Below are 45,063 nucleotides of genomic sequence, written 5' to 3' on the forward strand. Positions count from 1 at the left end.
TTGATATGTAACTAAAAATGCACCCAGAAAGATTTATTATCTTTCAAAGGTGCGTATAGAGCATAGATACAATTCACGGAACTTTTATTTTCTAAATTAAGTTCCGTTATATGCATACGTTTTGATAACAATATCTACATTTTTCGATAAAAAAATGATTTATGAGTGATAAACTGTAAGTTTTGAGGTTGAATAATTTGCTCTGTACTACCCACAAATAATATGCCATCTTTTTTCAAGGATTGATTAAACTTCTTGTAAATATTATCCTTTGCTTCTTCCGTAAAATAGATTAATACATTTCTGCAAACAATCAAATCACAATGGCTTGGATATTCATCTTTTAACAAATTATGCTGCTTAAATTCCACACATTGCTTTATACTATCAGAAATCTGATAAGTCTTATCATTAATTTCACGAAAATACTTTGATAAAAATTCATCAGGAAGGCCTTTTAAGCTCTTTATATTATAAAGACCTAGCTTGGCTTTTGACAGAACCTGTTTATCAATGTCAGTTGCAATGATTTTAATGCGGGAAAGAGGTAAGAATTTAGATAACAGCATGACTAAGGAATATGGTTCATCTCCTGTAGAACATGCCGCGCTCCATATCTTTAGCTGATTACCAAACTTACTGAAAAGGTAAGGCAAGATATCTCTTTCCAATAGGTTCCATTGTTCCGGATTACGGTAAAATTCTGATACATTAATGGTCAAATAATTAATAAACTCTTCAAACATCACCGGATTCTTCTTAATAGTTTCCACGTATACGTTGTAAGAATCAATCTTATGTTTGGCTATTAATGCATCAATTCTCCGTTTCATTTGACGTTCTTTATATGCATGTAAATCAATTTTAGTTAAACTTAAAATCTGCGCTTTAAAGGCCTCATAATTATCTATCACAGAGAACCTCCATATTCTCAATACATGTATTTACATGTAACACATCCTTATGAATGTGTTTACATAGTCTTTTGTATTAATATTCTTTATTCTTCTGTAGTTTCAACATTCTCTTCTTTTTGCTCTGCTGCTTCATCATCTGCATGTAGAGCTTTTATGCTTAAGCTGATCTTCTTTTCCTCCAGATTAAAGTCAACTACTTGTGCAGTCACTTCTTCTCCAATGGATAAAACATCAGATGGCTTTTCTACATGTTCTTTAGAAATCTGGGATACATGAAGTAAAGCATCTACACCTGGCTCTAATTCCACAAAAGCACCAAAGTCAGTCATTCTTGCAACTTTTCCTGTTACAACTGTACCAACAGCGTAATTTTCAGCAGCTTTTAACCATGGATTGGTATTCTCAAATTTAAGACTTAAAGCAATTTTTTCTCCAGAGATTTCTTTAATAAGAACTTTTACAGAATCTCCTACTTTAAATAATTTCTTAGGATTGTCTACTCTGCCCCAAGACATTTCTGAAATATGAAGAAGACCATCAGCACCGCCTAAATCGATAAACACACCGAAATCGGTAACATTCTTAACAATGCCTTCTACTGTCATTCCTACGCTGATTCTTTCAAATAACTCTTTTTGCATAGCTTTCTTCTTCTCAACGATTAGCTGCTTACGATCGCCAATAATTCTTCTTCTCTTAGGGTTAAATTCGCTGATTACGAATTCAATTTCTTGTCCTGCATATTTTGCTAAATTCTTTTCATAAGTATCGGAAACTAAGCTTGCAGGAATAAAGATTCTTGCTTCATCAATAATTACACTTAAGCCGCCTTCTAATACTGCAGCAACTTTTGCTTTTAACACTTCCTTATTGTTAAAGGCTTCTTCTAATCTCTTGTTTCCTTTTTCAGCGGCCAATCTTTTATAAGTTAAAAGAACTTGTCCTTCACCATCATTTACTTTCAATACTTTGGCTTGCATAACATCGCCTTCGTGAACAAGTGTAGTCAAATCTACGTTAGGGGTATTAGTATATTCACTTCTAGTAATAATACCATCTGCTTTGTAGCCTATATTTAAGACGATCTCGTCTTCTTTTACACGTATTACAGTGCCCTCTACTACCTCTCCATTGTGTATTGTTTTAAATGATTCCTCTAATAATTGTTCAAAACTCATTTCTGACATGCGGTATGAACCTCCTTGATAATATTGTTTGGGGTGGATGCCCCTGCTGTAATACCTACGCTACGAAAAGATTGGAGTTTCTCCAAATCCAGGTCTCTAAGTGTCTGTATATAGTAAGTATTTTCACATTCTAATTTAGATATTTCGTAAAGCTTTTGGGTATTGGAACTATGCTTGCCACCTATGATAATCATGGCATCTGACTCTTTTGCAAGCTGTCTGACTTCTGTCTGACGTTCTTCAGTAGCATTACATATCGTATTTAAAACAATTATATCATAACCCTTTTTTGAGATAATTTCAACTAAATCTTGAAATTTCTTGTAATTATATGTCGTCTGGGATACAATACATATTGTTTTCTCCTCCGGTATTTTTAAATGCTCAATTTCGTCAGCATTTTTTATTACCGAATGATTCTTATTTTCACACCATCCTTTGATTCCTTCTACCTCCGGATGGCTGTCATTACCAACGATTATGATATAATGCCCTAATTCACTGTGTTCTTTTACAACCCTATGGATTTTTAATACATAAGGGCAAGTAGCATCAACTAATTTCAGCCCTTGTTCTTTAATGATATCATAGATTTCCTTTGATACACCGTGGGAACGTATAATTATTGTACCCTCAGTAATTCCTTTTAATTCTTCTATTGTATGAATCAATCCTACACCTTTTGACGCCAGATCATCCACCACTTCTTCGTTGTGTATAATTGGTCCAAAAGTATAGACTTTACTGCCCTTTTCAGCTTCTTTATAAACCATATCTACAGCTCGTTTTACACCAAAACAAAATCCTGCTGTTTTTGCTAAAGTAACTTTCATTTTTATAACCATGCTCCTTTCAAAGCCCGGAGACTTAATGGGTAGCACAAATTACGGTTGAAGGAATTTCAACCTCCCCCACATAATGCCTCTTTACAGCACTTCACAATTAACCTCTTTCTAATCTTTCAAGGTATAAAGCAATGATCCTATCAATCACTTCCTCTATACTCATTTGCGAGGAATCAACTAGTACCGCATCCTCCGCCTGGCAAAGAGGAGATATTTCCCGATTCATGTCTTGTTTGTCTCTGGCTTTAATATCCTGTTCAATTTCATCTATGTTACAAGGGATACCTTTTAAACTTAATTCATTCCAGCGCCTTTTGGCTCTTTCTCTGGAACTGGCAGTTAAATATATTTTTAATCCTGCATCGGGAAGAACAACTGTTCCAATGTCTCTTCCATCCATAATAACCGTTCTGATTTTGGCTAAGTTTTGTTGCAACTCCACCATTTTTTTTCTTACTTCATAATGTTTTGCCACAGCAGAGGCCATATTACCCACTTCTTCTTTACGAAGAAGATTTGTTACATTTTCATTATTCAAAATAACCTGTTGCTCTCCATTCTTATAATCAATGGTTATTTCAAGAGAATCACAAGCTTTCTGTATTTCTTCCCTGCTTTCGGTATCTATGTTCTGTCTTATAAAATATAATGCTACCGCACGATACATCGCACCTGTGTCAACATATACAATCTGAAGTTTCTTTGCTATGCTTTTTGCTATGGTACTCTTTCCTGCGCCGGCAGGTCCGTCTATGGCTATATTCTTATTTTTCATTTTGCTTATCCTATCTGCCTTTATTTTGTATCAAAATTATATTTAAAATTGATCCATTGATTTAATAATGACTCAATCCCAGTTACACTGCACTTCCAGCAATATATCCCGTTGACCAGGCAATTTGAAGATTAAAGCCACCGGTTAATGCATCTAAGTCAAGTACTTCTCCCGCAAAAAACACATTGGAGACCAATTTGGATTCCATGGTGGACGGATTGACTTCTTTTACTTGAATACCGCCTTTTGTTATAACTGCTTCGTTGTATTCACGGAAGCTGGTTATATGGAAAGTAAGACCTTTTAACAAGTTGACTAGTCTGATTCTTTCCTCTTTTGTAATCAAATTTACTTTTTTTTCTGGATCAATAAAACTTAATGCTATTATAACTGGAATCAGTTTATGTGGCAATAGCTTATCTAATGCATTCTTAAATTGTCTGTTACTAAATTCTCCAAAATCTCTTAAAACTCTATCATCTAATTGTTCTAAGGTCAGCGCCGGTTTTAAATCTATAGAAAGGGCTAAGTCTTTATTCTCCATATAAGGAATACAATAACTGCTGGCACTTAATATAACAGGACCGCTGACTCCAAAATGAGTAAATAATAGTTCTCCAAAGTCTCTGTATATTTCTTTCTTTTTAGAAGTTATTTTAATCTCAATATTTTTTAATGATAAACCTTGAAGTTCTTTTATTTTTTCTATTTCTTTTATATTCATAGGAACTAAAGACGGATTACATTTAGTAATAGTGTGTCCCATAGCCTTTGCAAATTCATATCCGTCTCCGGTTGAACCGGTTGCTTTATAGGAAAGGCCTCCTGTAGCAATTATGATTTTATCACCATATAATATTTCGGAATTATTCTTTATAACTACACCTTTAAAGGTATTGCTTTCTATCAGTATCCGGTCTACTTCTTGCTCAAAGCGTACATCTACATGTAAACGGTTTAATTCTCTGGATAATGCAGAAATTACATCGGAAGATTTATCAGACTCTGGAAAAACGCGATTACCTCTTTCGATTTTAGTCTTTAATCCCAGCTCTTCAAAGAATGTAATAAGATCATAATTGCTGAAAGTATAAAAAGCACCGTAGAGAAATTTGGAATTTGTAACTACATTATGAAATAACTCTTCCATTTCACAAGCATTTGTAATATTACATCTGCCTTTTCCGGTAATGTATAATTTTTTACCTAATTTATTGTTTTTCTCTAATAAGATTACTTCATGATTATTTCGGGCAGCAATAATTGCCGCCATCATTCCGGCAGCTCCTCCACCTGCTACAATTACTTTTTTTCTTGAAAAATCCTCTGTCATATATCCTCTTTTCTCATATGGTTTTTCCATATATTTTATCTGGTAGATTGTTTATATAAATTTTATCCTTCTATTTATGATACAATAAAAATTGGATAAAGAAAATCAGAAGATACAGCACTTTTACCAAGCCTACCTGCAAAACCAAAAGGGTAATCCTAAACATGGTTTTGGTTCATGATACAAGAAAGAATTTTGACTTCAATAATAAGCTTATAAGTCAAAATTCTTATTGTTTTTATTCATAATCTAAATTACAGAAATACTATAATATATTAATGATGTTAAATCATACTATTTTGAGGTATTTCCATCCAGATATACTTCGTTTATTTCAAATTTATAATGACCAGATTCATAATTTTTCCCTTCTACCCTGTAAATTACTTTTGGATATTGAGGAAAATTTTCAATAATACTTTGGGCGATAGCATCTAAAATAGTGGTTTCTAAAGAGGATCCCACATTTACCAACGGAGCCTGATCGGAAAGAAAACTTACAATAACCGTATCCTTTTCTATGGCAATCTCATGAATTCCTACGGTAACAGAACGATCTGCAAAGGAATCCACTACCATATCCACTACTAATTCAGGTGTTAATTCGGTTTCTTCCGGTACCAATGCAATTGCAGGTTCAATTTCCAAGCTTATATCATTAAAAGTATAAATAGGAATTTCTTTATTGGCAACCGGTGCAACGATTTCCTTTTCCCCGAGAACTTCTGCTTTTTTGTCTTTATCAGGAACATCACTTAAAATTTTGTTTTCTGTATTGGCTGTGTCTTCACCTGTCTTTTTCTCTTCTGTTGTATCAATTTGTGTATTTGGTGTACCCTCATTAGATTTGTTTGTATTGGAAGTACAACCGGTTATAAATAACATACAAGATATAGATAAAATCATACCTACTTTCATAATTGAATTCTTTTTCATAAACTTCGCTCCTTACTTAAGTTCATTTAGCTTAAGAGCACTAAATATAATTCTTCTTTCAAAAAGAAGAATATATTTCAGTATCATCATTAGCATATCAATATATTGAAACATGATTATTATTAATATTTATACTTTTTAAAGGTTAAGAACAATTATTAATACAATTTATTTAACCTATACCTCTACAATAAAATATTATGCTTTAACTTTGTCATTTCTATGTTAAAACCTTGATATTTTATGGTCAAACATCATATCTTAATTATTTGATATTCTAAAAATACTTATTGAGCTTATTCGAATTCTTCAATTATGGAAGTCCTTAATAAATCCAGTCCGTTTATAACTGCATATTCTCTGACTTTTTGTCTGTTCCCTTTGAATTGATATTTTTTCACTCTAACATGTCCATTTACCATGCAGCCAATATACACAGTTCCAACCGGTTTTTCCTCCGAGCCGCCTCCCGGTCCTGCAATACCTGTAATTGCTAACGATGTTTTTCTGCTGTGGCTATTATTAATCCCAGTATCACAAGCAACGGAGTTATCGTTAATTTTATTGTCTTCTATATTTTCACAAGCACCACGTGCCATTTCAACAGCAGTCTCTCTGCTTACTGCACCATAACTTTCTAAAGTTTTGTGACTTACATTTAGATATTTTTCTTTTGCTTCATTAGAATACGTAATAAAACCTTCATCAAGAACTTCCGATGCACCTGGCACATTAACCAGTCTTCCGGTTAAAAGTCCCCCTGTACAGGATTCTGCTGTAGTTATGGTCAACTTATGTTTTGCCAATAAATTTACTACCACATCTTCTAAATTCTCTTCTTCCTTATTGGTGTAAATGTGTGTGGAAAAACGCTTTTCTAATTCTTCCACAACCGGTTTTACCAACGCTTTTCCTTCTGTCATATCAGAAGCACTTGCCGTAATTCTTAAATGCACTTCTCCGGTTTTTGCATAAGGAGCAATGGTAGGATTGGTTTGATGAGTAATTAAATCCTGTATCATAGTCTCTGCTTTGCTTTCTCCGATACCACATATTTTTATCATTTCTGAATATAGAACTCCTGGTTGAAGTTTATTTAAATATGGGAATATAGCTTCCTGAAACATTGGTTCCAATTCATTAGGCGGTCCCGGTAACAGAATAATAATTTTACCATCCTCTGTCTCTACAATAAGGCCCGGTGCTGTTCCATTGGGATTGTCTACAACAGTAGAACCCTCTATTATTAAAGCTTGCTTCCAATTGTTTTCCGTAATCTCCAGGCCTTTTTTTCTGGTAAAGTATTCTTTGATTCTATCCTTTGTATGAGAATCTTCTATTATTTTTTTGTTTAAAACTTTCGCTGTTACTTCTTTTGTTAAATCATCTTTTGTGGGCCCCAGTCCTCCTGTAAGAATCAGAAGGTCGGAACGGGTTAATGCTGCATTTATAGCAGCTGCTAATCGTTCTTCATTATCCCCGACGGATACCTGGTAATAATTTGTAATGCCTAACTCTGCACATTTTCTTGCTAAATAGTTGGCATTGGTATTAACTATATTGCCAAGTAAAATTTCGGTGCCTACACTTATTAGTTCTGCAATCATAATTAAATCACCTTCGTTTTATATTTACTTATTCTCTGAAAGCACTGTCCTGTTCTTATATAAATAATCCACTAATGAAATAACTGTAAGAGCCAATGCTAAATAAGTAAATACCAGCTCTAACACATTAAAGAACGGATAATCCAGATTAATGATTAAAAGAATGCACATAATCATCTGAGAGGTTGTTTTAAATTTACCCCAATAACTTGCTGCAATAACAACGCCGTTATCGGAAGCTACCAAACGGAATCCGCTAATGATAAATTCTCTGGATATAATAACAATAATAATCCATGCGGGTACTAATTGTAATTGTACAAAGCAAATCAAAGCTGCACTTACTAAAAGCTTATCTGCCAACGGATCTGCAAATTTACCAAAGTTAGTGACTAAATGATATTTCCTTGCAATATACCCATCAATAAAGTCGGTAAAACTAGCTGTAATAAATATAATTGCAGCGATCAGATTTCCATAAGGTATATTAGGTACCAGAAAAAATATTAAAAATAATGGAATCATAAAAACTCGTAATATGGTTATTTTATTTGGTAAATTCATGACAAACCTTCCTTTCAAAGATTAACTATTTTATTTTCTTTTGTGTATTCTTCATTGTCATTAATTACAGTTTTCCCTCACTGGTCAAAGGGGATATTCCACTTGCCAATAGGCAAGTTTATCCGCTTACACTACCAGCTCTACCTCATTGCCACTACGTGGCATTTCGCCAGGAGCTTGAACTCCTTCTGAAACAGGCAAATCCTCACTTCCCTGATGAGGTTAAATTAGTTCTCCTATTAAATCATAACCATTTGCATCGGTAACCAGAACTTCAACAAATTCTCCTGACATTAATTCCGCACGAGTTGGTACAAAAATATAACCGTCCACATTTGGTGCGTCTTTATACGTTCTTCCAATATAAACATTACCCATGGACATTACTTCTTCTTCGGACAGTTGTGTCTTGTCTGCGTATTCTTCAGCAGGTAATTTACCTTCAATCATAACCTTTAGTTTTTGACTTATCATATCTTTTGCTTTTGCAAAGGCGATTCCTTGTTGTAATTCCATAATTTCAGCCTGACGGCGTTTTTTAATATGTCTTCGAATCTGGTGTTTCATTTTAGCTGCCGGTGTTTCTTCTTCTTTGGAATAAGTAAATACACCTAAACGTTCAAACTTCATATCATTTACAAAGTCCATTAATTCATTATGTTCTTCATCTGTTTCTCCCGGGAAACCTGTAATCAACGTAGTTCTAAGTGCAATATCCGGTATTTCTTTTCTTAACTTACCAATAATATTAACCAGTTCTTCTTTGTTTGTTCTTCTTCCCATTCTTTTTAAGATATTATCTGAAGCATGCTGTATTGGCATATCTAAATAACTACAGACTTTGTCTTCTTCCTTTATTACCTGAATCAAATCATCAGTAATTTCTTCCGGATAGCAATACAGAATTCGAATCCACTCAATTCCTTCAATCTTACATAATTCTCTTAAAAGCTTTGGAAGTGATTTTTCTCCATACAGATCTTTGCCATATAGAGTGGTTTCTTGTGCTACCAGTATCAGTTCCTTTACTCCATTTTCAGCAAGGGTTGCAGCCTCTTCTAACAGGATTTCCATAGGTACACTTCTATAGTTTCCACGAATCTTAGGAATAATACAGTAAGTACAGTGTTTATCACAACCTTCTGCAATCTTTAGGTAGGAAAAATAGCCTCCGGTGGTATTCACTCTGTTGGTCTTTACCTGTAAAGAACTGTTGTTGTCTTTGACAGCTACGGTTTTCTTACCTTCTAACACAGAGTCAATAATAGCTCCGATTTCATCATAACTGGTAGTACCAACAATAGCATCTACTTCCGGTATTTCATTTTGTATATCTTCTTTGTATCTTTGTGCCATACATCCGGTAACAATAAGGCCTTTTAATCTTCCGGTTTTCTTATATTCTGCCATTTCAAGTATGGTATTGATACTCTCTTCCTTTGCATCATTTATAAAACAACAGGTATTAACTATAATTATATCTGCCTGATTCTCGTCATTAGTTATTGTAATGCCTTTATCACGAATAATCCCAAGCATTACTTCACTATCAACTAAATTTTTATCACAACCCAGTGATATAAATAATATATTCATATAATCCTCCAAAAATAAATAACTTAACAATTTATCAAAAATTAACATGCTTCCTCATGTCCAAAGACATTTTAACAGTTTTCTTTTTAAAATGGAACCTTAATTTCATTCTTTTATAAAATTTAAATAATTCTAATCGGTTTCTAATTGACTTTACCACTTATTTTGTTATGATATATTTTATAAACATGTAAAAATGGACATTTATACCAAATTCCATCCTTTGGTAAATAAGGCTGTCCCTTCATTACTTAATCAATAGGAGGTTACGTTTTTCTACCGGTAATTGCCGGAGAACAAAATTGCTATTAAATGGCGTTAATGCGCCGGAATCGAGGTTTCTATGAAAAAATTTATACAAAGACTTATTACAGTTTTAGTTTTATTATTTATAGCATTTATTTATTACTATATTGCACTGCCGCCAATTAACATCCACTCACCGGGCTTTTGGTTCTTTATTATCGGAGGACTGCTGATAATTTCCATTGTTATCGGCCTTGCCACTGCCAACATTGATAAAAATGGCCATCGAATTCCCGGTCCTGTTTTTAAGAATAAATTCTTTAAAATATCTTTGAGTATAACCGGTGTTATTATTGCTTTATTTGTTATTGGAAGTCTTTTATCTTCTACTATTATAAATGCAAATAAATATCAAAGTTTACTTACCATTACGGAAAGAGACTTTAATGAAGATATTAAAGAAATCTCTTATGATGAAATTCCTATTCTTGATAAAGATTCTGCTTCCTTGCTTGGTTCCAGAAAAATGGGAAGTATGGTGGAATATGTATCTCAGTTTGAAGTTGCCAGCAACTATACCCAGATTAATTATCAGGGTAAACCAGTTCGTGTAACTCCGTTAAAATACGGAGGCGCAATAAAATGGTTGACTAATCGTAATAAGGGTATTCCGGCTTATTTGAGAATAGATATGACAACCCAAGAAGTTGAACCGGTTAAATTACAGAAAGGTATCAAATATTCAGAATCCGAACATTTTGGAAGAAATATATACCGACACTTAAGATTTAATTATCCTACTTATATCTTTGATACCATTAATTTTGAAATTGATGATGAAGGAACTCCTTATTGGATTTGCCCTACAAAAGATTACACTATCGGTTTATTTGGGGGCCAAATGGTTGGCCATGTTGTAGTTGTTAATGCAATAACCGGGGAACATGTTTCTTATAGAGTTGAAGATACACCAAAATGGATTGACCGCGTGTACTCAGCAGAACTTTTAATCCAGTTATATGATTATTACGGTACATTAAGACATGGTTTCTTTAATTCGGTGTTTGGTCAAAAGGACGCATTACAGACTACCGACGGCTATAATTATCTTGCCCTTGAAGACGATGTATGGGTATATACCGGTGTAACCTCTGTTGGACGGGACGAATCCAATGTAGGTTTTGTATTAATGAACCAAAGAACAGCAGAAACCCGCTATTATTCCATAGCTGGTGCGGAAGAATATTCTGCAATGGCTTCTGCAGAAGGTCAAGTACAACATTTGGGATATAGGGCAACTTTTCCTCTGCTTCTTAATATCAGCGGAGAACCCACCTATTTTATCGCTTTAAAGGATGCAGCCGGTTTAGTTAAGAAATATGCTATGGTAAATATTGAGCAGTATAATATCGTTGCTATTGGTGATTCTGTAAGCCAGTGTGAAAAGATATATACAGAACTGCTGCAAACCAACGGGTTCACTGTAAGGGATGTGTCAAATTTACCTAAAGTTACCGGTCACATTGCCAAAATAGCCGAAGGGGTTATTGACGGAAATTCTCATTACTTTATTTTGTTGGATTCCAGCAATGAAATATTCGACGTTGAAGTAGTTGACCATATAGATATTATTAAATATAATGTAGGCGATCTTATAACTTTTACCTATTCAAAAGGCACTAAAGCAAATACTGTATTAGGAATTGAATAATACTAATCACTGTTTAAAACCTTTCCAGAAATTTGGGACGTATAAGGTATAATTTTATAAATAAGTAAATATCAAAGGAGCGAATAATCTGCAAACCGCAAGTTATTCACTCCTTTTTTTTACTTGGAACCAAATATTCTTATATGTTTTTTTATTCTGCCCAGATACCTTTTTTTACCGGACTCCATAATATGCACTTCTTTATTTTTTCCATTTCTACTCTTAGTAGTATCTTTCCAAATCCTCTTTTGCTTTTTCTCCTGATATTGATAATCACCGATAAAAGAAACTTTTATGAATTTTTTAATACACTTTATATCCTGTTTCTTATCAAGGGAGCGCAGACCTAAATCAATATTTTTTCTGATACGCCGCATTGCCTTATTGTGGTTCACTGAAGTAATAAGTTTGCCTTCCTCAAAAATCAATTCACCTACGAACTTAAAACTAAAACATAGTGGGTTGTTTAAATCCTTATGATAGGGTGACCTATAATCTTTAACTAAAGAATTGGCAAACATAATTGCCCCGGAATATTTCAATGGTTCATTCACATTTACATATTGAACCGTTTCTAAACCTTGCTCTAAATTACAAACCTCTGGTTTTACATTATTAATAATAGGATATCCTCTGTCAGAGGTTACCTGAAAACTTTTTAAATAAAGCTGATGATCCTTTAATTCAAATAGGCATTTATATTGGAAATTTAAATCGTTAGTCCAAGTAGGTGATATACCAAAATATTCAGGATGAAACACAAAGGATTGTTCGCTGGCCAGAATTTCATATCTTTCTTTGTCAATTATAATAATATCCCTGTCACAATCAGTTAAACATTCTTCTTGACCCCGAATTTCTAAGGAATCTTCCTTTTGTTCATTTATTTCTTTCATGGTTAACTCCAAATCTTCTTCAACTATTGTATCTCTTATTGTCTCAGTTATTGTTTCTGCTGTTGTATCTGGCATTATCTCTGCCATTGCTCCTGCTGTTGTATCTGGCATTATATCTGACATTGCTCCTGCCGTTGTATCTGGCATTATCTCTGTCATTGCTCCTGCTGTTGTATCAGACATTGTATTTGCTGTTATTTCGGGTATTGTCTCTAATGTTGTTTCTGACGTTGTCTCTGCTATTTTCTCTGATATTGTTTCTGGTATTATTTCTGATTTTGTTTTTATTATTGTTTCTGGTACCGTTGATATTGTCTCTGACATTGTCTCTGGTGTAATTTCTGATACATCCATATTTGTAATATCCGGAACAGAATTATTTTCTTTATTGTTCATTGTAATAGTCACTGAATCATCCAAATCAACTTCTGCTGTATTTAATGTATTCTCTTTATCTTGCTCAGCACTTGGTTTATCTTCTATATTAGAAGGAATATTTATATCGGAATTCGTAACATTTTCCATATTTTCAACAGTCCCGTTATCCTGTCTAGGATACGAACGATTATTTTGCCTATAATTTCTTCTCATAATAATTTAAAAACCCCTCAATTCATATAATGAAATGTTGTAAAAATTAATGGTTTACAAAAGTTCTATGCTGTCTACACAGTTATGCATCAGCATTGCAATAGTCATAGGGCCAACTCCGCCCGGAACCGGTGTTATTGCACTAACATGGTCTACTACGTCATCAAAGTCTACATCACCACATAATTTATTGTTTTCATCACGGTGAATTCCAACGTCAATTACCACAGCACCTTCTTTTATATATTCTTTATTAATAAACTTTGGTTTTCCAATTGCAGCAATTAGAATATCACCACGTTTTGCAACTTCTTTCAAATTTTTAGTTTTTGAATGACAGACAGTAACTGTACCATTCTCTTTTAACAGCAACATAGACATTGGTTTTCCTACGATGTTACTTCTTCCAATAACAACACATTCTTTTCCTTCAATGGATATTCCTGAACGCTTTAATAATTGAATAATACCGGCAGGTGTACAGGAGACAAAACCTTTTTGTCCAATACTAAGGCGCCCTACACTTTGAGGATGAAAACCGTCAACATCCTTTAACGGTGAAATAGTCTCTATTATTTTATCTTCATGAATATGTTTTGGTAATGGTAACTGTACTAAGATTCCATTTACTTTCTTATCCTTGTTTAACTCTTCTACTAATTTTAATAATTCTTCCTCTTTAGTTTCTTCCGGCAATTCATAAGACAATGATTTAATCCCGATATATTCACAAGCTTTCTTTTTATTACCTACATAAACGCTGGAAGCAGGATCATTACCCACTTGAATTACAGCAAGTGTAATTTCAACACCATCTTTTTTAAGAGATAAAACCTTATCTTTTAGTTCTTCTTTAATTTCATTTGATATTTTTTTACCATCAATAATTTGTGCCATATTACCACCCTCCTATATAATTTACATAATATATATATGTTATCTGTTTTATCTGCTAATGTAAGAATTTTCTGTTTTATACATATGTATTTTTACTATGTTTATTGTAATACATTTCAAAACATATCACAAGTATATTAATTCTTAATATTTCTTGACTGGTACATAACCTTGTAATGTTGGCTTTTTCTATACTATGCTAACATAATTTAAAACTGTCAACAAAAGGGTTCTGATTTAGAATACTGGAAAAATCAGTAGAAAATTAGCCATTCTGAGAGTAAACTAAATATCTTAGTATTCACTCTTAGAATGACTATATTTTAATATCTATTCAATTAAATTCTAATAATTAAAAACTTTGTATTCCTTAATTTTTATCTCTATAATAATTGATTAAACATCCACTTTGAATAATATCTCTTTCGTCTTCTGTTAATTCGCCTAAACTCAAAGTAAATTCCTTCATATCTTTGTCTACAACATAAGCTTTTATTTCAGAAGCCTTTTCAGCTACTGCCTTTTTAATATCCTTGATATAAATATAATCTCCATTGTCAAAAGGTATCTCTTCTTTTAATAAGAAGGGAAGCATACCCCAGTTAATAAGATTAGAACGGTATCTTTTCGTAGCATATTCTTTTGCTATATTAGCTAGTCCACCCAGAACCTTCTGACAGCTTGCTGCCTGTTCTCTAGCAGAACCGTCGCCTGGTTTTACAGCATAGATTACACTTCCGATTTCTGTTAGCTTAGGATCTACTGAGAATTTTTCATTTATTTTTTCAAAGATTCTTTCTACTTCCTTATTAGCAGCATAGATATCTTCTCCTGCAATTCTTGCTTTCTCTGCTTTTTGAATCTCTTTTGCACGTCCCACATAAGAAGGGTCTTTTCTTGACAGAGTAAATTCTGCTAACTTTAATGGGTTTGAACGGTAAGAGGAAGTTTCGCCGGAAGGAATTAATTCGTCTGTTGTAGTTACCGGATCATGGATAACAGAAACTACTTTAAGCACCAAATCCTCTGTTAAAGGTGACATGGCAGGCCAGTCCACAATACCCGGGCCAAACTTTATTTCCACGGAAGGATCCGCTTTTCCTACTCCGTTATATACACGGTTGTCATATATTTTACTGTCAAAGAAATATTTTGGTTTGCTAAAGTTTGCATCTATATTCTCAGCAGATGTTAAATATCCTTTGTTTGCTGCAGTAGCTGCAATAGAACGTGCATCCATTAAGGCTACGGAAGCAATTTGTCCATTGGTAATCTTAGAACCTTCTCTATTAGGGAAGTTTCTTGTTGTATGACGGATACTAAAGCTGTTATTTGAGGGAACATCCCCTGCACCAAAGCATGGACCACAGAAAGCAGTTCTTATGGTAGCACCTGTCTCCATTAATTTTGCAACGCTGCCATTCTTAACTAATTCCATAAAAATCGGCTGACTTGCAGGATATACACTAAGTGAGAATTCGTCTGCACCGATATAAGCTCCATTTAAAATATCTGTGGCATCACAAATATTTTCAAAACCGCCTCCGGCACATCCGGCAATAACACCCTGTTCTACATAAAGTTTTCCATTTCTGATTTTATCTTTCAATGTATATTTAATATCATTATTATCCAGGCTAATACCGGCTTTCTTTTCAACTTCATCAAGAATATCATATAGGTTGGCATTCACATCATCGATAGTATATACATTGCTTGGATGAAAAGGCATAGCTATCATAGGCTTAATTTCTGATAAATCAACATAAATGAAACCGTCATAATAAGCAACTTTCTTTGGTTTTAATTCTTTATAATCTTCTGCCCTATTATGTATCTCATAAAATTCTTTTACTTTATCATCGGTAGTCCAAATAGAAGACAGACAAGTTGTTTCCGTTGTCATAACATCAATACCGATACGGTAATCTACACTTAGATTCTCAACACCATCCCCTATAAACTCCATAACTTTATTATTAACATAGCCATTGGAAAATACTGCTCCGATAATTGCTAAAGCAATATCTTGAGGTCCCACACCTTTTCTTGGGGTTCCTGTTAAATATACACCTACAACACCCGGCATATTTATATCATAAGTTCTGGAAAGCAGCTGTTTAACAAGTTCAGGACCGCCTTCTCCTATAGCCATAGTCCCCAATGCTCCATAGCGGGTATGACTGTCAGAACCCAAAATCATCCGGCCCCCTCCGGCTAACATTTCTCTGGCAAACTGATGAATAACTGCCTGATGAGGTGGTACATAGATTCCACCATATTTTTTCCCGCAGGATAAACCAAACATGTGATCATCTTCATTAATAGTTCCGCCTACAGCACACAAACTATTATGACAATTGGTAAGTACATAAGGAACCGGAAATTTTTCTAGTCCACTTGCTCTTGCTGTCTGAATGATTCCTACAAATGTAATATCATGTGATGTTAATTTATCAAATTTAATTTTTAATTTTTCCATGTTACCGGAAGTGTTATGAGCTTCCAATATTTCATAAGCTAATGTATTCTTAGCCGCTGATTCTTTGGTACACTCTTCGCCAAGCTTTTGGAATAAAAGTTCTGAAGTTACATTTTGTTCATCCACAATTTCAGCACCATTTAATACATAGGCACCTTTTTCATAAAGTTTAATCATATGCTTCTCCTTCTATATCTATGTAAATGTGTAACTGGGCTATCTTTATTTCATTTTACATGAACAGAAAACCATACATGATCCTTGTTCTTTATACAGAATCATTTTTTCTATTCCGTTTTTATATATAATAATGGTTCATTGGTAAATAATCAAGATATTTTTATATTTATATAAGATATTTTTAATAAATTTACATTTTTATAAATTGTAGATAAAATAGATATGCAGATAAAAGAAAAAAAGAACTGTTTCTAAATTCTTCCATTCTCAGAACCAATTCAGCAGAGATGAATATAACGCTGGAAGAATCTACATTTTTAATAAGATTCTTTACCTAAATTCAAAAAAGCTGAATTGATTCTTAAAATAACAGATTAGAAACAGTTCTTTCATGATAGCTTAAGATACAGTAAAAAAATTAATTTTTATTCATAATTATAAACAAACTATCTTTGTACACGTCCGGAAGCATCTCCCCCAACTAACGTTTCAACATCAGCACGGGTAACTAAGTTATAATCTCCAGGAATGGTATGTTTTAATGCAGAAGCTGCAACTCCGAATTCTAATGCATCTTTCATATTCTTTCCATCGATTAGACCACAGATCAATCCGGCAGCAAAGGAGTCACCGCCACCTACACGGTCTACGATTCTTACATTGTATTTTCTTGAATGATAGAATTCTTTACCGTCATAGATGCATGCTGACCAGCCATTGTCAGATGCAGAATAACTTTCTCTTAAGGAGCTTACTACATATTTGAAACCAAATTTATCAATCATCTGTTTGAAGATGTCCTGGTATCCTGCTAATTCAAGTTCACCGCTAGTTACATCTGTACCGCTTGGTTTAAAACCTAACACTTTTTCAGCATCTTCTTCATTACCAATACATACATCAACATATTGCATTAAATTAGTCATAACTTTTTGAGCTTTTTCAGAAGTCCATAATTTTTTACGGAAGTTTAAGTCAACGGAAACTGTGATTCCCTTTGCTTTAGCTGCTTTTAAAGCTGCTTCTGTTAATTCCGCTGCTCCATCGCTTAATGCAGGAGTAATACCTGTAAAATGGAACCAATCAGCACCATCAAAAATAGCATCAAAATCAAAGTCAGATGCAGTAGCTTCTGCAATTGAAGAATGAGCACGGTCATAAACTACGTTAGAGGCTCTCATGGAAGCACCTGTCTCTAAGAAATAGATACCTAATCTTTCTCCGCCTTTTGCGATAAATTCAGTATTTACATTATATTTTCTTAATGATGCAACAGCACAATCTCCAATAGGATTCTTTGGAACTTTTGTTACAAAATAAGCATTATGTCCATAATTAGCTAGTGATACCGCTACATTAGCTTCACCACCACCATAATTCACATCAAAACTGTCAGCCTGAATAAATTTTTCATATCCTGGAGTAGATAATCTTAACATAATCTCTCCCATTGTTACTATCTTTGCCATAATAATATCTCCTTTATTTATTATTTGGACGTCTATTTTTGACGTTATTCCCATTAAGTATAATTTTATACAACATAAATTAACCTGGCTATTCATAATAACTAGGTTAACCAAAAGATAAAAATATCATTCTTTTCCTGTTGCTTTCCTATTAATCCTTAATTCCTATGTAATACACTAGTATACTTGATTATTCTACATATAAATCTATCTTATGTCAATTACTATTTTATTTTTAAGCAAAACTCTCTATTCTTTTTAACAATATTTGTTTCTTCTTTGCATAATTTACAAGTGTTTTAGCAATAATAGGATTGATAATTAGGAAGGAGGCATTTATATGAAATCAAAAGTGGATCCAGATTTGTGTATCGGATGCGGGTTATGTCCAAGTATATGTCCGGAGGTTTATAGTATGGGTGATGACGGTTTAGCACATGCAATCGAAGAAGAAATTCCGGAAGATCAACTGCAGGATGCGGAAGATGCCCGTGACGGCTGTCCTGTTAGTGCAATTGATTTATTTGAATAATATTTACATTTATATGATTATTAAATACCTATACCCTTGTTAACAATATGAGATGTTGCATACAATTAGTAATATATTGGCAGCATCTCTTTTTTACTTTACTAAATACATATTTTAGTTACCTTTTATTAAAATTTACTATGAAAGTTATAAATAATATTAATAATTAAAGCAGAAATAACTATTGTAATCAAAAAAATGCTATAGTATAATATGCAGTTGAATACAAACAAAATTATTATGGAGGTGCTTATGAAACATTTAATTAGTCCCCTTGATTTATCTGTTTCAGAATTGGATGAAATCTTAGATTTAGCGGAAAGCATAATTCAAGATCCCAAAAAATATGCTAATGTTTGTCATCATAAAAAATTAGCTACCCTATTCTATGAACCAAGTACAAGAACTCGATTAAGTTTTGAAGCTGCTATGTTGAATTTAGGTGGCAGTGTATTAGGTTTTTCTTCAGCAGATTCCAGCTCCGCTGCAAAAGGCGAAAGCGTTGCTGATACCATTCGTGTTATATCCGGTTATGCCGATATATGTGCTATGCGACATCCAAAAGAAGGTGCACCTTTAGTCGCTTCTAAATATTCTTCTATTCCTGTTATCAATGCTGGTGACGGTGGTCACAATCATCCTACTCAAACCCTTACCGATTTATTAACAATGAAACAATTAAAAGGCAGATTAAACAATTTAACGGTAGGATTATGCGGTGATTTAAAATTTGGACGAACCGTTCATTCTTTAATTAATGCATTAGTTCGTTACGAAAACATATCATTTGTACTTATTTCCCCAGAAGAATTAAGAATACCAACTTATTTAAGAGAAGAAGTTTTAGAAGCAAATAACATTTCTTATAAAGAAGTAAATGTATTGGAAGAGGTTATGCCTGAATTAGATTTACTCTACATGACAAGAGTACAAAAAGAACGTTTCTTCAATGAAGAGGATTATATTCGTTTAAAAGATTCTTTCATCTTAGACCGAAAAAAGATGGAATATGCAAAACCGGATATGCTTGTACTACACCCTCTTCCACGTGTAAATGAAATCTCAACAGATATAGACGATGATCCCAGAGCCGTATATTTTAAACAGGCCCAGTTTGGTGTATATGTAAGAATGGCTCTGATTATGAAACTATTGGAGGTGGAAGTATGTTAAATATTGGCGGATTAACAAAAGGTATCGTAATTGACCATATTGCAGTTGGTGGTGCTATGAAAATATATGAATATCTGAATTTAAAAGATATGGATTGCAGCGTTGCCATTATTAAAAATGCAAGAAGCAATAAAATGGGCAAAAAAGATATAATTAAAATTGAAACATTTGATATTAACATCGACAACCTTGGTGTATGGGACAGCAATATTACTATTAATATCATAGAAAATGGAGTTATTAAAGAGAAACGTAATCCCAGACTTCCCGAACAGGTAACAAATATAATTAAATGTAAAAACCCAAGATGTATCACTTCCATTGAACAGGAATTAAAACATGTTTTTAAATTAACAGATCGTGAAAAAGGCATTTATCGCTGTATTTATTGTGAGCAAGCCTTTAAAAAATATTAAAGAATTATAGCATTTTATAAATAGTATTATTTAACACCCCACAAAACAAAAGAATGGTGCAGACATATCTTAGATGCCAAGCACCATTCTTCAATATACAGTATTATCTTTTTCGCCATTATCACATGCGGCAATAATTCCACCTGGTCTATCAGGCCTGTATTATTGGTATTATTACATCCAGTGTCATTATACATCAGGTTTTTCCATACCGTATTATCTTTTCGTCTTTATACCAAGAATTACATACTTCTACAAGCAGCTTTCAAAACGTGCTTTTATTACTTCCCAATCAATATTATTCATGAATTTATTAATATACTCTGCTTTGTTATCTGCATATTGCAGAAAATATGCATGTTCATACATATCAAGTACAATAAGCGGTATGGATATTTGTACATTACCAACGTCATGAGCATCTAAACTGATATTCCTATAACGATTGGAACGGGGATCAAAGCAAAGGATAGCCCATCCCCTACTGGCTTTAGCCGTAGCCACAAAATTCTTTTTCCATTTATCATAGCTGCCAAAGTCCCTGTCTAATGCTCTTTTTATCATGTCATCCGGCTGAGTTTCATAACCACCTATATTTTCAAAATAAAATTCGTGAAGTATAACTCCATCTAATGCATAGGTTTCTCCTCTTTTTAATCCTCTAAATTTACTGTACGTGGAATTGGCACCTTCTAAGTCAGGTTCCTTCATTAAAAGTTTATCAATTTCATTTATTTTATTAATATATCCTTCGTATAATCGCATATGAACATCAAATTGCTCTCTGTTAATAACAGTTACATCATCCGTATATTGGAATTCTAATTTTACTAATTCCAATTTACACCTCCAAAAAATTGTTTTTCTATATTATACGCAAGATATTTATTTTATCCACTAAAAAACAGATAAATACAAGCCTGTCCTATTTCCAATATTTTTTAATCATAAAGAAGCTATTACAAATCTTTCATCCGAACTGTAAAGTAAAGAATTAATTAAATTTGATTCTTTGAGTACGTTCTAAATGAATTTTTTATTTGCAACAGCCTCTTTATGATTCATATTAGAATAATCCTGTTATAATTCCCTCATTATTTACATCAATTCCTTCTGCCGCTGGAATCTTTGGTAAGCCCGGCATAGTCATAACAGTACCGGTAATGGCTACTACAAATCCTGCCCCCGCTGATACATATACTTCTCGAATATTTATATTAAAGCCTGTAGGACGGCCTAATTTCGTAGCATCATCCGATAAAGAGTACTGATTCTTTGCCATACAGACAGGGACTTCTTTAAAACCAAGACCCTCTATTTTTTTAATTGCTGTTTCAGCAGCCGGATCATAAGTTACAGAGGCTGCCCCATAAATTTCTTTCGCTATGGTTTCTATTTTATCTTTTAGAGATAATTCTTTCTTATATAAAGGTGTAAATCTGCTTTCTTTCGTTTCCAAAGTATTTATTACTTTACCTGCTAATTCAATACCACCGTCGCCGCCCTTTTCCCATACTTCAGATAAAGCAAATTCACAGCCTTTCTTTTCACAGAAATCTTTTACATAAGTTAACTCAGCTTCTGTATCAGTTAAAAAACGATTTAAAGTAACTATAATTGGAACACCGTATTTTTGTAAGTTCTCAATATGTTTTTCCAGATTTGCAATGCCGATCTTTAATGCCTCTAAATTTTCACCGCCAAGTTCTGTCTTTGGCACACCGCCATTGTATTTTAAGGCCCGAACTGTTGCTACCAATACTACTGCATCCGGTGTTAAACCTGCACTGGTACATTTTATATCAAAGAATTTCTCAGCACCTAAATCGGCACCAAAACCTGCTTCTGTAACCACAATATCCGCCAGTTTCAGTGCAGTTTTCGTCGCCCTTACACTATTGCATCCATGGGCAATATTTGCAAAAGGTCCTCCATGAATAATTGCCGGAGTATTTTCTATGGTTTGAATCAGGTTTGGTTTTAAAGCATCCTTAAGTAAAGCTGCCATAGCCCCTACCCCATTCAATTCTTTCGCTGTGACCGGTTTACCGTCATAGGTATAGGCAACAATGATTCTGCCGAGTCTGACTTTTAAATCTTTCATATCATCTGCAAGGCAAAGAATAGCCATAATTTCTGATGCTACCGTAATAATAAAATGGTCTTCTCTTACAACTCCATCTGTTTTACGGCCAAGGCCAACTACAATATTACGAAGAACACGATCATTCATGTCTACACAGCGTTTCCAGACTATTTGATTGGGATCTATATTTAGAGCATTTCCCTGATGGATGTGATTATCCAGCATTGCAGCCAGCAGATTATTAGCTGATGTAATGGCATGAAAATCACCGGTAAAATGCAAATTTAAATCTTCCATAGGAACAACTTGTGCATATCCGCCGCCGGCAGCACCTCCTTTGATACCAAAGCAGGGTCCTAAAGATGGTTCACGCAATGCAATTACTGCCTTTTTATTCAGTTTGCCTAACGCCTCACCTAAACCTACCGTAGTGGTGGTTTTTCCTTCTCCTGCAGGAGTTGGATTAATTGCAGTGACTAAGACAAGTTTTCCGTCTTTATTATCCTTAACTTTATCCCACAATTCGTCCGATAACTTAGCCTTGTACTTACCGTAATATTCCAGGTCATCTTCTTTAATATCAAGTTTTGAAGCTACTTCCTTAATATGTACTAATTTTACATCCTGAGCAATCTGAATATCAGTTTTCATTTATACACCCATATCACATCCGTTCGCAGGTTTAATGCTCTGTTTTAAGATTGTGATACCGCCACAAGAAATCAAGTTGAAAGAATCATTTTGTGGCATCCTTTCTACAATTATTTTCTTTCAACCCTGTAAACATGATGCCATTTTTCGGCTTCTTAAAATTTATGATTTGTTATAATCTATTATAACAAATCAGTGTAATAATAAAAGACTAAAATATATTATATTTTATCTGAATACTAATTAATATTTATACTTTGACCTTATTCTGTTCCCGGGTTATAATGAAACTAATACTATTTTAAGGAAGGCAGGATAATTATGACTTATACTACAGTAATCTTTGACATGGATGGTACCCTCTTAAATACTCTGGAAGATTTAAAAGACAGCTTAAATTTTGCTTTAAATCAAATGGGTTTTCCTCCTAGAACTATAGACGAAGTAAGACAGTTTGTGGGAAATGGTGCAAGACGCTTAATAGAAAGAGCGGTTCCTGCAGGAACTGCCAAAGAAGATGGGGATAGATGCTTAGACATATACGGAAAACACTATGCAACAAATATGCAAAATAAAACCAGACCCTATGAGGGGATTATAGATATGCTAAAAGAATTAAAAGATAGGAAATATAGACTGGCCATCGTTTCTAATAAATTTGATGCTTCCGTAAAAGCCCTTTGTAAAGAACACTATAATGACTATATTAAGGTTGCTATTGGAGAATCCAGGCATGTTGCCAGAAAACCTGCCCCGGACAGCGTGTTTACTGCAATAAATGAATTAGGTTCTAAAGCTGAAGAAACTATTTATGTAGGTGATTCTGACGTGGATGTACATACCGCTCATAATGCCGGTTTAAAATGTGTCGGCGTTACCTGGGGATTCCGAAGCAGAGAAGTACTTCTTAATGCAGGAGCCGATTATATTATAGATAAACCTATGGAATTAATTAATATTCTAGTGAATGCTTAAACTTTATATTAAAAACTGTCTTTCTGAGCCGTAAGATACTTTTCATATGCCATTCCAGCCGTAGGTGAAGAAAATATTTTTTATATAGTTTTAACCGATAGGCAAAGAATCCATTTCGCGACTGTGATTTAATTTGTGTCTTTTCTGATTTTCATGGCTTAGATTTTACAAAATCCCAGATATGCCGTAAAGGATGTACCCTTGCCTTGACTGCATTTCCGGGATTTTTATATTGAGAATTAAGCCCAAAATCATAGTCTGTGTAAACGTAGTTTACACAAAATGAATTACAGAACATCCATTTTTTCCATAAATGGTTCTCTAACCATTAGGCGAAAATCCATTTTCATATATGATTCTCTAACTATTAAGCGAAAATCCATTTTAAGTTCTTCTTCTATCGCCTAAGAATGAATAGCATATTTTCGTAATACCAACTTAGCTATTTTTCTTTAGGCAAATGCAGGGTAAATTTACTCCCCTTATTTAATTCCGAGGATACTGATAGTTTACCATTGATGCTTTTCATGTTCTCCATGGCTACATATAGTCCAATACCTTCTCCATCTGAATTTAGTACATAATCACTTCTATAATAAGCTTCGAATATTTTATTCTGATCTTCTTTACTGATTCCAATGCCATTATCCTCAATGGTTATTAAAACCTCATCTTTTACTAATTGATAGTTAATTTGTACCCTGCCCCCTGGATTCGTATATTTATATGCATTTGTAAGAATATTATAAATGGCTTGGCTTAGTTTGTATGGATCGGTAAATATATTTATTTTTTCATTGCCTATTAAATCAAGTTCAATTTCTTTTTTTTCATATTGTGCTCTTAATCCACTTACTATCTGCCTTAATAAATGACTGATATTAATCTTTTCCTTTTTGTTTGTGTCAAATTCCTTTTCAGCATCAATCATACTACTCATATTAGTAATAATGTTAGTTATATTCTCTATTTGATTCTCACATATTTTGATTTCCTCCGGAGTCAATTCAATGACTCCATCTTCTATTCCTTCTAAATGGGTTTTCATAATGGTGAGAGGCGTTCTGGTTTGATGAATCATTTCATCAATTAGTGCTTTCCTGCTTTTTTGTTTTATTTTAAGTCTTGTTTGTAAGGATTCCAGACTTTGTTGTATTACTCTGATTTCCTTCACATTAGACCGAAGTTTTATGGTTTTGTTTCCAATATCAATGTTTTGAGCCATATCAGCAGTCATAATCAAATCTTTACTGGTATTTTTACTTATGAGAATTCCGATTATGATTACAAATATTAAAACAATACCGATGGAATATAAGCTATTTTCTATAAGTGATGATTGAAAAAGCCAGGCATCTATGGAATTTTCAGCAGAACTGTATTTTGTGATATTAACCTGGCCAATGACCTTATTCTCATATCGGATTTCCGCATGATCAATTTCTTCCAGTCCAGGATTATAATTTCCCATCATCATACCGTGCATGCCGTGTCCATTCATCATACCTTTTCCCATTGAATTATTACTGCTGACATCTGCCAAAAGAAGGCCTTCCCCATTATATACTTTTATTCTGTTAATTGGATCAACCAGATGGGTTTCTAGTTGAACTGCCATCTGGTTTTTTGAATAATTTTCTGCAGATAATGTTTCTGTTATATATGCAACAATTTGATTAAAATGTTTTTCATAATTATCTTGAACATAATCTTTAAAATATTTATCAGTTAAGGAACTTAAAACAAATGAATTAACAACAACAGATAAAACTGCTACTAGAACAAGAATAATTAACCATTGTTTTCTTATAGTCATTGTTCCTCACCTCCAAATATATAGCCGGCCCCATATTTTGTTTTAAGCAATTTCGGATTTTTCGGATTGTCTTCTATTTTTTGGCGAATTCGTTTTATATAACTGTCAATATTACGATCATATCCTTCATAATCTTCTCCATAGGATAATGTTATCAATTGTTCTCTTGTAAGTATCTGACCTTTATTCATAAATAAGGTTTCTAAAAGTTTATATTCAGCAGTTGTGATAGAAATTTCCTGTTCCTCTTTAAATAGCTTCATACTGCTTGTATATAAACTTAAATCCTTATATTTATAAATGATTTCATCCGAATCATGATAAATTCTTTTTAAGAATACTTTAATGCGTTTCATCAATTCTCTTGGACTAAAAGGTTTTACTACATAATCATCTGCACCTATTTCAAATCCTTTTAAACGGTCCATTTCTTCTTCTTTTGCCGTTACTAAAATAACCGGTATATCAGAAATTTTACGTATTTCTTTTAGAACTTCAAACCCACTGATACCGGGCATCATAATATCCAACAGAACAAGGTGGAATTTATTTCGATTAAAGAAATCCAAAGCTTCAAATCCGTCTTTTGCAATTACATAATCGTAACCTTCTTTAATAAGATATTTGGCTACCACATTACTGATCTGATCTTGATCTTCAACTAATAAAATATTGTACTTCATAATTCCACCTCGTTCTAAATATATACTATTTATTTTCCAGAATATCTTTACGTCTTAAATATTCTTCTTCACTAATATCACCATTGGCAAATTTGACTTTTAAATTGTCCAGTGCAATGTTTGAAATTGTCTTAGACTTATTATTTTGAATCAATTTAACAATAAATATAACGGCTGCTATAATTAATAAAGTTGTAAAAATAATAGTTAACCAGTTATTGTTCATAAATCCAAGACCTGGGCAACTGTAGCTGCTGTTTCTAAAGGAATCAAAATAGTATCCTCTTCCATGCATCATAAAAATCACTCCTTTAATTTATTTATCTTCTGAAGATAAACTTATTATATAAGCAGATTATGACTAAAATATGATTTTACTTTAACACTGAAAAAAATAGTAGTCAATAACGCAGAAAAAATAAAGGGAAAGCATCTGAATAAATCATTTAATGCTTTCCTTTATTATTCAATAGAATTAATAAATTATAAATCTTTATATTTTTAAAGTTCTTACTTTATTTATACATCTGAGTATTATTTATCTTTTAATATTAGGAATCACTATAAATTACTTTAAGAAATGTGAGTTTTAGAACATTCCACCACAGCTTATACCATTTCCATTTCTAAATTCATTATTATTTCTATATCCATTGCCATATTTATATCCATTTTCATTTCTCATTCCATTGTTGTATCTATTGCTGTATCCATTGTCATCTCTCATTCTATTTTCATATCCATATCCATTTGAAGATTCAAAATCTGGTTGACCATTACCATTATATCCACTTCCTGGTTCACAAATTATATTTCCTTCAAGGGCATTTTCATATGAATATAAGCGACCTTTTGATGCTACTTCTAGCGGCGGGTAATTGGTGTTGTCTAAAGCACCTTTTGAGCTATTTGATGTAGTTGCCAAAGCAACACTTCCCATAAACATAATTCCGATAACCGCTAATCCAGCAGTAATTCCTTTTATTAATTTTTTCATAATACAACTCCTTTACTATTTTTATAGATTGTTTCATCATGCTTTGTGACGGTTCTATATTAACAGTCAATTATGGTTGAATTATGATTAATAAACATTATTATATCTTTGTTATAAGGACCTCTACTTTAGCACCCATTTAACAATACGCTCCATAATTATATTTAGGAGCACTTTAAAAAGAAACCCTCATTCATTTATAATACGGTTCTCCGTAACATTTATAACATAGACTTTTTTACTTAGGATTTTTCAAATATGACTTTTAAGTAATTCATAATTTATGTAACTGTCACCTTAAGTCTTGTCTATATGGAATGTAAAAGCATATGTTCTTTTAAATGCTTTGCTTCAATTAAAATATTTGATTTTGTTATATCTTTCCCTGCATCATAAAAATGCATAATTTCTGTAAATAGCTCATAAAAACTATTTTTCAAGTTAAAATTTTCGCTAAGCTGTCTTTTTTTCTTATATCGTTCAATTAAAGAAAAATATGCACCATTAGCATTGTTTAGCTGATATAAGTCAATTTCAGGGTCAGCCCAACAACAGTTAAACGGGTCAATTACAGCAACAACATCCGTTAACTCCTGATTCAACATAATATTCCATGTATTATAATCTCCATGAACTAAACAAGCTTTAGTTATAGGTAAATAAAATATATCATCATATGATTTGTATGCTTTATCAATTATTTCAAAAATAGTTAAGTCTAGATTTCCACTTTGAAGCATCTTCGTTGCTTTTTCGTATATATCATCTACTTTGACTCTGTAATATTCACGCCAATCTTTTACAAAAACATCTGCATCAATTTCTCCAAATCCTTCTTTGTGCTCTATAGAATGATATGCAATCAAATTATCTACCATCTTATCAGCAATATAATCTAAACACTCTTCATCTACCTTTTCTTGTATCCCTGCATTTACTCCTTCTAAATATTCCATAACTAATACATCATGTGATATTGAAATATCATGACTATGAGTAATATATACTTTTGGCATTTTTATGATTGCATATTTAGATAAAATCTCTAACTGTTTTTTTTCCCTATCGGCTAATCCATTAAAAAGATATTCTTTAATCACAACCTTATATGGTGATTTTTCAAGTTCTGCTAAGAAAACTCGTCCATAAAATCCACCACCAAGTGCAGTAATAGCCTTTGGCTCTGTACAATAGTATTTCTTAATGATATCTCTTGCAATTTGTTCCATAAAGCTTTCCTCCTACATATAAATATGATTAACTTTATTATATCTTTGCAACAGGGACCTCTACTTTAGCACCCATTTTACAATAGGCTCCATAATTATATTTAGGAGCTGAATCAAGAACAAATTCATATCCATATTGTATGGGATTATAATTCTCAACTGCTTTAAAAACTGTTGATATTGCTATTCCATAATCATCTTCATTCTCAAAAGGTTCCGATTGAAATATCATAGCATAATTCTCTTCTAGTTCAATGCAATCACAACTATCTGGAATGATTCCAGAATAATCGAAAGGTATCTCAACTCCGGCTCCACATTTGGTTGTACCAGAGGTTACTAATTTATCCGGTAAATCTACAATTGCAGCATTATCTAGTCTACACTCAATACTATTAAATAATCCTTCCCAATCACAACCTTTTTCTTCACAAAAGCTAAAATAGTCCAATGCTTTTTTACTTCTCATAATAATTAGTTTTCTCTTGGGCTTTTTAACAATGGTTACCGTACATAAAATAGCAGATTTAGCTTCATCCATACATCCATTCTCCTTATTTATAAGATAGGTATAATAATGTTTGATGGGATATGCAACAAAATATTTTACTGGCGGTTTCTCAGCCTTATATCTTTTCGGAGTTATTCCAAATTCATGTGAAAATGCTCTGGTAAACCCTTCATGAGTTTCAAATTGGGAGTCAAAAGCTATTTCAATAATTTGTTTCTGACCAAATAATAAATTCTTAGCACTGTCTGTTAATCGAAGTGCTCGAATATATTCAGCAGGCGATTTACCAAGTATGTTTTTAAATAAGCGTATTGCATGACGCTTTGAATACCCGGAATTTCTCGCTAATTCCTCCATATTAATGCTATCATCAATATGTTCTTTAATATAATCTTGCATTTTTTGAACTGCATCAATTACTTCCCATCGTTCCATTTCTATCCCTCCAAAGAGAATATATCAAATTTGAAGCAAAATTTCTTGACTAAAATAGACAATTAGTTAGGGCAAGGTTGAAAGGTAATTCTATAAGTTCCCTTAATATCCGGTTTTTTAAGAGTTGAAGTAAATGTCTGCAATTTTTCCTCCTTACAAAACTGGTATTTGAATGTTTAACTATTGAGTATATGAATCAATTCTTTCCAGTTTTCTATATGAATATGATGTGATTTTGGCGTTGCACTTTTATGTCTGACAGCACCTGTATACCACACACCTGTCATACCGGCATTTACAGAACCATCTACATCGCAAATAGGATTATCACCACAATACCATACTTCTTCCGGTTTTAATCCGGCTTTCTTTAGGGCAAATTGAAAGATGTATTTAGATGGTTTACGGAAAACATAATCACTGGTAGCCATTATGAATTCAAAATGATTCGTTGGAATCAATTCATTAATACGTTCTTTTAATGAATGTTCCCCAAAGGAAATGTTACTGATTACACCGGTTCGAATATTATTTATAGCTAGATATTCCAGTAATTCTTCAATTCCTTCTGTAGCAATTGCAGGAGAAGCATTGTCCCAGAATATTTTCTCAATCTCCCAAGGTTCCATATCAAATTCTAATTCAAAGTATTCGTTAATATATCTTTGAAAATTGAAATTATGAATTTCATATTTGTAAGACTCTACCGTATTCGGATTATATCTACCAATTTCTTGTTCCAGCTCTTCTACAAAATTATGTATATCCTCTGCTGTTGCACCGGAACCATTTTTGACAGCTCTATTTAGAAGAGCCCTCTGACCTGCTAATCCATTAAATATACTTTCGTTTATTAATGTTTGTCCATAATCAAATAATATCATCTTTGGCTTATTCATATTTACCCCCATTACATTTATTCTTCCAGGCTGTGCATAGTCAGAAATTATAAGTTCATTTTAATATAATCTAAGTATATTCCCACTAAATTAATATCTGTACATTGATAAAGCATTCTGGCACCTACCACATCCTCGATTTCATTAAAAATAAGTTCTCCCTTGTCTCCAATAATAAAATCGATTCCAACTAATCCAAAATCAAAGAGGCTGATTATCTTTTCTACAATAGTAGTATCCTCTTTTGATAGCTGATATTCTCTTACATCACCGCCTAAAGAAAAATTTGATTTAAATCCGTCTTTGGCTGTTCTTAGAATTGCCGCAATTATCTTTTTCCCAATTACATAAACACGCAGATCCTGATGTCTGGAACCTGTTAGGGGCTGTAACACAACATCCGATTGATTTAGCCCGTTAAGTATCTTACTTTTATCACATTCTACACTTGTAGTATTCTTGATTGATTCGCTGGCACCTTCTTTTTTAACATACCCCGGTGTTGGTTCCAGTAAAAACACCTGGCCTCCACCATGTCCGGCAACCGATTTTATAACAGACGGTTTATTTATGTTATTCATTGCCTCTTCCACCATATAACTTTTAACAAAAGCAGAATCTACCATATCAATACCTAACTGAGCAACGTATTGATAAGTTCTTGCCTTATCATTACATATTTCTGCAACTTTTGAATTATTGAATACTTTGATTCCCATATATTCTAAATGTTTATTCAGTAAAGGATAAATAGTACGGCAGATTGCAAAATCAGGACGGCTTATTTCACTATTTTCATAAGTAAAGTACCATGTATTGTTACCAACTCCAAACTCTAATTTCTCAACTAGTATAAGTTCGATCTGTATCTCTTGGAGTTTACCTTCTTCTATATAAAATTCAATATATCTTTTATTTTTTTCAACATCACGTTCACTGTATATTAACCAACCAACCATAACTTCTCCTTTTGTTACTTAGAATACTAGATAATTATATTACACTCTTATTTTTTCTTTATCTTGTTTTAATGTATTTAATTTAATTACTTAAAGAAAAAAATGAACGTAAATTTTAGTAAATCTTTTATATTAAATTTTCAATTTTAGAATCTTTTATAAATTTTTTTAATCTATTTATCTAAATTTTAAAATAAAAGGCTATTGTAAAATGAATGCTATTACCTGATATTATCATGAAACCAGTTTAATCTTATATATCTGGTATAACCATTCTAGTTACAACAACCTCTTATAATGTTCCGATAAATTTCTAAATACAAGCAATGATGAATAAATATGATATTATCCTTTTGTAAAGGGGGAATACAATTATAATACTACTTAACTTTTTCTATCTGTTAATGTTAAGGTGCTATCCAATTTTTTCAGTATATGCTCCATAATATAATCAGCCACATTTACCCCGGTACAATCATAAATATTCTTAAAATGGGCATTAGAGTTAACTTCACAAACTATTGGTTCATTCTTATCACCAAATAAAATATCTACACCAGCAAAATCAAGGCCAAGTATTTTACAACATCTAACTGCCAGATCTATTTGCTCTTTTGTGGGTTCATAAGGTCTCATTTTACCGCCATTAGTGATATTGGCTCTAAAATCATCGGTATCGGAATACCGATACATAGACGCCACAACCTGCTCACCTACCACCTGAAGCCGAATATCCTTGCCCTTGCTGGTTTCAATAAATTCTTGAAATAACATAGACTTAGGCTGAACCTCTTTCACCTTTTCTTCCAGCTCATTTTTATTATGAACCATATAAACCTGCTGGCCAAAAGATCCAAAGCATTCTTTCACTACCATTGGAAATGAAAGTTCTTCTATAACTTGTTCCAGAAATTCCATATTGGTATATCCGATATTAGAAAATGTCATAGGAGCGAGTATTGTTTTTGGCATCTTAATGCCTGATTGTTGAAGGTATAAGTGAGTTAAAGATTTATCATCGCAGACTGCAATTGATCTGGAGGAATTAAATACCGGAAGTCCTTTTAACTCCAGATATTCAGCCAATCTTACATCTTTATCCCAAAATAGTACAAAGTCTGGCTTTTCGGTGTCCACCTCTTTATATTCCATTGTATTGTCAGAATCCAAATGTACTAACACTTCTCCGTTAGTTTTAATAATTAGTTCAATTCCTGCTTTTTTTGCAGCTTCTACTAGCCAGACATTGATTTCTGAAAATTTGTGGGTATGTAAAAACCCATTAGTAATAAGCCATGCCGTCATCTTTATACCTATTGTATTGAAGGTTATTGCAAAATGAATGTTTATAACTGATATGATTTTAATATCACCCTTTATATCCGTTATACCTATTCTGATTTTTCAACAGCTTCTTTCTCTGTCTGCTTCCACTAAATAATCTTGATTACAGATACATTACGCTGAATGCAGATATGATACTGCCTAACAAATAGATTGAAAGAAGTGGCAGATACAATTTATCCTTTCTTCTTTATCTCTTTCAATCTTATTTTTTATCTATCTATACATATTCGTCAATAAACTGCTCAAATTCTTCTAAAGACATTAATACCTTTCTTGGCTTAGTTCCTTCTTCCGGGCCTACAACACCTGCATCAGCCAGTTGATCCATAATTCTTGCAGCACGGTTAAAGCCTATTTTATAGACTCTTTGTAACATACCAATGGAAGCTTTGTCTTTTTCTATAATAAATTTACCGGCTTCCACAAAATATTCATCACGGTCACTGACCGGTGATGAACCGGAGGAATCATTTGCTTGAACACTGGTTATTTTTTGCGCCACTTCTTCATTATATTCCGCCGAAGAATTCTGAGCAGTTAAGAAATCTACAACTGCACTGACTTCCTTATCAGATACAAAGGCGCCCTGCACACGAATCGGCTTTGGATAACCGGATGGGAAAAATAACATATCACCTTTTCCAAGTAACTTTTCAGCTCCGGAACCATCAAGTATAGTTCTGGAATCAATTGCTGAAGAAACAGAAAATGCAATTCTGGATGGAACATTTGCTTTAATCAGTCCGGTAATTACGTTAACGGATGGTCTTTGGGTAGCAATAATTAAATGTAATCCGGCTGCACGTGCCATTTGTGCCAAACGGCATATTGCATCTTCTACCTCTCCCGGTGCAACCATCATAAGGTCAGCAAGCTCATCTACTATAATTACAATTTGAGGCATTTTCTTATATTTCTCATCATTAAATTCTTCTACTTTTGAAATCTTTTCATTATAGCCTTTAATATCCCGGACACCTAATTCCGCAAACTTCTGATAACGTTCGGTCATCTCCATAACCGCCCAATTAAGTGCAGCAGAAGCCTTTTTAGGATCTGTAACAACAGGTATTAACAAATGCGGTATTCCATTATAAACACTAAGCTCTACCACCTTTGGGTCAACCATAATCAAACGGACGTCCGATGGCTTTGATTTATATAAAATACTCATAATCAAAGTGTTAATACAAACGGATTTACCGGAACCGGTAGCACCTGCAATAAGCAGATGGGGCATCTTAGCTATATCTGTAACGATAGGTTGTCCTCCAATATCCTTTCCTACAGCAAATGCAATGTCTGATGGATGTTTCTTAAACTCATTGGATTCAATTAACTCACGAAACATTACCATAGTATTTTCTTTATTGGGTACTTCAATACCAACAGCGGCTTTTCCCGGTATTGGTGCTTCAATCCTGATATCTGCGGCTGCTAAATTTAATTTAATATCATCTGCCAAACTAGTAATTTTACTGACCTTTACACCTTGTTCCGGCTGTAATTCATAACGGGTTACAGCAGGACCGCAGCTAACATTGGTAATGGTTACCTGAACCCCGAAACTCTCCAATGTTTTCTGGAGTTTTAATGCCGTATCTTTCAGGTCTTTATCTGACATACCTTTCGCATTTGCCTTAGGTCTTGACAACAAATCAACGGTTGGGAAAATATATTCTTTCTTCTCCTCCAGATTTTGATTGATATTCATGGATTCCACATCTCCGCCACTTGCTGCATTGGATTTAGCTGAAGAACTGCGGGATGAGATTCTATTTGCTTCTTCATAAACTGTTTCCTGTATCTCTCCTTCAGAAAGCGAATCCATATGGGAGACTGGTGACGGTTGCTCTGTATCATATAATTCTGTACTTTTATCAACCGCATCTTCACCTGCCGCATGGAGAAGTCTCTTTATATCTTCATCAATACCAGGGCGATGCTGCGCTTCATGATTAGATTCCGTACTATCTTCTCTTGTACCAAACTTTGCTTTTAACTCATCCGATACTTTCTCATTTACCGAGTTTTCGTCATAATAAGGATTACTTCTATGAATAGGAATATCATCAGTATCCAATGGTTTGATTTCTTCCATATCAAAAGAACTGTCTATATTTGGTGTGAAAATGCTATTATCTGCAACAGTCTTTTTCTTTTTCTTTAAGCCAAAAAGACCATCCCCTTTTTCAACGGATGTTTTATTTCCGGTATTCTCATCTTGGGAATATTCCTGCCCTACAGTTGCTGCCTTCTTGGAACCCTCCTCTTTCTTCAGTGTAAATGTTTTTGCAGGTCTGCGCTCTGCTTCCGCAGCCATCTCTTCTTCTCTTTGTATTCTGCGCTCTTTCATTTGCTTTAAAGAAGCTTCACTCTTTAATCCCAGAATGGTTAAGAGTGCTTTTCCTGTAATAAACATAATAGAAATAATAATAAGAGCTATTAATATTATATAAGTTCCCACATTACCAAATAAAGGATATAAGATATTACATAGGATTCCTCCTACAATACCACCACCATTTTTAGATTCTGATGACATTTTATAAATGTCACCAATCTTACTTTTTTGTGTATATCCATATGTTATAAGATGAATTAAAGAGCTGACAGCAATACTTAAAACAATTGCACCTATTAATTTTATCCGGGCAACATAATTGCCGCGATTTGCTATGTAAAATGCCATTCCAAAGAATAATAAAAAAGGTAAAAGGTAAGCCAAAAAGCCAAACAGTCCAAAAGTAACACCGTTAATGAATCCCCCAACTTTACCGCTTAAATTAAAATTACTTAAAATAAGTAATAACGCTATAACTAAAGATACCACCAATAATATTTCGTCATGGAATAAGGCTTTCTTTTCTGGATCCATGTTATAACCGGTATCTCGTTTTCCGGATGATGCTCCTTTGTTTTTAGGCGGTCTTCCTCTTCTACCGGAATTGGATCCACTACTTTTTCTCTTTGTAGTTGATTTTTGTGAAGTTTTTTGTTTCGTAGCCATTTATAATCCTCCTTAAGCTACTGAATCTATTTCAAAAATATATAAAATATAAAATTGTCATAAACGACAAATTGATTCTAAGCCATTGAAAATATTTATTCAATGAAACATTAGAACCAATTTCATTATACCTTTTATTCCATTTCCATGCAAGGGAATTTCCTTTCAAGTTAAAAAATACGCGAAAGAATGACTAGTTATACATCTATAGAAGAACCAGGAAAATAGGATGGATTCAGATAATCATTCATATCCGTTGAATGAATTCCATCTACTACATATTTATCTCCTTCTTTTCTGGCATAAACACTGCCATGGTTTAATGAAATAGTTTGATACTCTGCCGCTCCACCAGCTTTTACATCCTCTTTCCCGGTACCATTACCTAATATACTTTGGGTTCTATTACTATAAATTCGTTCTAATGGCATAATAGTGTATAACATATAATTCTCCTTTCTCTATTTGATTATAATTGATATAGCCTTACCATAATTTAAGACCTTCCCGCCAGTTCATATAATTTATTTAAGGCCTCTTTAATACCGCCCACTTCATCAATAATACCTTTTTCCACTGCTTCTTTACCTACTAAAATTGAACCTACATCTTTAGCCAGCTGGCTAGTATTTAGCATAAGTCCTTTTAAAGTTTCCTTATCTATTTTTGAATGATTAACAATAAAGCTTAGTATACGATCCTGGATTCTTTCAAAATATTCAAAGGTTTGTGATACACCAATTATAGTCCCATTCATACGAACCGGATGTATTATCATGGTTGCTGTAGGCACAATATAGCTGTAATCAGAAGATACCGCAAGGGGAACACCGATGGAATGACTTCCGCCTAATACCAAAGAAACGGTGGGCTTGCTTAATGAAGCAATCATTTCCGCAATAGCAAGTCCGGCTTCCACATCTCCTCCTACTGTATTAATAAGAATCAGCAAACCATCAATATCCGCGCTGTCCTCAATGGCTGCCAGTTGTGGTAAAACATGTTCATATTTTGTTGTTTTATTATGTTGAGGAAGACATTCATGACCTTCAATTTCTCCTATAATGGAAAGCAAATGTATTTTAGACTTCCGTTGCTCATTTACAAGGGTTGTCTGACCAAATTGTCTGATTTTGTCATCGTCCAGTTCTTCTTTCTCTTTCTGTTCCCTTTCTTGTTGTATTTTTTTATCATTATTATCCACAGAATCAGAGCCAGGGTCTTTATCATTATTTCCTTTACCTTCATCATCTGGCCTTTTATGGTTATTTTCGAAATCATCCTGAACATTTGAATCAGTATCGCGATTATTACTGTTATTACTTTGTACATCAATTTCATTATAATTATAAAAATTTCTATCAAAGTCAGAATTCGTACTGCTATTATACTCTTTGCTTTTAACATATCCCATACTTTTACCAAGCCTTTCTTGTATTCTTTATCAATATACTTGCTTATTATATGGAAAATTTGCAATATTATTTATTAATGGGTTAAAAAAGGCTTGTAAATAAGTATAAAGGTTTTTGTTTAAAAATAATATTCTGAATGCCTTAATTTCTGCAATGATACAATTTTGATATTTTCACTCCCAGATGCTGTAAAGTATTGAACAATAAACTCTTAAAAACATTAAAAATCCTGAATTCCTGTGAATTCAGGATTTTCTTTCCATTATTTCTAAACTGATCTCTAATGTTATCTTTTTAAGATTTTTTAATTATTGGCCATCTGAATTTTGGAACATGCTTTACCATTGTTTCAAATATAACTCCCCAATGTTGTTCCGATAGAGCTGCCACCGGAATTTCATTCTTTATTTGAAGATTTCTTTTTATATGTTTAATTTGTGATGGTGTAAATACACCTCTTAAAGCCAGATCAACAGATGACTGCGGAGCATTAAGCACATATTCGGCAAGGCCCCAAAAGATTGAATAGTCCCTAATAGGTACAATTGGTTTGGCCTTTCTATTTATTGTAATTATAGCAGAATCTACTTTTGGTGATGGTGAAAAATTTTTTCTTGAAATATCTTTGAGATAACGAATATCAAACCACATTCTCCATAAAATCACATAGGCATCCTTCACAATATTTGAGGTAAACCTTTTAGCAGCACCTTTTTCCATTACAATTACTCCTCTTTGAAAGCCACTTGAAGGATTATTAAGAAGCATCTTCATAATCGGTGTTGTAATAGCATATGGAATATTTGAAATAACCATGAAAGGCTCTCTAGGCAGATTAATTCTTAAAATATCCTGATGAATAATTTTAGTATTCTGGTTAAGTCTGAACTTTTCTTTTAAAACTTCAACGAACTTACTATCATACTCCACAGCCAGTACTTTTCCCGCTTTTTGGCAGAGAACCGATGTTAATGCCCCTTTTCCGGCCCCTAAGTCTAAAACCATATCATGTGTACTGACTTTTGACAGATCTACAATCTCATTTATTAATTTCTTATTATGCATTAAATGTTGTCCCGAAAAATTGGGAGGTTCACCACGGCTTAATTTTCTCCCATTATACTTATGAATTTTTTTAGTCATATCTTCTATTCCTCTCTAAAATAAAAAATCACAGGTAATCTGCCTGTGATTCAAAGTAAAAGGAAAAGGACCCAGCCTTATTAAGTTATAGCTATTAGAAGCCCTCATAAAGAAGCCCACCTATTGTTTTATAGGAAGGTAAATTGGACATAAATAAAGAAAGGCAAAACAATCCGCCTTTCTAAACATGCATATTATTACTATCGTTGTTCACTGCTCAGATAGTATAAAGAATACACTAGTAATTTTGCAATAAAGGATAAAAATTACACGTGTTTTATAATATGAATTAAAGATTACTAAAAAAGGACAGACTAATCCCTTTACTCTGTATCACACAACAGAGCCTTTGAACGTATTCAGTTACTGGTTCAAAGTAGGAAAACGTAGTCTTATCGAATGTGTCATTTTTTAATAACCCTCCTTATAACAAATAGTGTATGTTATTCATTATATACTTTTCTTAAAATATGTCAATGCATACCCAGTCGGTAAACTTTGTCGTACATTACTTATAAATAGTTAATTCAATTAATATCTATTCTATCTCTTCAACCTTGGCCGATGATATATTCCCATAAATCTTCATCCCGCATTTAGAATCCCATCATAGCTTTCCTTATATACCAATTAAAAAACACGTTCGATTTTTGTACTGCATACCAAACATTGAACGTGTTTTTTAGATGAAGCCGTTGTAAAATAACTTATCTTATTCCGATGCTTTAAAGTTTCTGGCTTTCTGGTTTACTTTAATTTTATCAATTGCGGTTTTAATCCATATACTGCTGCTCTAGGAATTGCTGTTTTTCTTTTATACTGCCACCAATTAAAATACTTGATTTTATACAAGGGCTCCGCCGCCATCTACGATTATGAACTGACCTTGAACATAACTGGAACTATCGCTGGAAAGATAGAGAATCGTACCATTTAGTTCCCCTTTTCTTCCCGGGCGTCCTGCTGGGTTCAGCGTATTATATTTGTTCAGAAATTCTTCTGATTTAAATAAGGTTTCACTGGTCATTTCACTTTCAAAAAGAGCCGGCCCAACGGCATTCACTGTAATACCATATCTTGCATAGGAAGCTGCCATACCTCTTGTTAAACCAACCACTGCAGCTTTGGAGGAATTATAGGAATGTCTGATAAATACATCAAACTTATCTGCAACTACTGCATTTACGGATGCGATATTAATAATTTTACCATAACCTCTTTCCTTCATTTGGGGAAGAACATATTTGCTTGCTAAAAAGATTCCCTTCACATTCGTATCAAAAGATTTATCCCAATCCTCCACTGACATACTGTCTACTCCGCCACGAACAGCAACTCCTGCATTATTTAATAGGATATCAATATGACCGAAGGTATCAAGCACGGTTTGCATCGCTGTTTTTACACTTTCTTCATTTGTAACATCGCATCCAACAGCAACTACTTTTCTGCCTGTTTTCTCAATTTCTGCTTTTACCTTCTTTAGCTTTTCTATACGTCTTGCCAGTAATGCAACATCTGCTCCGGCTTTTGCATAGGCAAGTGCAGCATCTGCTCCAAGCCCTGAGCTTGCTCCTGTTACTACAGCTACTTTTCCAGTTAAATCAAATAAATTTTCCATTTATTATATCCTTTCTTTTTATTAATAAGAAACTACAAATAATATCTCCAATTATTGAATTAAATACGGCCTGTTTCCATAAATGCTGTACGGTCATATCGTCCGGTTAACAAATATGGAATTACATCATTGGCTTCTATTTTTTCTACCAAACTAAGTTTATGTACTAACAAACTGTTCTTTGAATATGCACCCCCTATTATAGTATTAACCGGCAGTTCTGCCCATGGGTCATCAATACTTGATTTTAAATTGAGGGTCACAGTTCCCGGCTCCCATGATTGATAATTATATTCGCATTGATTCATCAGCAATGCTCCGTTCAGGAAATGAGACACACCGTTCTCGTCCGGCATACGGTCAAAATGGAAATAGAAACCGCCTCCAAATGTCTGTTTACCTGCTGCCGGGAATTGATAGAGAGCCGCAGTCAGGGGATTATTATATTCACCTAATTTCATAGTTGCTTCTACAAGCTGTGTTCCTCTTCTGGTTACTCCTGCTATTACCGTATCACCATTTCTTCTAATAACAAATTCTCCACCCAGTTTCTTTGGAATACTTCCATTATCACGGCCGCATTGTACTGCCATTTCGGCTCCGGGTCCGCCAAGTACCAGGCCCATGGTATATAGTCCCAGTGACTTACCGTAGGTTGCATAGACTCCCAGAATTGCTTCATAGTAGTCATCTGCAAATGTTGGATTGTTAACATGACAGATGGATAAGGTAACCACCGGCATAGAAAATGGTTTCAATGGCGGCGGAAGTATCCTTGCAATTGCTGCCGGATCAGTAAGATAACTGATATAGAGTCCCTCCTGATTATCCATAAGGGATATCTTTCCGAAGTTTGATATTTCATCTTTGGAAACTCGAAAGCTTGGAGTTTTTTGTTTTTCCGCAAATAATTCTCTTCCTGCTTCAAAGCCTGTACGTACTGCAGGTGCGATTATTCCATCTTTTATGGCACTTCCTATAACTTTCACCTCTTGACCCTTTGCTTCTAATTCAGATACCAGAGATTGATCCGGCCTGAACCCAAGAGAAAGTACGATTGCATCTGCAGATACGCTAACTTCTCCATGGTCTTTCAATCTCTCCAGTACAACACTATCCGCTTTTATCTCTTTTAAGGAATGTCCCAGCAAATAATCTGCACCGGATTTAGCCAAGCGTCCACAGACATCAGCTACATTGGTATGGTTTGCATTTGGGGCAGGCTTGTCAAGCATATCAATAATGGTAACCTGATTTCCCTCTTGGCAAAGAAATTCTGCCGTCTCAAGACCTGTTAGACCTGCACCGATAACAGCTACTTTTTTACCTTTTAATGCTGAATTACCTGACAGTACCGATTCCACCGTAAATACATTGTTACCCGTTATTCCGGGAATTTTTCCGGGAACAATGGATGTTGATCCTGTAGCAAGAATTACTGCATCCGGTTTATATTCCATAATCATATCTGCAGTTGCTTCTGTATTTAACTTGACTTCTACTCCAAGCCGCTTCAATTCACCGTTATAGTAATCAGCAATCCACTGCATTCGATCCTTTAACGGCGGCTTCTTAGCTAGATTAACGGTTCCTCCAAGTTCACTTTGACGGTCAAGCAAAGTTACTTTTACTCCACGAAGAGCAAGGGTTTGTGCTGCACACATTCCAGCCGGTCCGCCGCCAACAACAATTGCAGTATGTCCTTTGGTGTCACGAACAAGATTCCCATATTTTAGTTCTCTTGCATATCTGGGGTTTAGTGCACATTCCGGTGGTAGGCCGGCAGCATTATATTCATTCAGACTTTCAAAGCAACGCAGGCAGGAGATGCATTTGCGTAATTCTTTTTCTCTTCCTTCCAGTACTTTTTTACCCCACTCTTCATCGGCATTCCAGGAACGTCCCATGGAAATAAAATCTACTACCCCTTCTTCCAGGAATGTTTCTGCTACTGCAGGTTCTCTAAATACTGATACACCGATTACAGGAATTTTCACATGACTTTTTACTGCTAAAAGCATGTCATGTCTCCAACCCTGGGGGAAAGAAATAGGTTCTATACAGGTCATGCCGGTTTCATATAATCCGCAGCTGATATCAATAAAATCAATACCTGCCTGCTCTAAAGCCATGGCAATCTTTACACCATCCTGAATATGGATATACTCTTCTGTTACACCTGTCTTATCCAAAAATTCTTCTACACTTAATCGAATACCTATTGGGAAATCCGGGCCACATTCTTTCCGAATTCCATTTATAATTTCAACAATTATTCTTTGGCGATTCTCAAAATTTCCGCCGTATTCGTCATCTCGTTTATTTGTATAGGGAGACAGAAACTGATGCAGCAGATATCCATGTGCTGCGTGTAATTCCACTCCGTCACAACCTGCTTTTTGTACTCTAACTGCACCTTCAATAAACTGAAGGATCAATTGTTTTATTTCATCTATGGTAAGTGCACGTGTCTCCTGTTTTACTAGTTTACAAGGAATAGGGGACGGTGCAACTACCGGCTGTCCGCCAAGAAGTGCAGACACCGTTTCACGTCCAGGATGATGCAACTGTATAAAGATCTTGCTGCCATGCTTATGTACCGCTTCTGCAAGTTCGGCCAGTGGACCGATATGCCTGTCCTTTGTAACGGACAACTGTCTCATAAGCCCTGCTCCATGCACATCATTGATACGGGTAATCTCTGGTATGATGATTCCTGCACCGCCAGCCGCTCTCGCTTCATAAAAAGCAATCATATCTTCAGACGGTGTTCCATCAAGATTGGCAAGTCCACACCCCATGGGAGACATGACCAGACGATTCTTAATAGTTACCTTTCCAATGCTTCCAACTTCAAATAATTTTTTATACATCTTTTTCCTCCTTTTATGTTCATATAAAAAATAATTAGCAATAACCTTCATAATGTCATAAGAATAAGTTAAAATCAGTAATTCCACAACGTGTATTATGAATGATAAAAATTTGACAATTTGTTTATAGTGCACTATAGTAAAATTATATTTTAAACAGATTATTGCAGAAATGGGGAAAATTATGACATTTACAAAGTTAATAGAAAGAATCTCGGAAGAATATTCACTTGAAATCCTATCCCAAGGAGAAGATTTAGAAATAAAAGACGTTGCTTTGATTGATAATAAGCATGATAATACCAAAAGGACCACTCTTTACTTTGGCTATGATAAACAATTAACAAACTCCGCATCCGTACCATATCAATGCATAATTGCATGTACGGATCCTTCAGCATCTCCCCTTTCCACTGTGGGTAATATTGCTTTGGTATCAGAAGACTCTTTATTTACCATATTCAATGACGCAAAAACTTTGATTGAAACCACTGGTAAAGGAATTGGAATTTTTGAGGAACTTACTGCTATCGCAGATAAAACCCATAACATTGAGGCTGTTATTGATGCTGCCTCTGTAAGGCTTGGTAATTCTTTGCTATTTTGTGATATGAATTTTAAAATCATTGCCAGTTCTACATCTGTCCCTATCCTCGATCCTCTATGGAAAGAGAATAGGAAACAGGGATATTGCTCCTATGAATTTATCAGTGAGGTAAAGGAATTGAAATCCATACGTAATGCCTCACAAACTACAGCCGCCTTGGAAGTTACCTGCACCAAATCCCCTTACCGTAAGCTAAGCAGTAAAGTTTTTCATAATCAGACTCAGATTGGATTTTTATTGATGATTGAAGGAGAGAACAATTTTCTTCCTTCTCATTTTGAAATGCTGAGCATAATAAGCCATGTTATCAGCTATACAATAGCGTACTATACACCGGACTTATTTGAAAAAAACAGCCTTTATCATGAATTATTATATGATATGCTGATTGGAGCACCTTCCAAGGATATTATGCCAAGACTGGCAGAACTTAAATTTCCTTCCAAAATGCTGGTTCTATTTATTCATTCTATAAGATATCTTGGACAACAGTACTTAAAAACTTTTATATGCAAGAATTTAAAAACACGGATTCCCGGTACCCATGTTACCTATCATAAAGAGGGTATTGTTGCGGTTATTCCGTTAAAGAATGATAGTGAAATGGATTCTGAGTTACTGAAAATGTTGGTATGCTTTTCCAAAGAGGAACACATACGAATTGGAATCAGTAATTCTTTCACCTCCATTAAAAACTTTGTAAGTCACTATGAACAAGCCCATACCGCATTAGAGTTGGGGTATAAATTAAACCCGGAGGAATTAGTATACTGCTATCAAAATTATCAGATTTTTGATTTGTTTTCAGAAGTAAAAAATCCCGAAAAATTAGGACGGTTCTGCCATCCTGCTCTGGCAATTCTCCATCAGTATGACCATGAAAACAGTTCGCAGCTGTATAAGACCTTATGTGTCTATATAGACAATGGATGTAACATTAAATTAACTGCAGAAAGTCTATATATCCACCGAAATTCCCTTGTCTACCGTTTAAATCGTATCACTGAAATATGCCTGATTGACCTTTCAGAGATTAATACGCTTTTCCTGCTTCGGCTTTCTTTCCTCATAGATCGGTATAATGAGCTAAATAAAAATTTGGCATAGTAGGACGCTCAATGTCGTCAACTTTAGATGATAGCAAATCTCTACATGAAAAATATTATATTATTTATATTTTATATTTTCATTTTTAAAGAAAAAGAGTATACTAAATACACCTAACAGAATAGGCTTTTTTTGCAAATATTCACTTAATATACTTATAAAGTTGGTTTTGAATTTTTGTGATATTTTCTTCTGTTACGTGTCATTTGTCGTTCATATTTCCGGTTGCGGCGGATTTGTGAACGACATTTTTGAATTTCGTAAATTAAATCGTTATATATGTAAATCCAGTCTTTTGATGATTCTATTAAAGTTATGATTTTACGTGCAACCCTATATATCAACA

At 33.9% G+C, this 45,063-nt stretch carries 38 protein-coding genes; 6 read left to right on the plus strand and 32 right to left on the minus strand.

Annotated features, from left to right (window positions below; translation table 11 throughout):
- Window positions 1-134: 134 nt before the first annotated feature.
- The 9 genes from BM183_RS02930 to rimO all read right to left on the minus strand — a co-directional run bounded on the left by BM183_RS02930 (window position 135) and on the right by rimO (window position 9,760).
- The gene (locus BM183_RS02930) at window positions 135-914 is read right to left on the minus strand and encodes a CheR family methyltransferase (protein ID WP_091684278.1); all 780 of its coding nucleotides are present in this window, start codon (window positions 912-914) and stop codon (window positions 135-137) included.
- An 86-nt stretch (window positions 915-1,000) separates the two neighbouring features.
- The gene (gene rpsA, locus BM183_RS02935; protein WP_091684279.1) at window positions 1,001-2,104 is read right to left on the minus strand and encodes a 30S ribosomal protein S1; all 1,104 of its coding nucleotides are present in this window, start codon (window positions 2,102-2,104) and stop codon (window positions 1,001-1,003) included.
- Window positions 2,092-2,937: a 4-hydroxy-3-methylbut-2-enyl diphosphate reductase gene (gene ispH, locus BM183_RS02940; RefSeq protein WP_091684280.1), complete on the minus strand. Its 846-nt coding sequence runs from the start codon at window positions 2,935-2,937 to the stop codon at window positions 2,092-2,094. The genes rpsA and ispH overlap by 13 nt, the downstream gene beginning before the upstream one ends.
- A gap of 109 nt (window positions 2,938-3,046) precedes the next feature.
- A complete protein-coding gene (gene cmk, locus BM183_RS02945; protein ID WP_091684281.1) occupies window positions 3,047-3,724 on the minus strand; it encodes a (d)CMP kinase in 678 nt (225 codons plus the stop codon).
- An 82-nt stretch (window positions 3,725-3,806) separates the two neighbouring features.
- Complete coding sequence (locus tag BM183_RS02950; RefSeq protein ID WP_242960820.1) at window positions 3,807-5,087, minus strand: BaiN/RdsA family NAD(P)/FAD-dependent oxidoreductase; 1,281 nt, start codon at window positions 5,085-5,087, stop codon at window positions 3,807-3,809.
- Window positions 5,088-5,351: 264 nt separating this feature from the next.
- Window positions 5,352-5,993: a hypothetical protein gene (locus BM183_RS02955; protein WP_091684283.1), complete on the minus strand. Its 642-nt coding sequence runs from the start codon at window positions 5,991-5,993 to the stop codon at window positions 5,352-5,354.
- Between the two features lie 296 nt (window positions 5,994-6,289).
- The gene (locus BM183_RS02960; RefSeq protein WP_091684284.1) at window positions 6,290-7,600 is read right to left on the minus strand and encodes a competence/damage-inducible protein A; all 1,311 of its coding nucleotides are present in this window, start codon (window positions 7,598-7,600) and stop codon (window positions 6,290-6,292) included.
- 24 nt (window positions 7,601-7,624) lie between these two features.
- Window positions 7,625-8,164 carry a CDP-diacylglycerol--glycerol-3-phosphate 3-phosphatidyltransferase gene (gene pgsA, locus BM183_RS02965; protein WP_091684285.1) on the minus strand — a complete coding sequence of 180 codons (540 nt, stop codon included), beginning with the start codon at window positions 8,162-8,164 and terminating at the stop codon, window positions 7,625-7,627.
- Window positions 8,165-8,386: 222 nt separating this feature from the next.
- The gene (rimO, locus tag BM183_RS02970; protein WP_091684286.1) at window positions 8,387-9,760 is read right to left on the minus strand and encodes a 30S ribosomal protein S12 methylthiotransferase RimO; all 1,374 of its coding nucleotides are present in this window, start codon (window positions 9,758-9,760) and stop codon (window positions 8,387-8,389) included.
- A gap of 343 nt (window positions 9,761-10,103) precedes the next feature.
- Between rimO and BM183_RS02975 the strand changes: the two genes are divergently transcribed.
- Window positions 10,104-11,717, plus strand: coding sequence for a hypothetical protein (locus tag BM183_RS02975; RefSeq protein WP_091684287.1), 1,614 nt, complete (start codon window positions 10,104-10,106; stop codon window positions 11,715-11,717).
- Window positions 11,718-11,836: 119 nt separating this feature from the next.
- Here the strand turns inward: BM183_RS02975 and BM183_RS20460 are convergent, their stop codons facing one another.
- The 4 genes from BM183_RS20460 to BM183_RS02995 form a co-directional block, all read right to left on the minus strand.
- On the minus strand, window positions 11,837-13,204 hold the full coding sequence (locus BM183_RS20460) for a hypothetical protein (protein ID WP_139221470.1): 1,368 nt from the start codon (window positions 13,202-13,204) through the stop codon (window positions 11,837-11,839).
- A gap of 54 nt (window positions 13,205-13,258) precedes the next feature.
- A complete protein-coding gene (folD, locus tag BM183_RS02985; protein ID WP_091684289.1) occupies window positions 13,259-14,101 on the minus strand; it encodes a bifunctional methylenetetrahydrofolate dehydrogenase/methenyltetrahydrofolate cyclohydrolase FolD in 843 nt (280 codons plus the stop codon).
- A 370-nt stretch (window positions 14,102-14,471) separates the two neighbouring features.
- Window positions 14,472-16,760, minus strand: coding sequence for a hydratase (locus BM183_RS02990; RefSeq protein ID WP_091684290.1), 2,289 nt, complete (start codon window positions 16,758-16,760; stop codon window positions 14,472-14,474).
- A gap of 449 nt (window positions 16,761-17,209) precedes the next feature.
- Complete coding sequence (locus tag BM183_RS02995) at window positions 17,210-18,232, minus strand: sugar kinase (RefSeq protein WP_091684291.1); 1,023 nt, start codon at window positions 18,230-18,232, stop codon at window positions 17,210-17,212.
- Window positions 18,233-18,572: 340 nt separating this feature from the next.
- On the opposite strand from BM183_RS02995, the gene BM183_RS03000 reads away from it, so the two are divergent.
- From BM183_RS03000 to BM183_RS03010, 3 genes are all read left to right on the plus strand, one after another.
- Window positions 18,573-18,764 carry a ferredoxin gene (locus tag BM183_RS03000; RefSeq protein WP_091684292.1) on the plus strand — a complete coding sequence of 64 codons (192 nt, stop codon included), beginning with the start codon at window positions 18,573-18,575 and terminating at the stop codon, window positions 18,762-18,764.
- 252 nt (window positions 18,765-19,016) lie between these two features.
- Window positions 19,017-19,937: an aspartate carbamoyltransferase gene (gene pyrB, locus BM183_RS03005; RefSeq protein ID WP_091684293.1), complete on the plus strand. Its 921-nt coding sequence runs from the start codon at window positions 19,017-19,019 to the stop codon at window positions 19,935-19,937.
- Complete coding sequence (locus BM183_RS03010; RefSeq protein WP_091684294.1) at window positions 19,931-20,353, plus strand: aspartate carbamoyltransferase regulatory subunit; 423 nt, start codon at window positions 19,931-19,933, stop codon at window positions 20,351-20,353. The genes pyrB and BM183_RS03010 overlap by 7 nt, the downstream gene beginning before the upstream one ends.
- A 252-nt stretch (window positions 20,354-20,605) precedes the next feature.
- Here BM183_RS03010 and BM183_RS03015 read toward each other — a convergent pair whose 3' ends face one another.
- A complete protein-coding gene (locus BM183_RS03015) occupies window positions 20,606-21,193 on the minus strand; it encodes a superoxide dismutase (protein WP_207650123.1) in 588 nt (195 codons plus the stop codon).
- Between the two features lie 226 nt (window positions 21,194-21,419).
- Window positions 21,420-23,090, minus strand: a complete 1,671-nt coding sequence (locus tag BM183_RS03020; protein ID WP_091684295.1) for a formate--tetrahydrofolate ligase — start codon at window positions 23,088-23,090, stop codon at window positions 21,420-21,422.
- A 321-nt stretch (window positions 23,091-23,411) separates the two neighbouring features.
- Between BM183_RS03020 and BM183_RS03025 the strand changes: the two genes are divergently transcribed.
- Complete coding sequence (locus BM183_RS03025) at window positions 23,412-24,065, plus strand: HAD family hydrolase (RefSeq protein WP_308742441.1); 654 nt, start codon at window positions 23,412-23,414, stop codon at window positions 24,063-24,065.
- 442 nt (window positions 24,066-24,507) lie between these two features.
- Here the strand turns inward: BM183_RS03025 and BM183_RS03030 are convergent, their stop codons facing one another.
- The 16 genes from BM183_RS03030 to BM183_RS03100 all read right to left on the minus strand — a co-directional run bounded on the left by BM183_RS03030 (window position 24,508) and on the right by BM183_RS03100 (window position 43,003).
- Window positions 24,508-25,881, minus strand: a complete 1,374-nt coding sequence (locus BM183_RS03030) for a sensor histidine kinase (RefSeq protein WP_091684297.1) — start codon at window positions 25,879-25,881, stop codon at window positions 24,508-24,510.
- On the minus strand, window positions 25,878-26,564 hold the full coding sequence (locus BM183_RS03035; protein ID WP_091684298.1) for a response regulator transcription factor: 687 nt from the start codon (window positions 26,562-26,564) through the stop codon (window positions 25,878-25,880). The genes BM183_RS03030 and BM183_RS03035 overlap by 4 nt, the downstream gene beginning before the upstream one ends.
- Window positions 26,565-26,589: 25 nt before the next feature.
- Window positions 26,590-26,862 carry an SHOCT domain-containing protein gene (locus BM183_RS03040; protein WP_091684299.1) on the minus strand — a complete coding sequence of 91 codons (273 nt, stop codon included), beginning with the start codon at window positions 26,860-26,862 and terminating at the stop codon, window positions 26,590-26,592.
- 291 nt (window positions 26,863-27,153) lie between these two features.
- The gene (locus tag BM183_RS03045) at window positions 27,154-27,561 is read right to left on the minus strand and encodes a hypothetical protein (RefSeq protein WP_091684300.1); all 408 of its coding nucleotides are present in this window, start codon (window positions 27,559-27,561) and stop codon (window positions 27,154-27,156) included.
- Between the two features lie 308 nt (window positions 27,562-27,869).
- Window positions 27,870-28,790: a phosphotransferase gene (locus BM183_RS03050; protein ID WP_091684301.1), complete on the minus strand. Its 921-nt coding sequence runs from the start codon at window positions 28,788-28,790 to the stop codon at window positions 27,870-27,872.
- Between the two features lie 37 nt (window positions 28,791-28,827).
- Window positions 28,828-29,736 (minus strand): helix-turn-helix domain-containing protein, encoded by a 909-nt coding sequence (locus BM183_RS03055; protein WP_091684302.1) that lies wholly within the window; start codon window positions 29,734-29,736, stop codon window positions 28,828-28,830.
- A gap of 176 nt (window positions 29,737-29,912) precedes the next feature.
- Window positions 29,913-30,635 carry an HAD family hydrolase gene (locus BM183_RS03060; RefSeq protein ID WP_170847872.1) on the minus strand — a complete coding sequence of 241 codons (723 nt, stop codon included), beginning with the start codon at window positions 30,633-30,635 and terminating at the stop codon, window positions 29,913-29,915.
- Window positions 30,636-30,682: 47 nt separating this feature from the next.
- On the minus strand, window positions 30,683-31,594 hold the full coding sequence (locus BM183_RS03065) for an ATP-grasp domain-containing protein (RefSeq protein WP_091684304.1): 912 nt from the start codon (window positions 31,592-31,594) through the stop codon (window positions 30,683-30,685).
- Window positions 31,595-31,978: 384 nt separating this feature from the next.
- Window positions 31,979-32,899, minus strand: coding sequence for an ATP-grasp domain-containing protein (locus BM183_RS03070; RefSeq protein WP_091684305.1), 921 nt, complete (start codon window positions 32,897-32,899; stop codon window positions 31,979-31,981).
- Window positions 32,900-33,158: 259 nt separating this feature from the next.
- Window positions 33,159-35,951: an FtsK/SpoIIIE family DNA translocase gene (locus BM183_RS03075; protein WP_091684306.1), complete on the minus strand. Its 2,793-nt coding sequence runs from the start codon at window positions 35,949-35,951 to the stop codon at window positions 33,159-33,161.
- Window positions 35,952-36,148: 197 nt separating this feature from the next.
- Window positions 36,149-36,397 carry a YlzJ-like family protein gene (locus tag BM183_RS03080; RefSeq protein WP_091684307.1) on the minus strand — a complete coding sequence of 83 codons (249 nt, stop codon included), beginning with the start codon at window positions 36,395-36,397 and terminating at the stop codon, window positions 36,149-36,151.
- A 50-nt stretch (window positions 36,398-36,447) separates the two neighbouring features.
- A complete protein-coding gene (locus BM183_RS03085; protein ID WP_170847873.1) occupies window positions 36,448-37,155 on the minus strand; it encodes a ClpP family protease in 708 nt (235 codons plus the stop codon).
- Window positions 37,156-37,660: 505 nt separating this feature from the next.
- Window positions 37,661-38,509 carry a 23S ribosomal RNA methyltransferase Erm gene (gene erm, locus BM183_RS03090; protein WP_091684309.1) on the minus strand — a complete coding sequence of 283 codons (849 nt, stop codon included), beginning with the start codon at window positions 38,507-38,509 and terminating at the stop codon, window positions 37,661-37,663.
- Between the two features lie 363 nt (window positions 38,510-38,872).
- Entirely contained in the window at window positions 38,873-38,917 is a 45-nt protein-coding gene (locus BM183_RS21615) for an erythromycin resistance leader peptide (protein WP_106408210.1), read from the minus strand.
- Window positions 38,918-39,353: 436 nt separating this feature from the next.
- On the minus strand, window positions 39,354-40,130 hold the full coding sequence (locus tag BM183_RS03095; protein WP_091684310.1) for an SDR family NAD(P)-dependent oxidoreductase: 777 nt from the start codon (window positions 40,128-40,130) through the stop codon (window positions 39,354-39,356).
- A gap of 59 nt (window positions 40,131-40,189) precedes the next feature.
- The gene (locus BM183_RS03100) at window positions 40,190-43,003 is read right to left on the minus strand and encodes an oxidoreductase (protein WP_091684311.1); all 2,814 of its coding nucleotides are present in this window, start codon (window positions 43,001-43,003) and stop codon (window positions 40,190-40,192) included.
- Between the two features lie 184 nt (window positions 43,004-43,187).
- Here BM183_RS03100 and BM183_RS03105 point away from each other — a divergent pair, with 184 nt between their 5' ends.
- Window positions 43,188-44,717, plus strand: a complete 1,530-nt coding sequence (locus BM183_RS03105) for a PucR family transcriptional regulator (protein ID WP_091684312.1) — start codon at window positions 43,188-43,190, stop codon at window positions 44,715-44,717.
- Window positions 44,718-44,872: 155 nt separating this feature from the next.
- Here the strand turns inward: BM183_RS03105 and BM183_RS20880 are convergent.
- Window positions 44,873-45,063, minus strand: a 191-nt coding sequence (locus BM183_RS20880; protein WP_207650124.1) for a hypothetical protein, incomplete at its 5' end; no start/stop codon positions are given.

The organism is Anaerocolumna aminovalerica (assembly GCF_900115365.1).
In the GTDB taxonomy this organism is placed as follows: domain Bacteria; phylum Bacillota; class Clostridia; order Lachnospirales; family Lachnospiraceae; genus Anaerocolumna; species Anaerocolumna aminovalerica.

What these genes read in the sequence shown, in the direction of transcription:
- BM183_RS03055 (WP_091684302.1), bottom strand. Translation starts at nt 29,736, where the DNA reads ATGGAACGATGGGAAGTAATTGATGCAGTTCAAAAAATGCAAGATTAT.
- rpsA (WP_091684279.1), bottom strand. Translation starts at nt 2,104, where the DNA reads ATGTCAGAAATGAGTTTTGAACAATTATTAGAGGAATCATTTAAAACA.
- BM183_RS03080 (WP_091684307.1), bottom strand. Translation starts at nt 36,397, where the DNA reads ATGTTATACACTATTATGCCATTAGAACGAATTTATAGTAATAGAACC.
- BM183_RS02960 (WP_091684284.1), bottom strand. Translation starts at nt 7,600, where the DNA reads ATGATTGCAGAACTAATAAGTGTAGGCACCGAAATTTTACTTGGCAAT.
- rimO (WP_091684286.1), bottom strand. Translation starts at nt 9,760, where the DNA reads ATGAATATATTATTTATATCACTGGGTTGTGATAAAAATTTAGTTGAT.
- BM183_RS03030 (WP_091684297.1), bottom strand. Translation starts at nt 25,881, where the DNA reads ATGACTATAAGAAAACAATGGTTAATTATTCTTGTTCTAGTAGCAGTT.
- BM183_RS02975 (WP_091684287.1), top strand. Translation starts at nt 10,104, where the DNA reads ATGAAAAAATTTATACAAAGACTTATTACAGTTTTAGTTTTATTATTT.
- BM183_RS03100 (WP_091684311.1), bottom strand. Translation starts at nt 43,003, where the DNA reads ATGTATAAAAAATTATTTGAAGTTGGAAGCATTGGAAAGGTAACTATT.
- BM183_RS03095 (WP_091684310.1), bottom strand. Translation starts at nt 40,130, where the DNA reads ATGGAAAATTTATTTGATTTAACTGGAAAAGTAGCTGTAGTAACAGGA.
- BM183_RS03060 (WP_170847872.1), bottom strand. Translation starts at nt 30,635, where the DNA reads ATGAATAAGCCAAAGATGATATTATTTGATTATGGACAAACATTAATA.
- folD (WP_091684289.1), bottom strand. Translation starts at nt 14,101, where the DNA reads ATGGCACAAATTATTGATGGTAAAAAAATATCAAATGAAATTAAAGAA.
- BM183_RS03040 (WP_091684299.1), bottom strand. Translation starts at nt 26,862, where the DNA reads ATGATGCATGGAAGAGGATACTATTTTGATTCCTTTAGAAACAGCAGC.
- pgsA (WP_091684285.1), bottom strand. Translation starts at nt 8,164, where the DNA reads ATGAATTTACCAAATAAAATAACCATATTACGAGTTTTTATGATTCCA.
- cmk (WP_091684281.1), bottom strand. Translation starts at nt 3,724, where the DNA reads ATGAAAAATAAGAATATAGCCATAGACGGACCTGCCGGCGCAGGAAAG.
- BM183_RS03070 (WP_091684305.1), bottom strand. Translation starts at nt 32,899, where the DNA reads ATGACGGCATGGCTTATTACTAATGGGTTTTTACATACCCACAAATTT.
- BM183_RS02955 (WP_091684283.1), bottom strand. Translation starts at nt 5,993, where the DNA reads ATGAAAAAGAATTCAATTATGAAAGTAGGTATGATTTTATCTATATCT.
- BM183_RS03075 (WP_091684306.1), bottom strand. Translation starts at nt 35,951, where the DNA reads ATGGCTACGAAACAAAAAACTTCACAAAAATCAACTACAAAGAGAAAA.
- BM183_RS03020 (WP_091684295.1), bottom strand. Translation starts at nt 23,090, where the DNA reads ATGAAAACTGATATTCAGATTGCTCAGGATGTAAAATTAGTACATATT.
- erm (WP_091684309.1), bottom strand. Translation starts at nt 38,509, where the DNA reads ATGACTAAAAAAATTCATAAGTATAATGGGAGAAAATTAAGCCGTGGT.
- BM183_RS03050 (WP_091684301.1), bottom strand. Translation starts at nt 28,790, where the DNA reads ATGGAACAAATTGCAAGAGATATCATTAAGAAATACTATTGTACAGAG.
- BM183_RS03105 (WP_091684312.1), top strand. Translation starts at nt 43,188, where the DNA reads ATGACATTTACAAAGTTAATAGAAAGAATCTCGGAAGAATATTCACTT.
- BM183_RS03000 (WP_091684292.1), top strand. Translation starts at nt 18,573, where the DNA reads ATGAAATCAAAAGTGGATCCAGATTTGTGTATCGGATGCGGGTTATGT.
- BM183_RS02990 (WP_091684290.1), bottom strand. Translation starts at nt 16,760, where the DNA reads ATGATTAAACTTTATGAAAAAGGTGCCTATGTATTAAATGGTGCTGAA.
- BM183_RS03065 (WP_091684304.1), bottom strand. Translation starts at nt 31,594, where the DNA reads ATGGTTGGTTGGTTAATATACAGTGAACGTGATGTTGAAAAAAATAAA.
- BM183_RS03010 (WP_091684294.1), top strand. Translation starts at nt 19,931, where the DNA reads ATGTTAAATATTGGCGGATTAACAAAAGGTATCGTAATTGACCATATT.
- BM183_RS03045 (WP_091684300.1), bottom strand. Translation starts at nt 27,561, where the DNA reads ATGAAAAAATTAATAAAAGGAATTACTGCTGGATTAGCGGTTATCGGA.
- BM183_RS03025 (WP_308742441.1), top strand. Translation starts at nt 23,412, where the DNA reads ATGACTTATACTACAGTAATCTTTGACATGGATGGTACCCTCTTAAAT.
- BM183_RS03035 (WP_091684298.1), bottom strand. Translation starts at nt 26,564, where the DNA reads ATGAAGTACAATATTTTATTAGTTGAAGATCAAGATCAGATCAGTAAT.
- BM183_RS20460 (WP_139221470.1), bottom strand. Translation starts at nt 13,204, where the DNA reads ATGAGAAGAAATTATAGGCAAAATAATCGTTCGTATCCTAGACAGGAT.
- pyrB (WP_091684293.1), top strand. Translation starts at nt 19,017, where the DNA reads ATGAAACATTTAATTAGTCCCCTTGATTTATCTGTTTCAGAATTGGAT.
- BM183_RS02950 (WP_242960820.1), bottom strand. Translation starts at nt 5,087, where the DNA reads ATGGAAAAACCATATGAGAAAAGAGGATATATGACAGAGGATTTTTCA.
- ispH (WP_091684280.1), bottom strand. Translation starts at nt 2,937, where the DNA reads ATGAAAGTTACTTTAGCAAAAACAGCAGGATTTTGTTTTGGTGTAAAA.
- BM183_RS02995 (WP_091684291.1), bottom strand. Translation starts at nt 18,232, where the DNA reads ATGGCAAAGATAGTAACAATGGGAGAGATTATGTTAAGATTATCTACT.